This window comes from Chryseobacterium sediminis (assembly GCF_008386505.1).
In the GTDB taxonomy this organism is placed as follows: domain Bacteria; phylum Bacteroidota; class Bacteroidia; order Flavobacteriales; family Weeksellaceae; genus Chryseobacterium; species Chryseobacterium sediminis.
Genome location: NZ_VUNZ01000001.1, coordinates 574,350 through 631,784 on the forward strand (window position 1 = coordinate 574,350; position 57,435 = coordinate 631,784).

The window sequence follows — 57,435 nt, forward strand, 5'->3', positions numbered from 1 at the left end:
AATAGAAGATACATTTGGGTATCGTTTCAATTCAGTATTGCTTAATCTGTATCGGGATCATAATGATTCTGTTGCCTGGCATCGGGATAAAGAAAGCAGATATGGAAACCGTCCGGTGATTGCTTCAATAAGTTTGGGACAGACCAGAAACTTTGATTTCCGTAAAAAGGATCATCATCAGAGCAAATACAGCCTTCCTCTTCCTCATGGTTCTTTATTGATTATGAAAGGAGATCTGCAGGAGAACTGGGAACACCGGATTGCTAAATCTGCAACCTCTATGAAGGAACGCATTAATCTTACATTCCGTTTGGTTCGGGAAGTCTAGAATATTTCATTTAACAGGTATGTTGATGTACTGTATTTCAAAATAAAAGGCCCGCTGTATTTTCTTTTTCCGGAAAAAAACTGCACCTTTGCCCAACAATGGGGTGCTACAGATAACAGTGGCTGAGATGATACCCAGGAATATATTTCCACACCTGATCCGGATAATGCCGGCGTAGGGATTGCTTACTTATCATCTCATCATTTGATTTCTAACAATTAATATGATGCAGGACATTTTAAAACAAATTACCTTACCGGAATGGTTTGGAGTCTTATTTTCAGTAATTCAGGTCTTACTGGCCCGTAAAAACAATGTCAATAACTATATTTTCGGGATTGCAGGTATTCTGCTTACATTGTATGTGATGCTTACCTCAAAACTGTATGCGGAGTTTACCTTAAATCTTTATTATCTGATCATGAGCATCTACGGATGGCTGTATTGGAAATTCGGGAAACAGAAATCTGAAATGCAAATCTCTGTTACCTCTGCTTCTGAAAAGTGGATTGCCACGGGAATTGTTGTAGGAACTTTTAGTTTATTCTGGTTTTTTCTTACTCATTTTACAGACTCAGATGTTCCCGTTTGGGATTCTTTAGTAAGTGCTTTTGCCTGGGCCGGAATGTGGCTCATGGCGCGAAGAAAGATTGAAAACTGGGTGGTACTCAATATCAGTAATATTATTTCAATACCCTTGTTGCTGCATAAAGAATTATACCTCTATGCTGTTTTAACATCATTTTTATTTTTAGTAGCCATCTCCGGGTATATCGAATGGCAAAAAATCATTAAAAACAAGGCGAATGCTTAATAATAAAGATATCAGAAAAGAGCTTCAGGGTACTTCTGTTATTTCTGATAAAGTTATAGAGCATATTCATGAAGAAGGATGGCTTAAAATCTGGGTACCGAAAAAATATGGTGGTTTAGGCTATCGTTTTGAAGAAGGACTGAAAGCATTATTTGGCTGGGCTCAAACAGATGGAAGCTTTGGCTGGATGCTTACACTATGTGCCGGAGCTAATTATTTTTCAAGAAATATCAAACCTGAAGTGGCCAAATTACTGTTTTCCAATTTTAAAGTTTGTTTTGGCGGAAGCGGAATGATTGGCGGAACAGCAGAAAAGCAAAATGATAATACCTACATCATTAATGGATTATGGAGTTTCGCAACAGGAGCGCCCCATCTGACTCATTTTACACTTAATGCTAAAATTACAGAGAACGGCCAGGCCATAACAGATAACAACGGTAATGAGATTATTCACTCATTCATTGTTCCCAAAGAGCAGGCAAAAGTCATCCCGAACTGGAAATCTATGGGGATGAAAGCCAGTGGCACCTATTCCTTTACCATTGAAAACGTTGTTGTAAATGAAGACTACAGTTTTGTGTATAATCATTTTTTTACGAATGATATTCTGGACAATATTCCGTTTCGGGTTTTTGCAGATTTAACGCTTTTAGTGAATTATCTAGGAATTGCTTCCCATTTCATCGAAGAAGCTGAACTTATTCGTCCTCACATCAATTTTAAAAGTTTTGAAGACTCCGTAGAAAAACATTTAGATAAAGTATTAAACATTGCCAGAGAAGTTGAAAATTTGCTCAGTGAAAACAGAGAAATTTCAACAGAAAAGCAAAACGAAATTCATACTTACGGAGTAGGGCTGATACAGCAGTTATCCAATCAGATACTTACCGTTTATACACAATTGGGAATCAAAGCTACGGAAACAGATTCTGCAGTTTATCAGGTATTCTGTGATTATTTTACAGCGGCAATGCATTCCAATTTCAGACCTTCAGCTGATGATTTAGATTTTTCTTTTTGATTTAAGTTCTTATGACGTGCTTTGTCATGATTTAGCATACATGTATGGGAGAAATCAAATTAGGCTTTCAGAGTTTGTTGCAAATAAAAATGACTGTAGAAGTATTATAAATATTTCTGTTAAAAAAGAAGCCCCAATTACGGGGCTTTTTTTATTTCTTATTGGAAAATAAAATGTTCATATTAAGATTGGATAAATTCCAAAAGATCTTTATTAATAGTTTCATGTTCCGTAGTTGGCATTCCGTGAGGAAAACCTGGGTAGGTAATCAATTTTCCGTTCTTTAATAATTTCGCTGATTTTATAGCAGAATTTTCGATAGGAACAATCTGATCATCTTCTCCATGCAATACCAAAACAGGAATATCAACAGCTTTCAAATCTTCTGTGAAATCTGTTTCAGAAAATGCTTTAATACCGTCATAGTGAGCAACAATTCCACCCATCAGTCCTTGTCTCCACCAGTTTCTCTGAATTCCGTCTTTGATATTGGCACCTTCTCTGTTGTACCCGTAGAAAGGAAACGTCAGATCAAAATAAAACTGGTTTCTGTTGTTCAGAGTCTGCTCTCTGATACCATCAAAAACTTCTATTGGAACTCCATCAGGATTGCTCTCACTTTTAACCATAACCGGAGGAACAGCGCTGATTAATACCGCTTTTTTTGCTCTTCCATTAGCATATTTGTGTACATATCTGATCACTTCACCACCACCTGTAGAGTGTCCTATATGAACAACATCTTTCAAATCAAGAAATTCTACAAGTTCTGCAGCATCGGAAGCGTATTGTTCAATAGTGTGGTTATAGATATTCTGGCTTGAACGGCCGTGGCCTCTTCTGTCATGGGAAATTACTCTGTAACCTCTCTGTAAGAAAAAGATAACCTGTGCATCCCAATCATCAGATGATAATGGCCATCCGTGGTGAAACATTAATACTGGTCCTTGTCCTTGGTCTTTGTAAAAAATCTCAGTTCCGTCTTTTAATGTTAATGTACTCATAGTTTTAAATTTTTAATATTAATGATTAATTTGTATAATAATTTTTTGTTGTCTTGATTCTTTAGCAAATGTAAGACAGTTATTGTTCACTGAAATTAATCTAGTTTAATTTCGTTCATATTTAATAAAAAATTTTTATTGGAATATCTGATCTGTTTTTCTCTGCATTCTTTTGGAGAACCAAATTTTTACAGAAAAGGCACTAACCAAAGATAGTTAATGCCTTTTTACTGTTATTCCAATATACCCTTCTTCAGAACGAGTTGTTTGACTATTGATTGAGATTATATTATTCTATCCACAGATATCCCATAGAATACGTTTTGGCTTTACCGGCCACAATAACTCTTTCATTTTTGTTTTCGCAATAAAGCTGTCCGCCTCTTTCAGACAGCTGACGGGCAAAAAGCATATCTTTTCCTAACCTTGAAGACCAGAACGGAATGAGCGAACAGTGTGCAGAACCGGTTACAGGATCTTCGAGAATAGATGATTGCGGAGTAAAATACCTTGAGACAAAATCACTGTCTGTACCGGCTGCCGTCACAACAAGACCGCCGGGATCCAGATTGATGAGGTCAAAAACAGATCTTTCAATTTTTATATCTTTAATGTCATCCTCAGAATCATACACGAGGATATAATCTCTGGATTTGAAAACTTCTTTGGGCTGTATATTGAGTGATCTGGATAGGGTGTCCGGAAGAACAGCTGCTTCGGGCATTCTTGAAGGAAAGTCCATATAGTAAACACCATCTTTAACGTCAACCGTTAATTCTCCGCTTTTCGTTTCAAAAACAATAGTATTGCTCTGATAGTTTAATATTGAAATCAGGCAATGTGCTGTGGCAAGAGTAGCATGTCCACATAAGTCCATCTCTATTTCAGGCGTAAACCATCTTAGATGAATCGTGCTGCCATTATCGATAAAGAAGGCTGTTTCGGCTACGGCATTTTCGCGGGCAATTTTTAGAAGTAGCTCATCGGGCAGCCAGTTTTTTAAAGGAACGACACATGCAGGATTTCCATGGAAAATTTTCTCAGTAAATGCATCTATCTGATATAATTCTAACTTCATGATTGATAAAAATTTCTGTCTGTAACGAAGGTACTCTATTTTTCAGACAATGGTTGATAGATTGATCATTCTTCTGTTTTTTCTTTTTTCAGCTGACTGATAAAATATGAAGGACTCACACCTGTTTCTTTTTTAAATATGACTGCAAAAACTTCTCTTGAAGAGAAACCACAAGCTTCTGCCAGATAACTTATTTTATATTCTCTGAAGATAGGAGTGTCATATAACTTATTTGTAATGAATTGAATCCGAAGCCCATTAATGTAATTGTTGAAGCTTTTATTTTTATATTGTTTGATAATCTCCGAAAGATATCTTGGGTTGGTAGCAAGCGAATTGGATAAAGAGGTGAGTGTCAGATCTTTTTTCAGAAACTTTTCAGATTTTTCAAATTTTGAAAGTTTATTGAGTAATAACGCTGTAGTTTCTTCTGATATGATGAGGTTATTTTCCTGCTTGATTTCAGTGGGTTGATGATCAGGTGTCTCAGGTGTCTGATTTTCTGTTTTGAGCTTCTCAATAATTGTTTCATATCGCTGATGAAGCTTATTTTGATTTCGTTTCCAATACCACCATCCTCCTGCAACAAGAACTAATGCAATGATAAAAACAACAACAGTGAACTGTAAGATATTATTCTGATAAGTTTTATCTTTTTGCTGGCTTATTTTTTTTATAGTTTTGTCAGCAGACATCTTATTGGAATGCGCTAAACTATCGCTAAGGTTTGAATAAAGAGCCATATATTTAATAGTAGAATCTTTATTTTTAAGACTTTCAAAAGAATTGGTCAGAGTAGCGTATGCCGCCACTCTGCTGGCAGGAGAATGTGTTCTCTTTTCTAATTGTAGTACTTCCTGTGCATATTCAATGGCTTCTGTATTTTTACCCTGTTCTGAATAGAAGTGTCCCAAATAATTTAATATAGGAATTTTATCGACTTTCATCTGGGTAAATTTCCTTTGATTCAGGATATTTAATGATTTTTGCAGGTATTCTTCAGCAATATCCAGTCTTTTGGGATTTGAAATCATGGCATAATACATTCCTATATTCATATAAAGATAAGAGATCATGTCATACTTTTCATCTGTTTGCCGGGTATTCTCAATATCCCTTATTTTTTCTGCTTCCTGCAGGCTCTTTTTGAAATACAATAAAATAGTATCCTGATGGGCTTTTTTAGGAATATAATAACCGGATGTTAAACCCTGATAGATATGGGCTCTGTTAAAATGTTTTTTGTTTTCATCGGTGAGTTTATTGACAAAATATTCTGCTTTACGAAGTTCTTTATAATTTTCATCAAAAAGGCCAAGTGCCGAAAGAGCGGTCCCTCTCTCAATATATGCCATCGCAATAGATTCATTATCATCAGCTTCTTTGGCGGCCTTTTCTAATTCATATGAGTATTCAATAGATTTTTCATTTTCACCAATATTATAATAGAGTATCATTAAGTTCTTTCCGCTTGTAAGGATAGATTTTTTGTCACCAATGTCTTTAGCATCTTTGAAAATCTGCAAATAAAGCTGAATCCTTTTCTTGGGATCAAGAGATATGTTTTTAGCTGATGCTAATTTCTTTTCGATACTTTGTTTTGTAATGGTCCGGTTATCTATTTGGGCGTGATAAAAACCGAAAATGATACAGGTGAATAAAAGAATAATGTTGTTTTTCATCCTAAATTAAGTTGTTTTTTCTGTTTGCAATTTTAGCGCTATTTTAAGTATTTATCTGTCATTTAAATGTAATTATTTCGGAAATTATAATGCTGTTTTTTATGATAAATATTTGATTATTAATTTTATATGTGTTGGTTGGCGTTTTCATACTTTGTGCCTTTCTTTTATTCTATTAAATGATTTTAGCGTTGGGTTTTACCTTAAAATCTTTCCTTCAACAGATTTTCAGACATCAAAAGATAGCTGGATTGCTGATGAAAAGTATGTATTTATTGTTCAAAAAAGATTCTCAATCACAAAAGTTTAACGAACGTCAAATAGCAGTATAATATGAATGTCTTAAGGCATCTTTTTTCAGTAATATAAACCGAATTTCTTACTACACACATTTATTTGGCATATACCAATCATCTACATTTGCGATTGAAGAATGCTGTATGCACCGATAAGGATTTTAAAAATTAAATCTAAATATATAAGGATAAAGCAGCCTTTGGTATGAACACAAAACTCTAAACAAAAACCTGAATGATGAAAAAAATAACTTTAAAAGCCTTCCGCTATGATCCTGGACCTTAAAAACATTCATATAGGGTCTCTGATAAAACAACGTATCGAAGAAATAAACATCAATGTACTTCGGATATGTAAATTTCTGAAATGTACAGAAGACGAATTGAACTCTATGTTATCAGAAAAGTCTTTGGATTCTGAAATAATCTTGAAACTAAGTACACTGCTGGAATATGATTTTTTCAGACTTTATTCCCAGTATCTGATCCTTTATGCTCCTCAAACGATTTCAATAGACCCTGAAAAGAAAACCGCTCTTCCTCAATACCGGAAAAATATATACACAAAAGAGATGGTAGACTTTATTTTGGAACAAATTGAAAATGGAAGTAAAACACAAATGCAAATCGTAAAGGAGTATAGAATTCCGAGATCTACTTTGTATAAATGGGTGAACAAATATGCACAATCAAAAAAGAAAGAGTAATTACATGAAGAACACACCTGATTATAAAAAAATTTTTAATGATATAATCAACATAAAATTCCCGGAAAAAAAAGAAATATGCAGCCATTTATTAGCTAAATCAAATTTAACGGTACTTGATATTATAGACCTTAATGAGCTTCTTTTCAGAAACAGTTCTAAAGAAAACAGCATTTTTAACCAGAAGCACCGCTCTTATAATAAATCTGTGATTTATCAGATATTAGAATATCAGAAAAAGAACCGGCTGAACAATTCCCAACTTGCCGGACATTTTAAATTAAGCAGAAATACGGTTACTAAATGGAAAAGTCTCTTTCCGATCTAATTTAAAAAATATAAAACAGATGAATAAAAAAATGATCATAGTAATAGTGGTGGGAATACACGGTTTTTTTTCTCCTGCTGTTGCCCAAACAGGGATAGGAACATCAAATCCACAAGGTATTTTACATGTAGATGGTGCCAGAGATAATGTCGCCACCGGAATTCCAACAGCCAGCCAGGCCGCAAACGATGTTATTATCAACAAGACTACAGGTTTTTTAGGGCTGGGAGTTCTTCAACCTAAAGTAAAGCTTGATACGAGATCTGCGGGCCTGGAAAATGCTCTGGGTTTAAATACAACTACGATGAGTGCAGCTTCGGCAGGAGCGGGAGCAGTGCGGTACGATGTCATCAATGCACCTGTAGGAGCAAAAATTGAAGTATCAGATGGCTCTGTGTGGAGTAAAGCCTATATTGCCCCTCAGAAGTCGGTTGTAGTGGCACGTAAAATTACAAGCCAGTCAATAACACAGGGTTCTGCGACCAATATTGGTAATTGGAATGTGGTACGTGATATGAGCAATAGTTTTGATGCCACTTTAGGAGTTTTTACAGCTCCCCGCGATGGTACGTATACCTTTTTATTAACTTATAATTTTAATGGAGTAGTCATTAATGATGGTTCCAGGGTTGAATCACAGTTTTACAATACCACAACAAACACTGTTCTGGCGAGTGTTTATAAAACCTTCGGACAATCGATGACAGGCACTCCTGATGATGCTAATGCAACCCGGTCTACACAAGCCGGAGGATCAAGTACAGTTACCCTTACGTTAAGTTCCGGTACAAAAGTAGTGACGAGGCTTTGGCATAATCTCATTTCGAGCGGAGCCGTTACACTCAGAGTCACAAGTAATTCTACAGATCCCACTAATCCGGATGATGGGTTTAATAATTTAACAATTATCGAACATTAAAAAAATTCAATATGATGAAAAAGAATAGAAGTTTACCCTATACATTGCTTGCATATATTTTATGTTTTTCCTCCGGTAATCTCTTTGCACAGGTAGGTATTTTTACTCATAACCCTGCACAGACTTTACATATAGATGCTGCAAAAGACAACGGTAATACACCGGATGCTTTGAAATTATCTAATGATATCGTTGTAAGCGCAACAGGCAACATGGGAATCGGACTGCTGAATCCTATTACCAAACTTGATCTTCGTTCTGCAGATAATAAAGGAATTATAGGGGTGGGAACAAGTGTGCAAACACCAGTCGAGGCCGGTGCAGGTGCTATACGTTATAATACAGGTGGGTTTTTAGAATACTCAGATGGAGAACAGTGGATTGCTCTTCCTCTTACGGCACCAACCAAGGCTCTTGTGAATGCCAATAAAACCTCTGCGCAAAGTATTGGGAATAATACAACTACCACAATATCAGGCTGGAATGAGACCGTAGATTTAGGGACAGCAGTTCCCAATGGAGATTTTGATCCTTCCAATGGTACTTTTACAGCTCCCCGAGACGGATTTTATCTGGTATCGTTTAATATTACGCTAGCGAGTGGAAACATCCCTAAAAATACATTTATAGAAACGGCAATTGAAAGTAATCAGAGCGCTGAGAATATTCCCATATTTAAAACATTAAACTCTTATCCTGCATTTCAGGCAGGAGCAGTAAGCAATTTTATTAGTGGAAACTGTAATGCCATTTTCAATCTGAAGACAGGTAACACAATTAAATTCAGTGTTAAACATAATTTAGGTACTGCAAGAAATACCTTAAATGATGGGAAATTAAATAATTTAAGTATTAGTGAGCTATAAAAATAACATGATGATACAACTATATAAAATCAAAGAAACATCCTTAATGTTCACTCTTCTGCTTTTAGGAGTGTTCCATGTTAATGCACAAATAGGATTTGGAGTAGGAAATCCGGCAAATCCCGTTGAAATCAATACTGATGCCGGGAAGGTTGTTATAGATAATACGGGTAGATTGGGAGTATTGGTTTCCAGCCCCAAGGTTGCTGTAGATTTGCGCAGTGGAAATAATGGTTCAGTAGCGATAGGCAATACAGATAAAACGGCCAGCCAGGCTGGGGCAGGGGCTTTAAGGTATGTTGCAAGTCCCGCTATTGGGGTTAAAGGCTATTTAGAATTTTCTGATGGGATAAACTGGGTAAGTTTTTTTCCTAAAGGTAAACCACGTATTGTGGTGATGGCCAATAAGGTAACTCAGGATACCTATGTGTTTGAAAGTGCAACCCCTTCAGAAATAGGAACCAAATCCGGTATTGTGCAGCGTAGATCGTCTTATTTAACCAATTGGGTAGAAAAACTTGACTCAGATTCAGGAGTGCCTACAAACAATTTTGACCCTGCAACAGGAGAGTTTGTTGCTCCCAGAACCGGAGTATATTTTGCAACCTTTACTTTTGCACTGCAGTCCAGTCAGGTTAATACCGGAGGAAATAACCAGACAGAAGCCATTTGGGAGGTCAGAAATCCGGGAGGTACAATTACTCAAAGGGTAAAAACTAATAACGGATATGCTTCTGATACAGGAGCCAGTCCCAATGCTGTGCCTGTGGGTTCTGCATGTACTGTAAGTGTTTATTTGAACAAAGGAGACCGGTTAAGACCCTTTACCTGGATTACAGTAGCTTTTGACGGAACAATAAGCCAATTTGATATCTCGGGCAGCGGAGCATACAATTCCCTGACGATAGTAGAACAATAGTGATATTGATTTATAATTATGTTCTGAAAATATAAATTTTTTATGGGAAATCCTTCTGTCTTGTCATTATTTAACTGACAGCAACTGACTGATAACCCAAACTTGTATGGACAATACACAAATGTCTTAATATATCTTGAGAGGCTTCCTTTTTAGGGAGCCTCTCAAATTATTTTTATCTGTTATTACTGAATTCCTGATTTTTAATAAAATATCTTCTGTTATGAAATTTTATTAAATGTGCATTATGCATTTTTTAAATTTTGTAAAATAATAATGAATTATTATAAAACATAAAGCAAAAAAACAAACCATATTCAGTAAAATTTTATAATAAAAATATCATATTTTTCACTTGTTTTTTTTAACCCTTTACCAATCCTCAGTAATTAAAAATCCCCTATTATAAAGGATTTATGATATTTTAACATACGTTTTATGATCTGAATCATAATGTTTAGACTTGTATTTCACTATATTTGGAATAATAAAACTAAGCCATGAAATAAGGATAACATAAAAACTTGTTAAACTAAAAATTATTAAAGATTATCAAAGATTATGAAGAACTTATTTTCATTAAAAGGAAAGAGGAAGGACCATATTATAAGGTATTTTAAAAAAAAGATGTACCAATTGATCGAAAAGGGCGACTGGATAATTTTTACAATAAAGAAATGGTACAGGACAATGACTATATCCTGTTTCATAAGTAATGATCTGGTTACTTTAATTATCGTAAAGACGAAGGTTACCCCATTTTATGAAAAATATACGGTATTGTAGCATGGGTATATAATGCTATTCTGGCATATTAGATGAAATTTTTTTTGCCATTTTACCTAAGAAAAACTTTTAGTCTTCGCTTTTACATTTTCCAATATCTGCCTTTTTATTCCCGGATGTTTCTATGGAGTAGATATATAACTACCTGAAAAAGACCTGATAAACCAGAACAATCCATGCTATTGAACATATCCAGGTGATAATCCCGATTAGTTTTACAAGCCAGTCTGAACTTTGAAAAAATAGGCAGTCTTTAATAAATTCTTTCATACTTCTAAGATACTTTTATAGAATGTATATTGTTTACGGTAATCCGTAATGATTATTTTTTTATTTTAAATCTCTAGTTAGGGAATAATGATTATATTTGGACCTAAACTAAAATCAAAACCATGAAAAATTTAAAGAAAATCTCTAAGGAGGAATTGAGAAGTATTAATGGGGGTCAAAAGGTATGTTTACCAGGACAAAGAGAAATGCATTGCCCTAATAGCCCAATACCTCAATGCTATTGGCAAGAAAATACAATGGAATGTCCAGATTTTTAAAATACAATCCCTCGTCAAGAGGGATTTTTTATTGAGGGGTATTCAAAATTTATAAATCAAAATTTTCCGGTTTTTTCCTGTGTGGTTGATTTCTATTTTTCACAAGCTTTACATTTATGATTTATGAAATGATTTCTATTCTTTCAGCGTTTCAAATTTTCATAAAATAAAAATCACAAAATAGTTGCATATATTATTTAAATACTTACTTTTGTACCCGCTTCGTAATTAAAGAAGATACGGGGGATTGGCGCAGTTGGCTAGCGCGTTTGACTGGCAGTCAAAAGGTCACGGGTTCGAATCCCGTATTCTCCACTACAGGAAATCCTTTTTCACAAAGGATTTGAGATATTTAGACTTTTTGGAAGCGTATTAATCAGTAACAAAAATAGTAACAATTAATACGCATGAAAAATTTAAACTTCGGATGCAAAAGATCCGACTTTCTAGTTACCAATTCAAAGATGATTGGTCTATTCAATACCGTTTTTACGAGCCAAATAGAAAAAACCCATTTACTTACCGTCGAAGACTAAACCGATTCAAGGGCGAAAATATGTAGCTTAATATAATTGATCTTAAGGAAATCACGAACAAAAAGCACGAAATCAGTAAAGACTGGTAGAAAAGATAAGTAAAAACAAACCATGGAGTATGGCGGTCTCTTATTGGAGACTTTTGCTATATTTGGAAAAACGAACAACTATGACTTTTGGAAATAAATTATATCGAGTAGTAAGAGAATCAAGACTTTTAATGTTTGACATTGGAGAAAGGATCGCGCTATCAAGGACTGCATTTACGTACTATCGTGATAATATCAGTGTTGCAAGCAATGACTCTGTGATAACAGTAAGAACGCCAATTGGTTTACATCCGAATGATGAAGTAATGGAGTCGGAATATAAGTACCAACAGAGTCAATTAAAATATACTCTAAATAAATTATGTATTGATGAGTTGCCTATTGATGGATTGTATAAAATGGTTACGATGGTTGAAGGTATATTAATACAGGTCTTGGATGAAATACTTCAAAAATATCCTTCAAAAGTTGGAAGCAAAATTAAAGTTGATGCTGGAGTCATAATTGAATCACAATCTTTAGAAGAATTAAAAAGATATTTATTCAAAAGAATAATTAATGATATTACGTACAAGTCGCCGGAGGATTTCGCGAAAGAATTTAAGGATTTCACAGGTATTGACCTTGGTAAATTCGCAATGTATAATAATTATATTGAATTAAAAGCCACAAGAGATTTGTATATGCATAATAATGGAATTGTTAATGAAATATATCTTCGTAAAGCAAAGGGGCTTGGAAGGGCTTTGGAAAATGAAAAAGTAGTATGCGATTATGATTACTTTCTAAAATGTTATGAAGTATGCCTGCAACTAGTAGAATTCATCGTAGACGAACTAAACACTATTTGGGAAAGTAGTGAATATCTCGAGTGGAAAGCAAGGGTAGTGGAAAAATTCATAAATAAATAATCTTCGGATTGCTATCCATTCTTACAAAATATCTATAGTGAATTCTAAAAATAATGAAGACACAAATTACACCTCCTAAATTATAGAACAAGAAAGCCCCGGATGTCGGGGCTTTTTTATTATCTTACTATTTTAAGCGTAAATGGCTGATCGAAGTAAAAGATTTTCCTTAAAACATCGATCGGTAAAGAAAATGCTTTTGATAAATCTTCATAGCTATACTCAAGATCGTTTTTAATAAGGTAGAAAGCATCATTAAAATACTTTGGTTTATCAATATACACTGGACCTTCTTCGTTTTTGCTTTGTCCTGTTCTGCTCATTTCAATAGAAAAAAATCTGTATCGATCCTTATCAATATAACCTAGATCTTTTGCTCTTCTAATAATTGAAGCCATACTTGTAAGCCAGTACTGCTTCAATGGTAAAAGATCAGCCATTCTTAAATACTGCAATGACCGACCTATTTCATCTTCTGGCATTAAAAATTCACTAGTGAAAATTTCTGTTTCTCCTTCTCTACATTTTTCATCTCTATAAGTTGAAATGGCATAGTTATTTTCATTATGCATTAGGATATGACCTAATTCATGAATTAAAGTTCGTCTTTTTCGATCGTTTGGAAAATTTTTATTGACTATAATAACTGGATATCCTTTGTCTGTTATAAATGATATTCCGTCAAACTTATCTATAGTGTCAATTTCATAAACTATAACACCAGCATTCTCCAACAAGGAGAACACATCTCGTACAGGTTCGTCCGATTTAAGTCCTAAAATTTTCCTAGTGTAATTTGCAATATATTTTGGAGTAAAGCCTTCTTCAACATTTAGCGGTTGCAACCTAAACTCAGGCCATTCTATCAATGTTGCCATTTGATCGACAACATATCCAATGATCTTACATTGAGATTCAAAAAGAGAAATGGATGATTTCAGAACTGTTGCTTTTTTTCTATAATGAGCATGCTCTAAATTATTATAAATTCTCTTTGTGAAAAATTCTTCAGGAAAATCCAAATACGTAATTATACGTTGTTGAACTTGTTCTGAGAGTACACTTAAACCCTTCTCAAATTTCGATAAATTTGACTGGGATAAACCAGGGATTGCATTAGATAACTCTGTCTGCGTCAGAGATCTAAATTCTCTAGCAAAAGTTAACTGTTTATGATTCATTTTATACTATTTGGATAAGAAGTAGATGAAGTTCCACTCTTAATTACTTTTTTTGATTCGAGGTTTGTTTTCCTCTCGAAGTTGCGGCTTATTAATTTCTTTCGGCTGAGTTAAAGGAATTGTAATTTCAGATTGATGAATAGCAAATCTAATGACACCTTCGTCAAGGTAAATCAATTGGGGGTCTACTATTTGATTAAGACGATCTTTTTTATAGCCAAAAAATAATATAGGTTCATCCTGATAATCGCTATCTTCCATCGCAAATAAGCTTAACGTTTGCTTCTGATTGCTGATGTTCTGAACGTTTTTCGTCTTAATGTTCATTGGCTTTCCCGTATTAGAAAACTTTTTGAACAAAATAATATATCCTTTTGCTCTCAAAGTTATTCTAAAATACTTTCCAAATGATGCTTGTAGTTTAAAGCGGGAAAAAAGCTCTTCTGCAAAACAACTTTGAAGAATGTTTGGTTCTAAATTTCCAGATCTTGCTTCAGGTTTAAATTGCTTTAATGCATCGTTTGTTCTCTCTCTTGCAATCTGAAATACTTCAAAAAGCATAGGTAAAATATCTTTTAAATCATACCTACAGCCATCATAATTTGCAAGCCTCCTTTTGCCTTGCATGTGTCTCGAAGAATTGTTATCTTCGCTCTCTAAAAAATAAGGATTTACATTCATAACGTTTATTCTTTTAACTATCTCTGTTGCCGCAGAGATATTTTTATTTCTACAAATATATAAAATAACATATAATGTTGTATATAATTTTATGTAAAATGTTGTATTTTTTTAAAAGTGACGCAAGGGGCTTTTAAAACTATTTTGCTTTACGAAGGTTAGTTTTTTTTATATAGGAAATTATCAATATTTTAGCAGTGTAAAATCGTGTACTCGATCGTGTACTAAGCTATCAAAAGGTTAAAATATTCGTCTTTTTTGAATTATTTAACTCATTGATAATTAGATTAATTAATAAATAGAGGAAAGTGGATTATTGACTGGCAGTCAAAAGGTCACGGGTTCGAATCCCGTATTCTCCACATTGTGTAACTGATAAAGTCTTCAGAATACACTAAAAGATTGATAAATCCTGCAAAAATTAAATTGCAGGATTTTTTTATTTCCCAACCAGCAAAATTTTCAAATAAACTACTAGTTTATCGTAAGATCGTGGCAATTTTAGCTTTAAAAATGAGTATTATTGTAAGAAAATTAATATTCTGCAATATGTATGAGTTTTAATAAAATATTATTAATCAGCTAAAATTAAAAATGATACTCAAAATATTAGCATTCGGAATAACGAAAGATATTTTCGGAACCTCAGAAAAAGAAATAGAAATAGATGAAGGTGCCGATGTTAAAGCACTGAAAACACTTCTGGAAAAAGATTTCCCGGAACTGAAAAAATTGAAATCCTATTTTATTGCCGTTGATGATGAATATGCAGAAGACAGCCAGATTGTAACGGTTTCTAACGAAATAGCAATAATCCCTCCGGTAAGCGGTGGATAACAGATATGATTGATATAAAAATAACAGAGAACCCACTGGATATCTCGGAATGTTTTACCCTTGCTTCCGATCCGGCATGTGGAGGAATTGCATCATTTATAGGAACAGTACGAAATCATACTAAAGACAAAACTGTCACCAGGTTGGAATATGAGTGCTATGAATCTATGGCCGTTAAGGAGATGCGAAAAATTGCAGATCAAGCTATTTCTTTATTTTCAGTAAAAAATATTGTCATTCACCACCGTACCGGGATTTTGTTTCCAGGAGATATTGCAGTGATTATAGTTGTAAGTGATGGACATAGAAATGCTGTTTTCGATGCGTGCAGTTACATTATTGAGACGATCAAACAAACTGTTCCTATCTGGAAAAAAGAAATATTGGAAAACGGAGAAGAATGGGTTTCTGCACATCCCTGATTTGAGGAATAAAATTTTGTACCTTTACTAGACCAGTTATTAAATCATGAAAGCCGATCTGTTATCCAATAAGTCAGTCAAGCAGATAGAAATTGTCAAAATCAATGGAAACAGCAGTTTTCCCTTTACAGATGATATTTCTATAGAAGAACCTTTGGAAATAAGGGTTTCATATCTTGTTGGAGATCAAAAAGAATCTAAAAATATATCCGTAACCATGCGGACTCCCGGAAACGATGCGGAGCTGGCAGCAGGTTTTTTATTTACGGAAGGAATCATTTCCAGTCGGAATCAAATTAAAAATATATATTACCCGGAATTACAATGTTCCAGAAACAGTGACAATGTTGTGATTGTTGAGCTTATTGATAATTTTGCTCCTGAACTCAAGAAAACAGACCGAAACTTTTATACAACTTCCAGTTGTGGTGTGTGTGGAAAAGGCTCTATAGAATCTATACGTACTGTAAGCCCTTTTCTTCATCATAAAAAAGAAAACACAGTTGTTTCTCTTGAAATGATTTATCAATTATCTGAAAAACTACGCTCTTTTCAGAATAATTTCAGTGTTACAGGAGGTATTCATGCTTCCGGTATTTTTAATTTGGAAGGCAGTCTTCTTGCCTTACGGGAAGATGTTGGAAGACATAATGCATTGGATAAGCTTATAGGCTATGCGTTATCTGCAGATATGCTTCCTCTCACAGATAAAATTCTGGTTTTAAGCGGAAGGGCCAGTTTTGAACTTATTCAGAAAGCGGCTATGGCAGGAATCACCATTGTTGCAGCAATAGGAGCGCCTTCCAGTCTGGCAGTAGATCTTGCAAAAGAATTTGATATCACTTTATTAGGCTTTCTCCGGGATAACCGTTTTAATATTTACCATCACGGAAGCCATTTTAAAATTGAAAATTTATTATGAAAATAAGAATTAAAGACAATTCAGTAAGATTTCGTCTTACACAGTCTGAGGTTGCAGAATTAGGGAAGAACGGAGCTATCTCAAGCTTCACAGAATTTATAGACCGTCCGTTTATTTATACTATTGAAAGAACTGATGATACAGAACTTTCTGCAGCTTTTATCGAAAATAAAATAGTTCTGAAAATGCCAGAAACAATGATCACAGAATGGATTTCTACAGACAGAGTAGGCTTTGAAGGACTATCCGGACTGGTGAAAATTTTAATAGAAAAGGATTTTGTATGCATTGATAATACATTGGAAGATCAAAGCGACAATTATCCTAATCCAAGCCTGAAATGCTAATATTTCATTTTTTTTAAAATTAAAAAATTATGGAAAACAGAAATGAATTCAATACAATAAAAGAGGACAGCAGTCAGTTACCTTCAGCAGAACCTCCTTATAAATTGCTGGATTTGAAACTGAAACCACCAAAAAATTGGGCAGCGGGATTTCCGGCTGTTATCCATTCATTGGACCAGTTGGTGCTAAATGCTTCTGTTCTCCGTGGTGGAAGGGCACTTTTCAGTATGAATCAGTTTGACGGTTTCGATTGTCCGAGCTGTGCCTGGCCGGATCCGGATGATGAACGTTCTAAATTAGGTGAATACTGCGAAAACGGTGCAAAAGCACTGGCAGAAGAAGCGACCTCAAAAACAATAGGAGCAGATTTTTTCAGAGAAAATTCTGTGTACGATTTAGCAAAACTAACAGATTTTGAAATCAGCCAGTTAGGAAGAATTGCAGAGCCAATGTACTTGCCCAAAGGCGGAACACATTATCAGTCAATAAGCTGGGACGATGCCTTTGCCAAAATTTCCGAAAAATTAAATGCATTGGATTCTCCCAATGAAGCCATATTCTATACCTCAGGAAGAACCAGTAACGAAGCCACATGGGTATATCAGCTGTTTGCCCGTGAATTCGGAACCAATAACTTTCCGGATTGCTCCAATATGTGCCACGAAACCTCCGGTTATGCACTTTCCAGAAGTATTGGTATTGGAAAAGGAACCGTAAAGCTGGAAGATTTTTATGATACTGATCTGATTATGATCATAGGGCAAAATCCAGGAACCAATTCACCACGAATGCTTTCAGCTTTGACTAAAGGAAAAAAGAACGGAGCGAAAATTATGGCCATCAATCCGCTTCCTGAAGCTGGATTAAAAGGTTTTAAAAACCCTCAGGAAGTTCGTGCTTTGCTGAATAAACCTTACGAGTTGTCAGATTTATACCTTCCTGTGAGAATCAATGGAGATATGGCACTTTTAAAAGCCCTTCAGATTTTGGTTTTAGAAGAAGAAGCTAAAAATCCGGGGAAAGTTTTAGATCAGGATTTTATAATGAATAAGACGGCAGGTTTCAATGAACTGGCTGAAGAATTGAAACGCTATGACCTTAATTTTTTATCGGAAGAATGTGGGATTTCAATTGAAAATCTAAGGGAGGCCGCACAAATGATTGCTTCAAAAAAACGCATTATTATTTGTTGGGGAATGGGAATTACCCAGCAGCATAATGGTGTGGAAATGATTTATAATATTGTGAATCTTCTATTAATGAAAGGAAGCATAGGAATTCAGGGTGGGGGAGCTTGTCCTGTTCGCGGTCACAGCAATGTGCAGGGAAACAGGACATTATTAATTAACCATCATCCTACCACTGCACAATTAGACAGATTAGAAGAATATTATGGCTTTAAAGTTCCCAGAGAAGGCGGCTACGATGTTGTGAACGCATTAAAAGCGATGCATCAGGAAAAAGTGAAATTTATGTTCTGTATGGGCGGAAATTTCCTTTCGGCAGCACCGGATACAACTTTTACTGCTGAAGCTATGCGAAAACTTGAAATGTCTGTGATTGTCTCTGTAAAACTCAACAGAAACCATCTTATCCATGGAAAAGAAGCTTTGATCTTACCGGTAATTTCCCGAAGTGAAAAAGACATGATCAATGGAGAACTTCAACATGTAAGTACAGAAAATTCAATGGGTGTTGTGGAATGGTCAAGAGGTATTCTTGATCCTATTTCAAAGCACCTCATCAATGAAACGCATGTTGCCGCCAGAATGGCAAAAGCTGTTTTGGGAGAACGTTCTGTGGTAGATTGGGATAAATTTATAAATAGCTATGATGCCGTTCGTAATGATATTGAACAATGTATCCCGGGATTTGAAAATTATAACAAAAGAGTAGTTCAGAAAGGAGGTTTTTATCTTCCAAACGGACCAAGAGATGGGATCTTCAACAGTGAGTTCTACCCGGGAAAAGCCACTTTCAATATAACAGCTGTACCCGACAATTCGCTTGCTGATGATGAATATCTGATGGGAACTACCAGAACACACGATCAGTTCAATACAGTTGTTTATGGTTTGAATGACCGTTACCGTGGGATTTTCAATGAAAGAAGGATTGTCATGATGAACGAAAAAGATATTGAGAAGGCTGGCCTCAAAGAAGGGGATCATGTAGACCTTTTCAATTATGATGATGGAATTGAAAGAATAGCTCCTCTTTTTATTGTCGTAAAATATCCTATCCCACAGAAAAGCACCATGACTTATTTTCCTGAAACCAATGTTTTGGTTTCCATCAATAATGTAGTAAATGGAGCTAATATGCCGGCTTCCAAATATGTCCGTATAAAAATCCGAAAACACAGCCCTGACATTTTTAAAAAGATTGATGACCATGTAATTGCAGCAGCGGGAACAGGTCTGGAATCATCTTAAATACAATAAAATATGATCATAAAGCAGCTGTTTTTGCGGATGTAATTTGTTTATAGTATCAGCTAAATGGATCAGTAAAAAAATTCCGGGTGAAACAATATTTTACAGTTTAATAATGATAATAAGAAAAAAGGAACACTGGTTCAGAATGCTTTTCGTATGGCATGGTTCTGTTTTGCCAGCATTACTTCCCCGTTTGGGGTTGCTTTTAATGCTTTCTTTATTGGTGACCTATTTCCATGGAACAATTTTTTCGTTTAAAGTTCCCCTAAACCCAGCACCACTTACGCTGTTCGGTTTTGTATTGGCTTTATTTCTCGGGTTTAGAAACAATGCCAGCTATGACCGCTTCTGGGAAGGACGTAAGTTATGGGGGGCATTGTTGAACACTGCCCGTGCCTTGACCCGCCAGGCAATCACTTTGAAAAATCTGAATGATAATCAGGTTTCAGTTCATCATTTTGTTCAGTTGCTTAGTGCTTTTGTCTTTGCACTGAAACATCAGCTGAGAGGAACAGATGCCTATGAAGATTTACAAGTAAGGCTTAATGAAGATCAACTGAAAATTGCCGCAGCATCAAAATATAAACCGGCAGTTATTATGCGGCTGCTTGCAGAATGGGTACAGATAGCAAAAGAGGATGGCTATCTGGATTCTATACAACAGGCACGCTTTGATGAAAATTTTGATAAGCTTTCTGATATTTTGGGTGGATGCGAAAGAATTATTTCAACTCCTATTCCTTACAGTTACAGGGTTTTGCTACATCGGACTGTGTATATTTATTGTTTTCTGTTACCTTTTGGGCTGGTAGATTCGCTAGAATGGTTTACACCCCTTATTGTTGTATTTGTGGCTTATACTTTTGTTGCATTTGAAGCGATAGCGGATGAGATTGAGGAGCCTTTCGGAACGGATGCCAACGATTTGGCTCTCAACAGTATGTGCATTATGATTGATGAAACAATTCATGAAATGGCCGGAGAACAGATTGCTATTTCTCAGAAAATGCCTCAGAACATTATTGACTGACAGAATCTAAAAACTTTAGCAGATATCCGGAGAATTCCAGGGTCAAAAAAGTTTATTTGATTAAAAGATAAATGATATGAAAACAAAATTTAAGATAGGAGATAAAGTAAGCTGGAACTCTGAGGCAGGAAGAGTTTCAGGAACAATCATTACCATCCATACAAAAGACTTCAGTTATAAAGGCTACACTCATCATGCCACTGAAGACAGTCCTCAATATGAAATCAAAAGTGATAAATCTGATCATATTGCAGCTCATAAAGAATCTGCACTCACAAAGATTTAATCTGTTATTTTATGGCTGCATCTTATGAATGCCGTCTTTTAATGAAAATATGTCTTTATCAGGAAAAACTTTTTTTATTTTTCTTACAGCTTCTGCACTGCGTTTCCCGGATTGACAATACATCAAAATTGGTTTTGAAAAACCGGAAAAGGAATGTACATAATGTTCTAATTCTTCTACAGGAATATTGGTTCCTCCTATATTAAAATGCTGATGCTCTTCTGCTGAACGTACATCTATAATTTCAAAATGATCTTTCTCCTGTATCAGTTCTTCAAATGTAACAACCTGAACAGTCTGAAGTAATGCTGTAATCTGTACAGCTGTTTTCTTTAATTTAATAACGTGGGTTTTGCCGTTCAGAACATTCATCATCCATAATTTTCCTGCTAATATATCCTGTGGCTGAGTAAAATATTTTATAGCTTCATTGGCCTGCATACACCCAATAATGCCTGCCAGTGTAGGAAGTACACCGCCTTCTCTGCAGTTGGGAACCTGTGATTCTTCCGCATCAGGAAAAACATCACGGTAATTGGGGGAGTATGTGCCGTCTTTTTGCAAAACATTCCATACACTTACCTGACCTTCATACTGGTAAATAGCTCCATAGACTAAAGGTTTTCCAGCCAAAACACAGGCATCATTTAATAGACATTTCGTTTCAAAATTATCTGTTCCTTCAACAATCAGATCGAATTCCGAAATCAACTCCATAACATTTAAGGAAGTTACTTTCAAACGATAAGGAATAATAGAAACAGACGGGTTTTGCTGCTGTAATTTTTTTGCGGCAGCATCTACCTTATATGTTCCAATATCATGAGGGGCATATAGAATCTGACGATGCAGGTTGCTTTCTGAGACAAGATCATCATCCGCAAGGCCTATAGTTCCTATACCTGAAGAAGTAAGATATTGTGCTGTGGGGCAGCCGAGGCCTCCCATTCCCACAATCAGAACTTTAGCATTATTAAGCAATTCCTGGGAAGAAATACCAAATCCCGGTAAAGAAATCTGGCAATGATAACGTTCAAAAGGATCACTCATGGGTATTTTTTTATAACTTCTTTAGAATTTCCTCTGCTTTTGCCATTTCTTCCGGTGTATTCACATTCATCAAAGCATCAGGATTATTTGGTTTTAATATCAATGTATCACTATTCATCAGAACTTTTCTGGGACAGGTATTTCCCAAACCTAAAAAATTCAGAAGTAAGGGATAGCTTTTGGGTTCCCAGATTGTGATCAATGGTTCCGGTAGACCATCAAAAGGACTTTCGTAAGTTGTTGCAGCTTTTTCAACATCTCTGGAACGAATCAGAAATTCTAATGATTTTTTATCCAGCAAAGGAAGGTCACAGGCTACTACAAGCCATGCTTTATCTCTTTGAGAGCGCAAGGCAGAAAGTATTCCGCCGAAAGGACCCATATTTAAAAAAGTATCGGTAAGGGCATTGTAATCCGTATCGAAATGTTCCAACTGATCCTGTCTGCAGGAAATAAAAACATTCTCACAAAACTGAGCTAAAAGATCAGCTGCATAATACCGTTGTTCTTTCCCGTGCCAATTGATTTTATCTTTAGGATTTCCCATTCGCAGACTTTTTCCTCCAGCAAGTACCAGCCCGTTCAATGGAGGGAAATCAATCTCTTTTGAAATCATTTTTTCCACCTGATTTTTCAATTAATTTTATCTCTTTGATCACAATATCATGGCTCATCGCTTTACACATATCATAAATTGTAAGAGCGGCAACAGATGCTCCTGTAAGAGCTTCCATTTCGATGCCTGTTTTTGCTTCAATCTCAGCTGTGCAATAGATTTCAATCTCGTTTTCAGCATTGATATCAATATCAATTTCACAGTTATCCATACCAATAGGATGGCAGAGGGGGATTAGCTCACCTGTTTTCTTAGCGGCCATTATTCCGGCAATAATGGCGGTCTGGAATACAGATCCTTTCTTAGTCTTGAAATCATCTTGTTGGAGTGCTGCCAGAATATTTTCAGGAAGTATTACAACCGCTTTAGCCATTGCTTTTCGGTGCGTAATTTTTTTGCTGCCTACATTCACCATGCCCGGCTGTTCCTTTTTATTAAGATGTGAAAAGTTTGTCATGTGTAAGATTAAAAATTATATTTCCAGACTTTGTATACTTCGCCCTTCCTGAATTCTGTTTTTTCAAGAGGAAGTTCTATAAATGCATTGGTTTCCGCAAGATGGGAAAAATCTCCGGAACCATTGGTGTTGATTGATTCTGCAATCAGCTGTCCGGATTCGTTTACATTGAGTTTTACCTGTGCAAAATACTGCAACGGAAAAGGAAAATCAAGATCATTCTGCAAAATAGCGTATTGTGTTGTTTCCGGAATCTCTAAAGACCTTTCCAACCAGGGAATAAAATACCGGTGAAGACACATAAATACGGAAACAGGATTCCCAGGAAAGGCGAAAATAAGTTTTTCATTTTGGCTTTTTCCAAACCAAAAAGGCTTTCCCGGTCTTTGCTTTATTTTGTGAAAAAGTTTTTCTACTCCCAGCTCTTCGCAGACTTTTGGAAGATAATCAAACTTTCCCATAGAAACTCCGCCACTCATCAGCAAAATATCATACCCTTCAATACATTGCGAAAGCTTATTTTTTATTAACTGAAAATCGTCATTCAAATGCAGCAGATCTGCACTGATCTTATATTTTTCTAAAACAGATTTTATAGTGATTCCATTGGAACGCCTTAGCTGAAATGGAGTAGGTTTGTCTTCAGGAGATATCATTTCGTCTCCGGTGGAAATAATAACAACTTTGGGAAGCTTTTTTACGGTTAATAAAGTTTTTCCAACTGATGCAGCAATCCCTAGAATGGAGGGTGTGATGACCTGATTTGCTGTTACCACTATTTCTCCAGCTTTTTTATCCTTTCCTTTCAGGTGGATATTCTGTCTTTTTTTAATCGGAATAGTAAAGCTCACGAGATTATTATCAATTGCAATATCTTCATAACGAATCACAGTATCTATAGAAGAATGCAATGCTGCTCCGGTCATGATTTCAATGCATTCGTCTTTAGCATCAATGAAAGCAGGAACTTCTCCGGCGGCTTGTACAGCCTTTATTTTATAGGTGTGAATTCCATTTTCATATGAATTGAAACTGATTGCAATTCCATCTACCGTTGACCTGTCAAAAGGCGGTAAATCACAGTCTGCAAGAATATTTTCAGCTAAAATTCTTCCTAATGCATTTTCATAGAAAACCTCTTCCGTTCCAAAATCTTTGATTTGTGAAAGTAAGATTTCTTCTGCCTGTTGTACACTGATCATTTCCATAGTTATCCTCCGATTGTTGCCATAGACTGATGAATTTGTGATGCACTCAGGCTCACTTTTTGAGCTTCCCATCCGTCCTTTGGCTTGTTTTGTATGCTGTTGATGATTATACTTTTCAGCTCTTCATCTGTTTTTCCCATCCGGATCTCATCTTTGAGATTTACGCCGGTACCTTCATAGAGACAGGTTCTGAGAATACCGGAAGGCGTGATTCTTATTCTGTTGCAATCTCCACAAAATGAACGTGTATAAGCTGCAATGATTCCTATATTTCCTGCAAAACCGGGAATCTGATAGTTAGATGCCGTTGAATTTTTAGGATCCTGAACTTTTTGTATTTCAGGGAAATATTCCTTTATATGATTATAAATCTGTGAGAAATTCCATTTCAAAGAAACATCTGTATCACCACCGTTGAAGGGCATTTCTTCGATAAAACGAACATCAACGGGAAGAGTTTTCGTAAGTTCCACCAAGGGATTAATATCCTCAATGTTTTCATTTTCCATCACCACCGTATTAATTTTTACTTGGATATGATGCTGAAGAAGACTGTCTAGTGTTTTCATGACCTTATCAAAGCTATTTCTTCGGGTAATTCTGAAAAACCGTTCTTTATCAAGGGTATCAAGGCTTAGATTAACAGATTTAATTCCCAATTTTTTAAGCTCCGGAATATAAGGTTCTGTAAGAAGACCATTGGTCGTGATACTGAGATCAGTCAGACCATCTAATTGTGATATTTTCCGGATAAGTTCAATACTGTTTTTTCGGACAAATGGTTCTCCTCCGGTAATTCTGATTTTATCTACTCCCATTTTTGTAAATACGGAACAGATTCTGAGCATTTCTTCATCAGTCATTAATTCCTTTTGCTTAATCCATGTAAGACCATTTTCCGGCATACAGTAAGTACAGCGGAGATTACATCGGTCTACGATAGCAAGCCTGAGATAATTAATATTCCTTCCAAATTTATCTGTCAACATTTTAAATACAATGAGTCCTATTACAAATATACTGAATGTTTTTTGTGGTGATGATCAATTTTAGACTTATTACTTAATAATCTCTTTTTTCAAAGTTGGGATATTAAAGCTAATTTTTGTTGTAATTGGTTTTACCGAAAAGGGAACACGGAAAAAGAATCATTAAGAAGATTAAAAAGTCAGTAAAATGAAATATTAAGAAATATTCATTGAAAGAAAAAATAATAAAATCGGTATCTTTGAAAAAGAATAAACCAATTGTGATTCTGATTCATTCAGAATATAGCCTTTCCCACTAAAATTATGGAGCATATTAAATTAATTGTTACCGACATGGACGGAACTTTTCTCAATTCCAGCCATCAAATAAGCCCTGAATTTTCAGATGTTTACAAGGAACTGAAAAAAAGAAACATTTTATTTGTACCCGCAAGCGGCAGACAGATGCCCGGAATTACCCATTATTTCGGAGATATAGAGAGTGAAATCGGTTTTATTGCTGAAAACGGCGGTTATGTGATCTATAAAGATCAGGAACTTTTTGCAGATAGGCTGGAGTATAATCATATTGTTGAGATTATTAAGACTGTTCGTGAAATACCGGGAGCTAAAGCGGTATTGTCAGCTAAGAAATATGCTTATTATGAAACCGATGATCAGCAGTTCGTAGATTTTTTCTCAAAGTATTATACCCAAAACATGAAAAAAGATGATCTGACGGAAAAAATAGATGATACAGCCTTTAAAATTGCAGTATATCATCCGGATGGTTCTGAAAAACATCTTTACCCTGCTCTTAAAAAATTTGAAGATATGGGCCTTGAAGTAGTTATTTCCGGTGCGCATTGGCTGGATGTCATGAATAAAGATATTAATAAAGGGAATGCCCTGAAAATACTTCAGAAGTCTCTGGGGATTTCTCCCGAAAACACGATGGCCTTTGGGGATTATATGAATGATATAGAAATGCTGAAGAATGCAAAATATTCTTATGCTATGGAAAATGCTCATCCTGATGTGAAGCAGATTGCTAATTTTGAAGCTTCTACTAATGACAGCTTTGGTGTATTGAAAACAATTAAAGCTTACCTGCAAAACTGATTTTTCTGAAAAAAATAAAACATGGAATTTTCACCTTTTAATAATGTTATCAAGCTTTGCCTTCAGGGGATGAGCATGGAAGATAAAGACATGCCTGAAGATGCGGAAAGACTGTTTTTACAAGCTTGGGATGAAGCGACAGACGATCATGAAAAATTTCTGGCAGCCCATTATGTGTCACGTCATCAAAAAACATCAGCTGATCGTTTGAAGTGGCTTGAAACCTCTTTAGAATTTGCATTAAAAATAAATGATGATACGGTTAAAAGTGCATTACCTTCTCTTTACTTAAATATTTCTAAGTGCTATGAGAGTTTAGGAAATATGGAAATGTCAAAAAAGAATGCTGAACTGTCACTGTTATTAAAAAATCACCCTTCTGATAAAGGACCTTTTTACCATGGAACAAAAGCGGATTTGCAGATTGGAGATGTACTGACGGCAGGCGGAAACTCAAATTATAAGTCTGAATTAAAAATGAATCATATCTATTTTACAGCTTTAATTAACGGAGCAGGGCTTGCTGCTGCTTTGGCAAAAGGTGATGGAGTAGAGCGCGTGTATATTGTGGAACCAACGGGTATTTATGAAAATGATCCCAATGTGACAGATAAGAAATTCCCGGGAAATCCCACCCGTTCTTATCGTTCCGAAATGCCTTTAAAAATTATTGGCGAGGCTAAAGAATGGACAAAACCCAACCCTGAAGATCTTAAAAGATTTCGTGAAAAATTAGATGACAGCAAAGGAGAGATCATCAATTAGTCTTATAAACCTTTATATTAATAGTATGAATATAAAATAACAGCAGCAATGAAAATCTCTGATTATGATTGTACGCATAAAAGGAAGAATGAATATTTCATAGATTTGGGATAAGTTTTTCATTCATCCAATAGTTTTAGCCTCCCGATGGGGGCTTTTCTGTTGGGTAATTTAGCAACTTAAATGAGGTGACGGCAGATCGTTTTATATTGTCTGGAGAAAAGTTCCGGTGCGACCTTCATTTCCAGCAATGATAAGATTCTATTGAATTGTCTTTTTAAATAAAAACTTCTATCGAGTTCCAGTGATTTTTCACCATAGTATAAAATACAGACCGGAGTCTGATATTTTCCAACCATTTTCATCTCTATTCTTGTAATATCAGTCCAGAGAAAATGATGCTGCTTCAAACCTCCAGTAAAGCGAATATCCGTATTTGAAATGACTAGTTTTAGCCGGGTATACATGAACATACTAACAACAATCAGCAAAAGGAATGGTGTCAAAAAAACAACCTCTTGTGCAAAGTCATTCTGCATCACAAGATTAAATCCGGTTATCGCTAAGAGAATTCCGAAAAAATAACAGATTATTTTTAACCATTGTGGTGAGGAAAAAGTTTCTTCAGTCAGTATCTGTTTCATATTGTAATAGTACGGTTTTTAAACGATGTATTTCTATTCCTTATAAAAAATGGAACCAATCATTAACGAAATTTCAAAAAAAAACAGCCACAATTTAATTATGGCTGCTCTTTTGAAATCAAATATCGACTATTATAAAGATCTGGAACGTGCAATGTTGATAAGATACACAAGATGTGCAAACATGCTTCGTTTTACAGACTCTACTTTTATATCTCCGGTGGTCTGGTTGATCGTTGTTATGAGATCAGTATTGCATTGACCATTGAAGTTGCCAACCCCTAAATAGTTTACAGTATTGGCTGTTGGGTAGGAGATTCTTGGATAATCCGGTGCTGTCTGATTAGCAACAGGGGTCGTTCCGCTGAATCCTTTATTGTCAACATACCGGGCTGTCCAGGTTCCTAAAAACTGTCCGTTACCTGTATTGATGCCCTGTCCCACAATAATTTGGGTGTCTACAGGATTGGTAAATCCGGAACAGGAGGTGTAATGATTTAAAGAAACGGTACAGGAAGATGCATTATCAGTGGGTTGAAAGCATTTTCCTTCATAGACGGTGAACCTTTGTTCAGTGGAAGAAGTGGAAGTGTTCAATAAAGCTTTCGGAGCGAAAATTTCTTCAGGAGATATAAGCGTTAAAACTCCCTGTGCATCCGCTGCAACAATTTTTTTTTCAGCATTTGAAAGTCCTCTTACTCTTACCAGACCATTGACATCCAGTGTATGAGAAGGAGCAGATGTATTAATCCCAACCTGTGCTGTTAAGCTCCCACCAATAGCAAGTGCTGTCAAAAAGAATGTTCTTGTTTTCATGTTGTTTTTTGAAAAGGTTAAATTTTTCACTAATATAGGAAATAACTTTAAAACTGATGTAGAAATAGCCTGAAATCTGATATAAAGTATTTGTAAACAGATATTGAACAGCATAATATTAAATTTCAGATGTCATTTTTTAAATAACTCAAAATTTATACACCTTGTATTTGTTTGAAAAATATTTGTATTTTAGCCAAAATATGTTGTTTTTTAATAAACATATTGGGTGCTAATTAAAATTCAGATAATTTGAATGAAAAAATTAGTAGATTTGCACGGAACAAAAAAATAATAAATATTAAGCACTATTCTCTGTGACGGAATTTTTAGAAGGGAAGTACATGGAGAATAACAGGATTTTAGGTTATAAAACTACTGAAACTATGAAGAAACTTTTTTTACTTTTATTAACGGCGTTTTTATTTATCGGCTGCAGTTCTAATGATGATACCATCTATGATTATGTAGGAACATGGTCAGGTTCTTATGAAGGAAATGATAAAGGAGTTTGGAACTTCGTGGTAGATGAGAGTGGTAAAGTGGTAGGAACAATGCATTCCGATGTTAATAATGAAAACTACAGCATTTCCGGAAATTTAAGTGAGACAGGAGACCTTAACGCAAGAGTAGGACTTCCTTCACAAGGAGATTTCAAGGGAACGTTAACAACGGAGAAAAAAGGAAACGGAAACTGGTCCAACGCACTTCCTACACCGGCACAATCAGGAAGCTGGAAAGGAGAGAAGAAATAAAACAAGAAAGTCTGCAGAATCTACTGCAGACTTTTTTATTTAAACAAATCCCATGTGGGTAATCTCATCGTGATCATTCTTCAAAACTATAAAGTAAAGGAGAAGATCATTTTCTGAAAAATATTTTTTAAAAGGCTTTTGCTGTTCTTGACTCCAGTTGATTATTTCTTCAGCATATTCTGTGCTGTAATTTTCAGAATCTAATTTTATAGTTAGAATTACGGCTTTATCAGCAATACAATCAATATTTTTATAGAGAATCTGATCCTCAATTCTGATACAATCCGAAATAGTAGGAATTATACCCAGCTGAAATTCTCTCAGGAGTTTTCTTCCTTCCTCGGTCTCTAATCCATTTTCAACCGTTCGTTTTCCCCTTCCGGAAATCATATCCAGGTCTTTGATCATGGTCATAACCTTTGCAAACTTCTGGTAGAGGAGGGGATCACCTGCTTCTTTGATATAAAGTTCCAGAGTACTCCTGATAATCTTTCCAATTTTGGAGCAATGCCCGAATTCCGAACTGTTCTGCCGTACTTTCTCATACGTCGGGCTTTTTTTAAAAGCAGTTTTATTGAACCCGCTTTTCTTCCGAACCACATTCTTACCGTTCAGATTATAAAATACAAGGTCGCCTACAGCCCCTGTGATCTTGATGAGACTTTCATATGTTGCCATATTTTCAAAATAGAGATCAAATATACCAATAAATAGTTGAAAACAAAATTTTAACATATATTTATAATATAGTTGTAGTATAGTTGTATCATAATTAAAATATAAAATGTATATTTGCGATGTGTTTTGTTAATTAATTATAAATCAGAAGAATATGGGAACGGAATTATTTCAACAAAAAATGAAAATAAAGCAGATCGTTGTTGTATTGGCAGCCTCTGTTTTTGTGGTTTCCTGCGGATCATCGAAAAGCGTTTCCGGTAGTAAAAAATCAAATACGAAAACGGTGGCTAAATCTGAAAACCTCAGAAAACTGGATTCAAAATTCGACGGAAGTGTATCCAGATCAATTAATGATATTCTGAAAGACGCCGAAAAGTATATAGGAACACCCTATAAATTCGGAGGAAATACATCATCAGGATTTGACTGTTCCGGATTTACTGTAAAAGTATTTGAAGAAAATGATTTCAGCCTTCCAAGGAGATCTTCTGATCAGGCAGAAGCCGGAAAAAACATTGATATCAAAGACGTAAAACCCGGTGATCTTTTGTTTTTTGCAACAGCTGGAGGAAGCAGAGTATCTCATGTTGGGATCGTCCATGATATTGGTCCGGATGGAGAAGTGAAATTCATCCATGCTTCTACCTCAAAAGGAGTAATGATTTCATCCCTGAACGAAAAATACTGGAATAAGGCCTATCTTCATGCCCAAAGGGTTTTGTAAGACATTGATTTAATAAAGCCCGGATGGTAATAGTCAGAAAAATAATTCAATAGTGACGGGCTTTAGCACATTTAATAAAATAACAATCAACCAGCTTTAGCCAAAATTTATATAATTATACTCTTTAACCACCCCGTCAAAAATTCTTTGAATTTTCGCCACCCTCCGGAGGAGGGGAATTCTTACACTTTCAGTTGTAATTTTCTGTAATGAATCATTGCAATAGTATTGCATTCTGAAACGCCGGAAATTTGTCCAAAACTATTCTCACATGACAGATTTCATCAAATTCTTTATTCCTTTATATTTTATACTATTTTTTACCATTTCCTTTGTTGGGATTAGTTATAAAGTAGCCAAACAGATAGGCAAAAACCCGAATGTTCTTCCTAAGGATGGCTCTGCTTATGGACTTGTAGGATTGTATTTTAAAATCATTCTGTTTGCATTGTTTATTTATGCAATGTTTCTTTCATTTTTTCCTGAAGATGTTTTTTCTGCTTGTAAGATCAGCTTTCTGGAGGATATTACCGTTCAGTATATAGGATTTATTGTAATGATTCTGGCTTTGATTTGGGTGATCACAGCTCAGATTCAAATGAAAAATTCATGGCGGATAGGGATTGATAATACAACAAAAACAGAACTTGTGACTCATGGATTATTCAGATATTCAAGAAATCCTATATTCCTGGGAATGACGATAAGCCTTGTCGGTTTTTTTCTTGTTATCCCAACGGTAATTGCTTTAATGTTCCTTTTAATTGGAAGTATTTTGATGCAGATTCAGATCCGGCTTGAAGAAGAGTATTTGATGAAAGAACACGGACAAATTTACACAGCTTATAAAAAGAGAGTTAAACGCATGTTTGGCCTTTATTAAAAGCATAATGTTAAAAACTGTTTTGCTGAACTTTTTTGTATCTTTGGCCGGTATAATTTTTCAAACTAATTTAAATAAGAAACATGTCGTTACAACAAACTATTGAAAATATTTGGGATAATAGAGAACTATTACAAAATGAAGACAGCCAGAAGGCGATCAGAGAAGTTATTTCTTTAGTTGATAAAGGTGAACTTCGTACTGCTGAACCTACAGAAAACGGATGGCAGGTAAATGAATGGGTGAAAAAAGCTGTAGTAATGTATTTTCCGATCCAAAAAATGGAAACTATTGAAGTAGGTCCGTTTGAATTTCATGATAAAATGCCTTTAAAAAGAAACTATGCTGAAAAAGGTGTGAGAGTTGTACCACATGCAGTGGCGAGAGAAGGAGCTTACATTGCTCCGGGAGTAATTTTGATGCCATCTTACGTAAATATTGGAGCTTATGTAGACTCAGGGACGATGGTAGACACATGGGCTACAGTAGGAAGCTGTGCGCAAATCGGGAAAAATGTTCACCTGAGTGGTGGTGTAGGTATCGGTGGAGTATTGGAGCCATTACAGGCGGCACCGGTAATCATTGAAGATGATTGCTTCATTGGTTCAAGATGTATCGTTGTAGAAGGAGTTCACGTAGAAAAAGAAGCGGTGTTGGGTGCTAACGTAGTACTTACGGCTTCTACAAAAATCATCGATGTTACAGGAGATACACCTATTGAAATCAAAGGAAGAGTTCCTGCACGTTCTGTAGTAATCCCTGGAAGTTATACAAAACAATATCCGGCTGGAGAATATCAGGTTCCATGTGCTTTGATCATTGGTCAGAGAAAAGAATCTACAGATAAGAAAACATCTCTGAATGACGCATTGAGAGATAATAATGTAGCGGTTTAAAATTAATTTTGTAAGCTAATACCACAATCTTGAAAGAAAAATTTCTTAAAATACTATTAAACCCTAAATATATATTTGGGGTTTATCTTATTATATCCGTTGTTACAGCAATTTCCAAATATCTGAGAGGAGATTATGCGATCAATAACTATCTGATTTTTAAAAATGTATTCTTTAATACCATTCATCAGAAAAACTTATTTATCCATTATCCTGATCTTTATTTTGACCTAAACCATTATGGTGTATTTTTCAGTGCATTGATTGCTCCGTTTGCCATGATGCCGGATTGGCTGGGAATCTCACTTTGGAATATTGCCAATACTTTTATCTTCATCTATGGTATTTATAAGCTGCCGTTTTCAGACAGCAAAAAAGCAATTTTCGGATTGCTTTGTCTTCAGGAATACATTACAGCAGCTTTAAGTTTGCAATTCAATGTTGCACTTACGGGACTTTTGCTCTTATCTGCAGTATACATTTACGAAAGAAAAGAAGTAAAATCTGTAACCGCAATTTTAATCGGAATATTTGTGAAAATCTACGGAATTGTAGGATTAACACAGTTTTTCTTTATTAAAAACAAAACCAGATTTATTCTTTCAGGAATTGCTATTGCCGTATTGTTTTTTGTACTTCCAATGGCGTATTCAAGTCCGCAGTTTGTTATTCAGTGTTACTCAGACTGGTTTCAGTCTATTGTAGAAAAGAACAGTGAAAATCAGGTGTTGGGAAATATGCAGGACATCTCGCTGATGGGCTTTGTAAGAAGGGTTTTAGGAGATGCTTCCATTTCTAACCTTGTGTTTTTAGCAGGTGGATTGCCACTTTTTGCTTTACCTTATATCAGAATTAAGCAATATAAGCACTATGCGTTCCAGCTGATGATTCTGGCTTCAACCTTACTGTTTTTGGTATTGTTCAGCTCAAGCTCAGAATCTCCAACGTATATTATTGCAGTGGTAGGAGTGCTGATATGGTTTTTCCTTCAGAAAGAAAGAACACCGCTTATTATAGGACTACTTGTTTTTGTCATTATTTTCACATGTTTTTCAACTTCGGATCTATTCCCGAAATTTGTAAAAGAAAACTATATCATCAAATATTCATTAAAAGCCGTACCTTGTATTGTGATCTGGTTGAGAGTGACTTATGAACTTCTGACTAAAGATTTTGAGAAAAATTACAGCCTGAATTAATAGATATGAAGAAAATTTCAATTGTAATTCCCGCCTATAACGAAGAAGGAAACGTTGCCATGATCCATCAGAAAATTAAAGAAGTTTTTGATGGTTTAAGCAGCTACGACTTTGAAATCATATTTGTGAATGATGGCAGCAGAGACAATACCCAACAAAAATTAGAAGAACTTTCCAACCAGTATGAAGAAGTGAAATTCATTGAATTTTCGAGGAATTTTGGCCATCAGCCCGCAGTAAAAGCAGGAATGGACAATGCTCAGGGAAATGCAGTTATCTCGATGGATGGAGACCTGCAGCATCCGCCGGAGATTATTCCGGAAATGATTAAGAAATGGGAAGAAGGTTATGATGTAGTTTTTACTTTCAGAACTTATCCTAAAGAGATATCTTTTTTTAAAAGAAAAACATCAGACTTATTTTACAAACTTTTATCAAGTCTGTCAGACGTTAATTTGACGAAAGGAGGAGGCTCAGATTTCAGATTACTGGATGCGAGAGCGGTTGATGTAATGAGAAACTTTAATGAAGACGATTTATTCCTCAGAGGACTGACGAGCTGGATGGGATTTAAGCAGATAGGAATTGACTTCACTGCAGCAGAAAGACTCTCAGGAAAAAGCAGTTATAACCTTAAGAAAATGTTCACTTTTGCCTTTACGGGAATCACAGCTTTCAGTGTGAAACCACTGTATCTTGCAGCGTATCTTGGCTTTTTATTTTCCGCGCTTTCAGTAGTAGGATATGGAACATATGTGATTCATTCCTTTATTGCCAAAACAGAGATCTCAGGTTGGGCATCATTAATTATGACCATTGTTTTCTTTGGAGGACTTCAGTTAATTATCCTTGGAATTATGGGGATTTATTTAGGCAAAATATTTAAACAGGTGAAAGAAAGACCTAATTATATTATTAAAAACAAAAATTTTTAGAATGGTTTTATTGAGTTTTGACATTGAAGAATTTGATATGCCATTAGAATATAAGGGTGAAATTCCCTTTGAAAAGCAGATTTCAATTTCACAGACAGGATTGGAGAGAATTCTCGATATCCTTAAAAAACATAGTGCAAAAGCTACTTTCTTTTCTACCGTAGTTTTTGCGGAAAATAGCAAACATCTTATTGAAAGACTGTTGAATGAAGGTCATGAACTGGCCTCTCACACATGGTTTCATTCAGAATTTGAAGACAAACATCTCAAAGAATCAAGAGAAAAACTGGAAGAATTATTTTCTACCAGGGTAACCGGATTAAGAATGCCGAGAATGATGCCAGTAAACGAAAAAGAAGTTGAAAGAGCAGGATATTCTTACAATTCATCAATCAATCCCACATTTTTACCGGGAAGATATAATAACTTAAAAGTTTCCAGAACCTATTTCAAAGAAGGAAATGTAACACAGGTTCCGGCCTCCGTGTCGCCAAACTTCAGAATTCCTCTGTTTTGGTTGAGTTTTCACAATTTCCCTTTGTTTTTTTACAAAAAACTGGCTTCAGATACCTTGAAAAAGGACAGTTATCTTAATATTTATTTCCACCCATGGGAATTTGCAGAAATTAAAGATGAAGCGTTTAAACTTCCTGGATTTACTGTAAGAAACTCAGGAAAAGATATGGTAGAAAGATTTGATTCCTTTGTAGGCTGGCTGAAACAGAAAGGCCATACATTCGGTACATTTCAGGAATTTCAAAAACAGATACAACGATGAAAATTGCCTTTGATGCAAAACGGTTTTTCCACAACACATCTGGTCTTGGAAATTATTCAAGAGATTTGGTAAGGATACTTTCTGAGTATGAACCGGATAACGAATATCTGTTGCTTAACAAAAACAAGTCGGAGAGAGGAAAAGAGATCCTTGAGCGCCGAAATGTTCAGTTTATTGAAACCTCAAAAGGAAACTTTTCTCGTCAGTTGAAAATGGGTAAAGATGCCCAAAAACAAGGAGCCGATATTTTTCATGGTTTATCGGGTGAACTTCCTTTAAAATGGGATCCAAAACCAATTAAAAAGGTGGTTACCATTCATGATCTGATCTTTGTTAGATATCCACAGTATTATTCCTTTTTTGACAGGAGAATACATTTCTGGAAATTTAAAAAAGCAGCTGATATGGCAGATAAAATTATCGCTATTTCAGAACAGACCAAAAGAGATATCGTTCAGTATTTAAAAGTTCCTGAGACTAAGATTGAAGTCATTTATCAGGGTTGTCACCAGGCTTTTAAAGAACAACAGGCTCCGGAAATGATGCAGTCTGCAAAGGAGAAATATAAACTTCCTGAAAGGTTTGTACTGAATGTTGGAACCATCGAAGACCGCAAAAATCTTTTGAACATTGTAAAAGCAATCAAGGATACAGCAATTCCTCTTGTAGTGGTGGGAAGGAAAACTAAATATTACCAGAAAATAGAAAGCTTTCTTAAAAAAAACAAGATGGAAAAGCAGGTACTGTTTCTGGAAGGAGTTTCTATGAACGAACTGGCTTGTCTCTATAAACTGGCAGATATTTTTGTTTATCCAAGTTTCTTTGAAGGCTTCGGAATCCCTGTTATTGAGGCGCTTTTCTCAAAAACGGTTGTTGTGACTAGCAATACAAGCTGTCTGCCTGAAGCAGGAGGAAAAGACTCTGTGTACATCAATCCGGATAATGATCTTGATATCCGGGCTAAAATCAAATTTCTCTGGGAAAATGAATCTGAGAGAAAACGCCGTGAGGAAAAGGGTTTTGAGTTTGTTCAGAAATTTAATGACGAACCCATTGCAAGAGAACTGATGAATTTTTATCAAAAAATTATCTGAAAAAACTTTGCATTTTAAAAATAAATCCTACATTTGCATCATAATTCAATACAATGAAACCAACTTTTTTAGCATTACATCATTATCATCATCATCTCTGTTAGGCGGAATTGATTGATATAAGTATGTGCTAAAATCAAAAATAATTAAAACCGTCTGAGTAAATAGACGGTTTTTTTGTTTCCTGAATTCTCCTCAGAAATTTCAATAGATCAGTTTTTATTTGCTCAGACCTCAAAAAAGGGAAAATGAGTAAATTAAAAATTGCAATCCAAAAAAGCGGCCGGCTTTATGAAGAATCACTTCAGCTTCTCAAAGACTGCGGAATCTTCGTCAATAACGGGAAAGACCAGCTCAAAGTTTCAGTAGATAACTTTCCGATGGAAATCATGTACCTTCGGAACTCAGATATCCCACAGTATCTGGAAGATGGAGTGGTGGATGTTGCTATTCTGGGCGAAAATCTTCTGATTGAAAAAGGGAAAAATATAAAAACAATCCAAAAACTTGGGTTTTCAAAATGCCGCGTTTCACTGGCTGTTCCCAAAGAGATTGAAACGGATGAAATCTCTTATTTCCAAGGAAAAAAAATTGCCACTTCCTATCCAAATACGCTCAAAAACTTTTTAGAAAAAGAAGGAATTGTGTCTGATATTCACGTGATTTCAGGTTCTGTAGAAATCGCTCCTAATATTGGTCTGGCAGATGGGATATGTGATATTGTAAGCTCCGGAAGTACCTTATTCAAAAACGGATTGCGTGAAACAGTTACTTTGCTGAAATCGGAGGCTGTTTTGGCTCAAACACCTCAATTATCGACTGAAAAAGAAGCTATTCTGGAAAAATTCGTATTCAGAATTGAGGCGGTTTTAAAAGCAAAAAACTCAAAATATATTCTGATGAATGTTCCCAATGAAAAAATTCAAAAGGTATCTGAAGTTCTTCCTGTATTGAAAAGCCCCACAGTAATTCCTCTTGCAGAAGAAGGCTGGAGCAGTATTCATTCCGTAATTGATGAAGAACGCTTCTGGGAAGTCATTGATGAACTGAAAGACAATGGAGCCCAGGATATCTTAATTATTCCAATTGATAAGATGGTTATTTAGAAAAATGATGATGAATGTTGGCTAATGCAAAGGCGCAAAGATTTTATCTGCAATAAAATTGAAAGCTGTTGTAAGTCACAAAACCATACTCACATACTTGTTGAAAATCTTAGATTTTCTTGCGCCTTAAACAAGTATAAGAATTAACAACTTTGCGTTTTTGAAAAGCATTTAAAACCTTATAAATTAATAACCTAACAGTTAAAAAAGGCATTTAAATTTAAAATAATACAATGAAAATATACAGATATCCTACAAAAGACAGCTGGAAAGATTTAGTAAAACGCCCTGCTCTTGAACAGAAAGAAATTTCAGGTTTGATCACAGAAATATTCACGGAAGTTGCAAAAAACGGCGATAAAGCTTTAATAGAATTCAATAGAAAATTTGATAAGGCAGAAACCGTAAGCATTAAAGTATCTGATGCTGAAATTCAAGAGGCTGAAAAACAGATTAATGATGAATTAAAACAGGCAATTCAACAGGCAAAAGAAAATATTTCCAAATTTCACGCTTCCCAAAAACAGGAAGTTCAAAAAATCGAAACCACAAAAGGAGTAGTTTGCTGGCGCGAGAATCGCGCAGTTGAAAGAGTGGGAATCTATATTCCGGGAGGAACTGCTCCATTATTTTCTACAGTGTTGATGCTTGCTGTTCCTGCGGATCTGGCAGGATGTAAAGAAATTATTTTGTGTACACCTCCGGATAAAAACGGAAATATTAATCCTGCCATTCTATATGCAGCAAAGCTTTGCGGAGTTTCAAAAATCTTTAAAACAGGCGGGGCTCAGGCAGTTGCAGCAATGACTTTAGGGACAGAAAGCATTCCTGCTGTTTATAAAATTTTCGGACCGGGAAATCAGTTTGTTGTTGCTGCCAAAGAATATGCTCAGCGTTTTGGAGTCGCCATTGATATGCCTGCAGGACCGAGTGAAGTTCTTGTTATAGCAGATGAACAGGCTGTTCCTGAATTTTGTGCCGCAGATCTTCTTTCTCAGGCTGAACACGGAAGTGACAGTCAGGTTATTTTTATTACGACAGACCTTAAAGTTTTTGATGAAACAATCAGTGCTGTTGGACAGCAGATTAAATACTTACCCAGAAATGAATTTGCAGGTCAGGCATTGGAAAACAGTTCTTTTATTGTAATGAATTCTCTGGAAGAGGCTCTTGAGTTCAGTAATCTGTATGCTCCTGAACACCTTATTCTTGCCATCAATGATTTTGAAAAATATATTCCTGATATTCAAAATGCAGGCTCAGTTTTCCTTGGAAACTATTCCTGTGAAAGTGCCGGAGACTATGCCAGTGGAACCAATCACACACTTCCTACCAACGCTTATGCGAAAAATTACAGTGGAGTCTCACTGGATAGCTTTGTGAAAAAAATAACATTCCAGCAACTTTCAAAAGCAGGCCTACAGAATCTGGGAAAAACAATAGAACTAATGGCAGAAGCAGAAGGTCTGTTTGCCCACAAAAATGCAGTATCCATAAGATTAAAATAATAAAATGTTGGAAAACGCAAAATAATATTCATGTCTTTTCTGAAAATCTTAAATTTTCTTGCGCCTTAAATAAAGCATATGTGAATATAAATACTTGCGCCTTTACGTTTACCAAAAAAGAATTAAGAAATAATGAAAAATAACAGTATCAATACTTTAGTACGAGAAAATATATTACAATTACAACCCTACATCAGTTTCAGGGATCACAATGAATTTAATGCACCCGTTATGCTGGATGCCAATGAAAGCCCTTTTGGGGAATGCAACCGTTACCCGGATTCTACCCAGAAAAAGCTTAAAAACAGGCTTGCAGGGCTTAAAAACCTTTCGCCTTCACAGATTGCCGTAGGAAACGGGAGCGACGAGCTGATAGACCTTATTATTAAAATTTTCTGTGAGCCTAAAAAAGATTCTATTCTGATGATGAATCCTTCCTTTGCCATGTATGGTTTTTATGCAGCAATCAATGAAAACAAAGTCTTGAAAGTGGATCTGGATGAAAACTTTGAGATCATTAAAAATGATTTTTTAAAAATTTCAGATGATCCGTCTCTTAAAATTTTCTTTTTATGCTCGCCTAACAATCCTACTGGAAATAGTATCGCTGATATTGAATTTTATTTAAAGAATTTCAAAGGAATTGTAGTGGTGGACGAAGCTTATATCGAATTCTCAGGGAAAAAATCAAGTCTGGAGCTTTTAGATCAATATTCCAATTTAATTGTACTGCAAACCTTTTCTAAAGCATGGGGAATTGCAGGAGCTAGAGTAGGAATGGCTTATGCATCCGAAGAAATCATCAGTCTGATCAATACGGTAAAAGCACCTTATAATGTAAATGTATTGAGCCAGGAACTGATTTTGAAAACTTTGGATGATGAAGACAGGCTTCAGGACAATGTAAATAATATTCTGGAAGAAAGAACATGGCTGCAGGAGCAGTTTAACGAAATTGAGTGTATTTCAAAAGTATTCTCCACAGATGCCAATTTCTTTCTGATCAGAATGGATAATGTTGATAATGTGTATACAAGAATGTTGGAAGAAGAAATTTTAACCAGCAGAAGAGATCCGGCGATTCCGGGATGTATCAGGATTAATGTGGGAAACCGTGAAGAAAATGAAAAATTAATTAATCTTTTAAAAAGTATCTAAACATGAAAAAAGTACTCTTTATAGACCGTGACGGAACATTAATTATTGAGCCGCCTACTGACTTTCAGGTAGATTCTCTTGAGAAGCTTGAGTTTTATCCGGGTGTTTTTCAGAACCTTTCAAAAATAGCCAATGAACTGGATTACGAACTGGTGATGGTAACCAATCAGGATGGTTTGGGAACAGAGAGTTTTCCTGAAGAAGACTTTATAAAACCACAGGAAAAGATTGTAAAAGCATTTGAAAATGAAGGCATCATCTTTAATGATATTTTAATTGATAAAAGCTTTGAACACGAAAATCTTCCTACAAGAAAACCGGGTGTCGGAATGTTGGGGAAATACATTTATGGCAATTATGATCTTGAAAATTCATATATAATTGGTGATCGAAGTACTGATATTCAACTCGCTAAAAATCTTGGTTCTAAAGCTATTTATCTTAATCAGAACTTTAACAATGAAGCTGAGTTGTCTACAACAAAGTGGTCAGAGATTTATCAGTTCTTAAAATCAGGAATGAGAAAGGCCAAAGTGTCCCGAAAAACCAATGAGACAGAAATTGAAATTGAAGTTAACATTGATGGAAACGGAAAGTCAGATATTTCAACTGGTCTGCACTTTTTTGATCATATGCTTGACCAAATTGCAAGACACGGAAATATGGATCTTACAATCAAAGTAAACGGAGACCTTTCTGTAGATGAACACCACACGATAGAAGATACCGGAATTGTTCTGGGAGAAGCTATTGTAAAAGCTTTAGGAAAGAAAAAAGGGATTGAAAGGTATGGCTTTCTGCTTCCGATGGATGACTGCCTTTCTCAGGTGGCTATTGATTTTGGAGGAAGACCGTGGCTGGTGTGGGATGCTTCGTTTAAAAGAGAAAAAATAGGAGATGTACCCACAGAGATGTTCTTTCACTTCTTTAAATCATTTACAGATTCCTCGAAATCTAACCTGAATATCAAAGCAGAAGGAGATAATGAACACCACAAGATTGAATCTATTTTTAAAGCATTCGCAAAAGCCGTTAAAATGGCAGTAAACCAATCAGACTCCAATTACAGTTTACCTTCTACAAAAGGAAGTTTATAAATATGATCGCAATAATAAAATATAACGGTGGAAACGTCAATTCTGTTCAAAATGCACTCAACAGACTGAATGTTGATTCTGTGATTACCGATGACCCGGAAAAGATTTTAAAAGCCGATAAAGTGATTTTTCCAGGTGTTGGAGAGGCTTCATCAACAATGAAACTATTGAAGGAAAAGGAACTTGATATATTGATTCCCAGTCTTACACAGCCAGTTTTAGGAATATGTTTAGGAATGCAGCTGATGTGTAAAGGAAATGAAGAAGGAAATACTGAAGGAATGGGAATTTTTGATATTAATGTCAGAAAATTTCCATCAAGGGATATTGTTCCGCATATAGGCTGGAATACACTTTCAGGGCAGGCTTCACCATTATTTTCAGGAATGAATGAAAACAGTGATGTTTATTTTGTTCACAGCTATTATTGTGAACTGTCAGACTTTACCACTTCGGTTTGTGATTACATTCTGCCATTCAGTGCTTCTTTGCAGAAAGATAATTTCTATGCGGTGCAGTTTCACCCTGAAAAATCAGGAATGGTGGGAAACCAGATCGTTAGCAACTTTATAAACTTATAATGATGAAAATAATTCCGGCTATTGATATTATCGACGGGAAATGTGTCCGTTTATCAAAAGGAGATTACAGCACAAAGAAAATATACAATGAAGATCCTGTAGAAGTGGCAAAAGAGTTTGAAAGCTTTGGAATTCAATATCTTCATTTGGTAGATCTTGATGGGGCAAAATCAAAGCATATTGTGAATCAGAAGGTTTTGGAAAATATTGCCGGAGCAACTTCATTACATATCGACTTTGGAGGAGGATTAAAAACAGAGCAGGACATTGAAACAGCCTTTAATTCCGGTGCAAAACAGATCACATTAGGCAGTATTGCCGTTCAGAATCCTGAATTTTGTTTCAGAATGCTGGAAAAATATTGCCCTGAGAAAATTATTTTGGGAGCAGACTGTGAAAACCGGAAGATTAAAACTTCGGGTTGGCTGGAAGAAAGTGATCATGACATTGTTGATTTTATTCTTCAATATCAGGGAAAAGGAATGCGGACCGCAATATGTACTGATATTTCAAAGGATGGAATGCTGGAAGGCCCATCCACAGGACTGTATATTGAGGTTTTATATAAAACTTCTGTTCAACTGGTGGCAAGCGGTGGCATTTCGGGGATCGCTGATGTCTATAAAATGAAAGATATAGGCTGTGCCGGAACAATTATCGGGAAAGCAATTTATGAGGGAAAAATAAGCCTGCAACAACTTCAAAACTTTATTGAAAATGCTTAAGAAAAGAATTATTCCATGTCTGGATATTAAAGATGGATCTACAGTGAAGGGAATCAACTTTGAAGATCTTAAAAACGCAGGCGATCCGATTGAACTTGCTAAAAAATATGAACGGGAAGGAGCTGATGAGCTTGTTTTCCTGGATATTACGGCCACTATTGAGGACAGAAAAACATTTGTAGAACTTGTAAAAGATATTGCAAAAGAGCTTAGTATTCCCTTTACGGTAGGAGGCGGAATTTCGTCTGTTGAAGATGTTAGGAAGCTTTTGGATGCGGGTGCAGACAAGATCAGCATCAATTCTTCAGCGGTAAAAAATCCGGCACTTATTTCTGATCTTGCCAAAGAATTCGGAAGCCAGTGCGTTGTGGTAGCTATTGATACAAAGCAGGTTGGGGATCTTGACCTCGTTCATATCAAAGGAGGAAGGGAAGCAACAGAACTTCTTACTGTGGAATGGGCAAAGGAAGCGGAACGTTTGGGAGCAGGAGAAATTCTCCTTACTTCTATGGATGGTGATGGAACCAAAAATGGTTTTGATCTCAGGATTACTAAGCTGGTTTCGGAAACAATCAGCATTCCGGTGATTGCTTCAGGAGGTGCCGGGGCAGCGGATGACTTTGTTAAAGTATTTAATGAAACAAAAGCTACAGGAGCATTGGCAGCCAGTATATTCCATTTTAATGAAGTAGGAATTCAGGATTTAAAACAACAATTAAAAACTCAAAAAATTGAAATACGATGAAAATAGATTTTAATAAAGATAATGGTCTTGTGCCTGTGGTTATTCAGGACAGCAGAACATTGCAGGTACTGATGCTGGGCTACATGAATGAAGAGGCTTTTGAAAAGACAAAAAAAGATAAAATTGTTACTTTTTTCAGTCGTTCCAAAAACAGACTCTGGACAAAAGGCGAGGAATCGGGTAATTTTTTAACGGTAAAAAGTATAGATATAGACTGTGATCAGGATACTATTTTAATTAAAGTTGTTCCTAAAAATGTGGTTTGTCACACAGGAAGCTTCAGTTGTTTCGGTGAAAAGAATGCTAAAGGATTTTTATATGAACTGGAAGAGAAAATATCTGAGAGAATTGATACCAAAGCCGAAAACTCTTATACCTATTCACTTTACCAGAGAGGAATCAATAAGATGGCACAAAAAGTAGGTGAGGAAGCTGTGGAACTGGTGATAGAAGCAAAAGACAATAACGAAGAACTATTTAAAAATGAAGCTGCAGATCTTCTGTATCACTTCTTGATTTTATTGAAAGCGAAAGGTTTTTCACTGGAGGAAATTGAAGAGATTCTTAAAAACAGAAATAAATGAAACCTTTGAAAATAAATGTTTTTTAATTAAAAAAGATAAGCCAATCTCTTAACTCATGACTCCACTACAGAAAGCTAAGGATTTAATGGAAAAAGGACAATATATGCCAGCCATTACTATTTTGAATGATTTAAATGGATTATCTCCAAGGTCTGAAAATTATAGATTGTTATTCATGGCAGATTGTTGGTTTCGCTTAGAAGAGTATAATTGGGCAATTGATATCGCTGATAAATTGTTACAGAAAGATGAACGCAATGAACTTGCTTCTATGATGAAATATTTATCCTATTGCTCACTTAAAGATTTTGATAATGCTTTGGCAGAGATAATAGATTTCTTATCAAATAATGAGGCAGATCTTTATAAAGTAACTCTGGAAGAGTTATTAACAGATATCAGAGATGGATTTGTTACTGATAAAGAGATAATTTCTAAAATTAAAGAATTAGCATTACAAAACAACTGTTTAAAGTAAAAAGAGATACCTTTATAAAAACAGAGCAGAAAATAGTTTCTGCTCCGTTTTTTATATCTAAAAATGATTTTTATCTTTCAATCATAATATTCTTCACAAGAGTTTCTTCACCTATTTTCAAAACCCCGACATATACTCCGTTTTGAAGACCTGAAACATCAACTTTTCTTTCATTATTTACTTTCAGCATTGACCTTCCCATAGAATTGCTGAGTTCAAAACTGAAATTACTTTCTTTAGCATCCGGTAATTCAATATTGAGGATATTACTGGCTGGGTTAGGATAGATTTTTACGCTTTCCAATGAGCTTTTAGAAGCGGGTTTACTCATAGTAGTAGAAGCCGTTGCAAAATGTTGTAATGCCCCCACAGTTGCTTTTCCAATTTTATATACATAGACAGGATCCATATTGGTGAAAGTATCCTTAGAGCTGTGAGGATAGGTACTTCTTATCCTTTCAAAAAAGCCGGTAATCACTTCACCTTTCTGTTCAAAAGGAATATAATCGGTATCTTCTGCGGGATCTACAGCAGTCAGAAGAGGAGAGTAGAGTGCTGTGCAATTTCTCAACTGCTGAGTTACCGCTGCAGAAGCTGCATTATTACTGGAAATTCCTCCCTGATCTTCATCACAATATACGGTTGTGTTATTATTTCCTTTCACACCGCCTACCTGATCAAGATTAAAGACAAGTTTTATATCCAATTTGCGTACACCTCCCTGATACACTACATTGTTCACATAATGGCTACTTCCTTTTAATCCCTGTTCTTCACCGGAAAAATGGATGAATTTTATAGAATATTCAGTCGGAACATTTTTCAGGATTCTTGCGGCTTCAAGAATAATAGAGGTTCCACTGCCATTATCATTCACTCCAGGGCCATAAATAGTATCATAATGCCCACAAATAATTACATATTTGTTAGGATAGAGTGTTCCTGTTTTGGTAATGATTAAATTTTTTGAGCTGGTGCTTCCAAAAGTAAAAGGACTTTCTTCTATCTGACTGACAGTATAACCATAAGAAATATACTTGTTTTTGATCCAATTCATTGTATTGGTGTTTGCTACTGAGCCCGTAGTTTTAACACCTAAATTACTAAACTCCTGAAGATTTGTAGTGATATTGGCTTGAGTGACCATATCCGCTCTGTCTTTATAAGCCTGGATAAAACTTTGAGCCCCGATACTCTGCATCATCAATGCAGTGCATACAACTGTTGTAAATTTTTTCATATATAATATTATTTTGGTAATACTAATGTAGTGAATAAATCACAATGAAGTGTTTAATGTTTTAAAATAAAATGAAATTTTTACTATGTTATCAATATATTTCACATCGAAAAGTGTAGATCATTTGCAAATGCTTTAATATTGGTGTTGCCGGAAAAATAAAAACCTCTGAATTTCTTCAAAGGTTTCTATAATTTAATGATATATAATCTGAACTATCTTTCAATCATCACTTTTCTTACTACAGTCTGATCTCCGGCCTTTAAAATCCCAAGATAGGCACCATTTTCCAATCCCGAAGCGTTGATTTTTGTTTCGTTGGTTCTCTTGAAAATAGATCTTCCCTGGAAATCAGTAATTTCAAAAGTGAAATTCTTAATTCCGGGATCAGGAAGTTCAATATTGATGATATCCTTTACAGGATTTGGGTAAATTTTTACCGTTTCCAATGTGTTTTTTGCTACAGCTTCATGAGTCCCCAGTGTACCTGTAGCAACCGCGAAATGCTGAAGTGCCCCTACAGATGCTTTTCCTATATTGTAAATGTACACGGGATCTGTATTAGCAAAAGTATCATTTACTGTATGGGGATATGTACTTCTGATTCTTTCAAAGAATCCTGTGATCACTTCACCTTTCTGCTCAAAAGGGATGTAATCTGTATCTTCAGCCGGATCTACAGCAGTTAGAAGAGGAGAGTAGAGTGCTGTACAGTTTCTCAGTTCCTGAGTCACCGTTGCAGAAGCGGCGTTGTTTGAGGTAAGTCCTCCAAGATCCTGGTCACAGTAAACCGTATTATTGTTATTGCCCATTACACCGCCCACCTGATCCAGGTTAAAGACCAGCTTTATATCCAAAACACGGTTACTTCCCTGATATGCTACCGTATTGGCATAGTGGCTGCTTCCCAAAAGGCCCTGTTCTTCTCCGGAAAAATGAATGAATTTTATAGAATATTCAGTTGGAACATCCTTTAAAATCCTTGCAGCTTCAAGAATAATAGAAGTTCCGCTTCCGTTATCATTAACTCCCAAACCGGTAATACTGTCAAAATGACCGCAGATGATCACATATTTATTAGGATAAACGGTTCCGGTTTTTGTAATCACCAGATTTTTAGAATTATAACTTCCTGAAGTAAAAGGATCTTCCGTGATCTGGCTGGCTGTATATCCATAGGAAACATACTTGGTTTTAAGCCACTCAAGAGCATTGTTGTTTGCTGTTGTACCCGTTTTTTTGACTCCTAAATTGGCAAACTCCTGAAGGTAAGTCGTAATATTGGTCTGGGTTACCATATTCGCCCTGTCCTGATAAGCCTGAATGAAACTTTGAGCCCCAAGACTTTGTATGGCGATGGAAGCCAGTAAAAAAGTAGCGATTTTCTTCATTTTTATGATTGTAATACATGAAATACTGATAAGGTCTTGTATTCATCAATATTTCAAGCCTTACATTATTTATTAATGATTATTTTTTTTGTTGTATTTCCCTTATCGGTCTTGATGGTAAAAGTATATACTCCGTTTTTTAAGCCTGTAGTATTTATTTTCTCCTGATTTTCAAGAGTTAAAACAGTATTTCCTGCCATGTCGTTGACCTCAATTTTGAATTGCTTTACTTTTTGCTGAAACTCTATGGTTACAAAATCTTTTGCAGGATTAGGATAAATTCTGATTTCTTCTGACGACTTTTGTGTTGCAGCTTCATGGGTGCTTAAAAGATTATTCGATGTAGTGGCAACAGCAAAATGCTGTAATGCTCCCACAGCTGCTTTTCCTACATTGAAGACGTATACAGGATCAATATTGGCATAGGTATCACTTACCGTATGTTCATTTTCACTTCTCAGATATTCATAAAATCCGGTAATTGTATATCCTTTAGCTTCAAAAGGCATATAATCTGAGCTGTAAGCATAAGAAAGATTTGTCTGAAGAGGAGAGTAAAGAGTGGTACATGTCATCAACTCCTGTGTCATAGTGTTAGAGGCTGTGTTATTGGAGGACATTCCTCCAGTATCTCTTTCACAGGTGATCGTGTTGTTATTATTTCCTATAAGACCTCCTACCTGGTCAATATTTAAAACAAGTTTTATATCCAGAACCTTTGTGCTTCCCTGATAAGCTACATTGTTTACATAATGGTTACTTCCCACCAAACCTTGTTCTTCTCCTGAAAAATGAATAAACTTGATAGAATACTCAGTAGGAATGTCTTTGAGAATTCTTGCCGCTTCAAGGATAATAGAAGTTCCACTGCCATTATCACTTACACCAGGTCCTACGATGGTGTCGTAATGCCCGCAGATAATAACATATTTATTGGGGTACAAAGTGCCGGTTTTTGTGATAATCAGGTTTTTTGACGAATTACCTCCATAGGTGAAAGCATCTTCAGAAAAATCATTGGCTGTATATCCATAAGAAAGATATTTATTTTTAAGCCAGTCCAGCGCATTATTATTAGCTGTTGTACCTGTTTTTTTTATTCCAAAGCCGGCAAATTCCTGAAGGTTGGTATTGATATTGGCCTGGGTGACCATATCAGCACGGTTTTTATAAGCCTGAATAAAACTCTGCGCACCCATATTTTGCAGTGCAATGGAAGTAAGCAAAAAAACTGCAGCTTTTTTCATTTTCAATATTTTATTTAGAGATTGTAAATATAGCAATAAATCATTATTTATTATTAATAATTAAATCCATTTTGACGAAATTGCTTGATTTTTTAATAATAATATAACTTTTTATTCAGTTTATTATTATGTTAGGCTATCGTTCACTCAATGAGTTATTTTAGTTTATATTTTTCTATTGTTTAAGATGTTTTATGTTTAAAATTTAATATTTCGTTATCCAATCCGGCAAATATTACTAATGATATCTCAAATGGTCCTGAAATCCGGAGAAGCTGAAACGGGATTTCAACCTGAAAACACACGAAAATTAAAAGTATAAAACAAAAAAATCCCGGGAAATCCCGGGACTTATATTGATAACAAAATCTATTCTACATTATTTTACTTGATCTACAACAGCTTTGAAAGCTTCAGGGTGATTCATTGCTAAATCTGCTAAAACTTTTCTGTTAAGTTCGATGTTGTTCTTTTTAAGAGCTCCCATAAATTGAGAGTAAGACATTCCATGCTCTCTAGTTCCCGCGTTAATACGAGTGATCCAAAGGGCTCTGAAGTTTCTCTTTTTCTCTTTTCTACCACGGTAAGCATATTGCATTGCTTTTTCTACCGCGTTTTTAGCTACAGTCCAAACGTTCTTTCTTCTACCGAAAAAACCTTTAGCTTGCTTAAAAATTTTCTTTCTGCGAGCTCTTGAAGCTACGGCATTTACTGATCTTGGCATAATTTAAATTGTTTTTTTGAAAAGGGCGGTAACTGATGTTACTCTTATTTGCACCGTTCCAGGGTTAAAATGTTGAATTTGTTTTGAATTCTTATAAACCGAATATAGATTTATAAAAACTACTTAATTGCTAATTGACGTTGTACGCTTTTCTCATCCACTTTAGCTACGTAAGAAGTAGTAGTAAGATTTCTCTTCTGCTTAGTTTCTTTCTTAGTTAAGATGTGGCTTTTGTAAGCGTTTTTTCTTTTGATCTTACCAGATCCGGTAAGAGCAAAACGTTTCTTAGCACCTGATTTCGTTTTTAATTTTGGCATTGTTCTGCTTTTTTATTGTTTTTGTTATCAATATCTGTTTTGGTTACTCCTAAAGACATTAGGAATAATAGTGTGCAAAGATACAAAAAAAATCAATCCGAACTTTTATAATCTATGATTTTATCGTATTTGAAATAAAAAACCGCCTCTGAAAAGAGACGGTTACTATGATAATTCCAGTTTCTTAGTAAAAATCTACCTGAAAGACATCATTTAGATTCTGATTATTTCCTGACAGAACAAACTTCATTCTAAACCCTGAAGGAATAGCCGCTCCCGTTCTTGAAAAGAGTTGAAGCTTCATATGTGGATCATTTACATGAAAATTAACAGATTTATTTGTATTCCAAAGAGGAATGCCATTGTTGTAAATGACCATATTCCCATCGTTTTGTGCAACAAGCACAGAAGGAGTGCTTAGATCTGTTCTGTAACTGTCTGATTTCCATAATGCAGTGGTGTGACCGGCTACCGTCCTATATAAAACAAGGTTATGATCATGCTGCATGATGAGCTGATACTTACTGCCATTATTCTCTAAGGTGATTGCTTCTCCCGCATTTAATACTGAAGGATGATATACTTCCTTTATAAGATTAACTTGTGTAAGGCCCAGACGTGAATCTTTATTTACGTTTACAGCAACTTGTTTTTCCGTTGGCATTGTTTCGTCGCGATTCTCATCCTGAGTACAAGATGCCAATAGCACCGAAAGACTTAAAAAAGTCATTAATTTTAATTTCATAGGTTATTTTTTAACGGGACAAATATAATAATTTTATTATTTAAATCACTAATTAATGATTTTATTATTTTGATTTATCCTATTATTAATGGGTTTTGTAGGTTTTATTTAAAACACTTTTTAGTGTATTTTTGTGAAGTAAACACATTAAGACAGATTGCGTTTTTATAAAGAAATAATGTAATTTAATTATGGTTGAAAAATTGGTAATATATAATGACAGATAAATGATTTTTTAAAAGTAGAAATATAGCTGATAATCGGGATTGTAGTGTTTTTCAAATCTCTCTAATTTTATTTCTTAATTTAAAAATATGTTATCATCTGCAGACTTACATCTGGAAAGAGCGTTGTTTCTTGTTGTTTTGATCTTGTTTTTCGGAACAGGATTTTTATGTACGCTCATTACTTTTATAATGAATTCGATAAGAAAGAAAAATAAGAGGGGACGTTATTATATTCTCTTATTTCTCATCTCCGGAACTATCGGAGTCGCTTTAGCTGCATTTTATTTTTGTGTGATATTATTTGAATAGGCTGAAAACTATGTGTTTTAAGGAGTTTTCTGAGGAGATGCAAAAAATTAAAAAACCACTGGTATCAGGGATATTTTTGTAACATCCCTAGTTTTATCTTTGATTCAAAAATTTACTAAAGATAAAACGGTTAAAAATTCATGATTTTGATTTATACTGTTAATAGTCTTTCCCTTAGATAAACATTAATTTATAACTTTTATAGCTTTCTTTTTCACGCCCAATTAGAAGATAAATTCTTATTTCGAACAACCACTAAAAAAGTATGGGTAAAAACACTAGCCAAATAAAATTGAGTGAAGGAGAAGCTGTAAAAGTAATAGCCGATCTTGGCCGGATTATTGTTTAACCTGGCAAAATTAAAAGTCATTTTGCAGAAGAAACAGAAAAATACGACTTCAAAATCTTTAATTTCAATAAAATCATTGTAACCAGGAATGTTTTAATGCTTTCCGGCGGGATAAAATACAACGAATGGCACATAGGATTTATTTATACAATTACGATCAAAAATCGAATCAGACATTTGATACTTATCTAGGAGAATGGAACTACGAAATTCCATTATTGCTGTATCCTCTGCTGGCGGAAGATATCAAAGTAGAAGGAGTAGAGTTTTTCTCGGATAAAAATCAGGGGATTGTTCAGTTGCGTTATTTTTTCAATTTGCTGGCAGATACCTATCAATTGCATTACAAAAAAGCTTACTACGAACCTGTCAATAAAATGTTTGAATTCCTGGAAGCTCTGCCTTACGATTCTTTTGTATTGAATGCAACAGATGTTTTCAATATGAATGAAGAGAAGCATAAGGTACAGGCAAAGGAATGGCTGGTGGAAATTCAGCAGAAAAGTAAGCTGTATAAAAAGGCTGTAGAGACTCAAAATCTTTCGTTGTTAGATTCCTTGTTCTCGCAAACAGGATATTCCTCATTTCTTGAAATTTTACAAACCGACTGGATTAATTACGGGTTGGGTTATTTTGAGGAACTTGCTTATAAAAAAGCCGCCTCTTTTATATTTGAGGAAGACGGAAAATTCGGTCTGAAGGATGCAAAAGGGATTATTTTGGCTCCCGCCATTTATGATGATATTTTTGAAGCAGACTATAATTACGGCATATCAGTGATTCAAAAAGGTAATTTGTTTGGTTATCTGCAAAGTGATGGGAAAGAATGGATTCCTCCGGTGTATGAAGATGCTTTTGATGTGTTCGATTTTTCGCAGGAACCTTTAGGCGAAGTAAAAGTGAATGGAAAGTCGGGTATTTTAAAAATCTATTCAAATTCCTGGTTGGTTCCTGCTGATTATGATGCAATTGAAAGAATAGCCTATGGATTTCTGGGCGTAGAAACAGACGGAAGATTTGGAGTTTACAACGATGAAAACAGACTGATTATTCCTGTTGAAAGCGAAAATCCTTATGAGTACGATTATTTTCCTGAACTGTTTTTTACCAAACAAAAAGGAACCGGCAAATGTAGATATTATACGAAAGAGGGAAACTATCTAGGGGATTTTCTGGAAGGAAGTATCTTAAAAACAAGTACCTGTTTCTGGATTAAGCCAAATAAATTTGACAAAAAAGGCAGGTTAATAGATGAAAAAGGCAATCTTATCATAGACGATACGGATCAACTGATTTTAATAGATAATTTTGAAGCCCTTGCTGTTCGTAAAGATAAAAACTGGAAGATTTATCACACCTTAAAGCATCAGTTTCTGTTAGAAAATGAATCTATTACAAAAGTAAAAGCAGAATCAAATGTCGGGTTTAAAACTAATGTCTTTATTCTGGAAACCAAAGCAGGATCAGGTCTTTTTGATGCTGACAATGAGCGTTGGTTAATCGTTCCTCAATCAGATATTAAACAGATTCAGTATGTAGAAAATGGATTTTTATCGGTCCAAAGAAATGAAGGGTATCAATTGTTCGATTTTGAGGATGGTCTGTCAGTCCAATTGTACGATTATATTTCCAATCCTTTGAATTACAGAACAGAAGAAGGTCTGTTGTTTCTGTATCAGGGTGAAAATATGTTGAGAATGCATGAAGATAAAAGCATTCATAGGGTAGAAACTTCCGAATATGGCACTATTTATTTGGATAGGTATTCATTCCAGGGGAAAGATTTGGAATACTTTACTTCCTTTTATAACCGTTGGAAGAGTAAGGCAGGTAAAAACTCCGAACAGTTTATGGAGGTTGGAGTCATTAAAAAAATGGCTTTTGATGCCAAAGAAAATCAAAATTATCACGAAGCGCTTCGTTTGTTTGAGTTATCTGCTCAGAAAAACGACTTAGATAGCCTGGTAGAAATAGGAATATTACTTACAGATCCTGAGATTGAACCATTGTTTGATCCACAAAAAGGAATTGCCTATTACGAAAAAGCAGCACAACAAAACCATCCTGTGGCCTGGAACAATATTGGGGCTTTGTATCACAACGGAACAGGGTATCCTTTTAATATCAAAAAAGCGATTCAGGCTTACGGAAAAAGCGCTGAGCTGGGTGACGGAATGGCGCTTGCCAATCTGGGAGATCTGTATTATTTTGGAGAACATGTGCTGCAGGATTATGATAAAGCTTTGGATTTTTATCAGAAAGCCGAGAAAAAATACTACTATAATTACGATAAAATCTCAGAAATTTATTACCAGTTAAGAGATTATAAAAATCTTTTGGTGTACTTAAAGAAGGACTATGATCAGTCTTATTCAGGTATTTATTATGGAATTATCTACGAACTCGGGATGGGAGTACAAGCAGATTTAAAGAAAGCGATTAAGTATTTTGAACAAGCCAATGCTTACAGTGCTTACGAATATGCAGCTAAACGTTTGATGTATTACTATGGTGAAGATCCTATATTCAAAAATGATAAGAAATTTCAGAAATGGAAATCTTTCGCCGAAAAGAATGGCTTTGAAATAGATTAGCAGGGATTTACCTATATTTACGTTCCTTAATGAAAAGAAATTTAATAGAGATAAGGATTTGATGTACAGGTTATTATTTATATTTGTTGTAAGTGTTTGTCCGTTTTTTGCCCAGGCACAGGATGTTTTAAGCAAATTAGAAAAGGAATACAGCAATCTATCACACAATACGACAGAACAGCTCAATCTGGCTCCCAAATACGCGACTGCCTTATTTTTTCACAACCTTAAACCTAAGTCTTACCAGATTTTAAATACCAATATTTCCATTGCAGCAAAGCAGACAGATGGAAAGTATGCCACGATTTTATATTCCGTACAGGCCATGAACTATCGGCTGGATAATAAAACAGTCGAATCCTCAAAAAGTCTTGACATGGCAAAGGCTTATAGTTTAAAAACGAATAGTAATGAAGCCAAGGGCTATTTTAATTATGCAAAAGGCTGGATTCTGATCCGTAATAATAAAACAACTGATGCCGTTGCCGCTTATCTTAAAGCGATCGACTATTACGAAAATTCGCCAACAACTTCCACACTGTACGGAAGATTTGGGAACGTTGCCAAAGAATTGTCTACGATTTATTCCAACCTCAATGAGTACCAGCTGGAAGAGAAGTATAGTAAACAGTTTCTCTTACTGGCATCCAAACAAAATGATCCTAACCTGATATTTGATGCCTACATGCGAATGGGCTATGTATATGAACAAAAATACATTCAGAATCCATCAAATATTGAGCTGAGAAATAAAACAGAACAGTACTATCTGCAGGCTATTACGACTTTCAACAAAAATAAAGACAGGATGCTCAACAGAAGCAGTCTTTCTTATGCCGCCATCAATTTAGCCAATCTGTATACCGAGTTTGACAGTGATAAGGCAATGCAATACGTCCAGCTCGCCAATAAAGTGAGTCTGGAAACCGGTGACGCTATTCATATTGCTTCTTCGTTTGGGATTCTTGCAGAACTGGCGCTGCAGAATAAAAGTTATGATTTAGCCAAATCTTATTTTCTAAAAGCCTCTATGGAAATTGGAAAAAGTCCCGTCAGAGACCATAATATTGAATTATCTATTCTTGAATCTCTATCCAGAATTAGTGAAGAGCAGGGGAATTACAAAGAAGCTTTGACGTATTATAAAAGCTATGTTGATAAGTACAAAAGCGTTTACGATCAGGAAAAACTGGATATTACCAAAAGATTAGAATCACAGTTTGATAAAGAACGACAGGAACAGAAATATATTAAGCTACAGCTGGAAAGTGACAAAAAAGCACAGGAAATTAAACTGATTAACATTTTACGGGCACAGCGTGAACAGGTCTACAACAACTTAAAGCTGGTGGAAGAAAACCAGCGGGAACGACTGAAATTTTCAGAGCTTGAATCAGAGAAAAAAGAACAACAGCTTCGTTTGGCAAAACTGGAAACCCGGCAGAAGAATAATGACATTAATAACTTTAAAAAGGTGTTGGCCTTCAAGGAAAAGATCAATACTTACTACACTTTTTTTATTATCTTTTTCATTGTTCTGATTCTCTTATTACTGTATGCTTATAAACAACGTGCTAAGTCTATGAAACAAAGAGACGAATTGCATGCTCTAGCCATGGAAAAAGAGAAACAAAATTCAAAAATTTCCACACTTACTGCATTGCTTGAAGGACAGGAACAGGAGCGTGGGCGTCTTGCTCGTGATCTTCATGACGGATTAGGAGGATTGCTTTCTGGAACTAAGCATCAATTGTCTTATTTAGATCCTCATCAATCCGAAAATATAGAAGAAGGAATTTCAAAATCGATTGACCAGATTGATGGCGCTGTAGAAGAATTAAGAAGGGTAGCGCATAATTTAATGCCGGATTTATTAACGAAATACGGCCTGGAAGTCGCGATTCAGGAGTTTGCTTCACGTATATCCAACAGTGCATTAGAGATCCATACCGAATTTATCAATTACAGCAATTCGATATCGCAGGAAAAGCAGCTGGTTATTTATAGAATCATTCAGGAACTGGTGAATAACGCAATAAAACATGCTGATACTTCTGAGATTATTGTTCAGGTAAGCGAAGAAGAAAATGTATTAAATCTTACGGTAGAAGACAACGGTAAAGGCTTTGACCATACCAACCTAAACGTTAGAAAAACAGCAGGTTTTCATAATATAGAATTAAGAGTCCAATTTTTAAAAGGAACAATGAATATCACCTCCGAATTAAATATTGGTACCAGTATAGAACTTCAAATTCCTATTTATTAAAAATGATAAAAGTAGCCATAACAGATGATCATCCACTTCTTTTAGAAGGATTGAAGAATATTTTAGGAAACAGTGATACGATAGATGTTGTAGATTGTTTCAGAAACGTTTCAGAAATGAATGTAGGTTTGGCAAAACAAGCAGTTGATATTTTATTGCTTGATATCAACCTTGTAGATATCAATAGTATAGAATTGATAAAACCTTTAAAGAAAAAGTACAGCAGCCTTCAGATTATCATCCTCAGTGTTCACAATGAGCTGCCTGTCATTAACAGTACTTTGGCTGAAGGTGCGTTGGGATATATTCAGAAAAATGCTTCAGTTTCAGAAATTCTTGAAGGAATTACTGCCGTATATGCCGGCAACCGGTTTTTATGCTCGCAAACCAGATCTGTTCTGGAGAAAAAATCAACAGACGGATTAAATCATGTCCCAAAACTGACACGAAGGGAAAAAGAAATTTTAGCCGAAGCAGCAAAGGGACTTACCACCAATCAAATGGCGGAAAAGCTCTTTATCAGCCCGCACACGGTAGAAAGCCACAGAAAAAACCTTATTGAGAAATTTCAAACCTCTAATCTTAGTTCCGCCATTAAACTGGCTATAGAATACGGTTTAGTGATCGAATAAAACATCCATACAACAAAAAGGCCTGCTTACATCGTAAAAGCAGACCTTTTTTATATAATCAAATAATTGGGTGTGTCTCATTAATCTTTGAACCTCAAAGCAGCCTGGAACAGATTTTTCTTTCCTACTAAATCATATTCATCATTATATTCAGGTGCGTACATTAATATAAAAACTCTGCCGTCAAAATCTTTTAGATCAATAGGTTGATCTACCATGATATCATAAAAGCGTGTAATGGTACGTGTACCTGTCCATTGTTTTGCATTACCTTTAGGATTTTTATCAAATCTGTGATCTTTTGCATCAGTATAATACCAATACGATGGCGCCGAATCCATCAGAAACATTTCTTTGTCTTTATTATACAACTCCTCCGCCATACCTGTATTCTGAAACCAGGGAACCTCAGTGTTCAAAACGCCTAAAGCTCCTGCATAAATATCTTTATTCGTAGTAGCTCCCACTAAAAACCCTTCCAGATTGGAAGATGTAATTTCAAATTGGAAAGTTGATTTTTTCAGATCGTAAACGTCGTTTACAGGTTGAATTATTTTTCCGTCTTGTTTAATAACTACTTTCAATGACTGTGCGAAGGTTATAAAACTTAGTAAGCAAAAAAGGATGCTCAAACTTAACTTTTTCATTGTATCTTTAAATATTACCGCAAAGATATTGGACTTTACAGCTATAAACACTGGCTGATTTCAGGGGTTTTTATTCTAAACTTTAATTAAATCCCTGTTAAAACAGATCAGCTTTCAACTGGATTTTTATATAAGCTGTTTTTGGCTTTTTACCATGGCCCGAAGTAGAATTAAGCGGGTAGACTTCTGCATAAAAAGTATCATTATCTGTCCAAAATGCTTTCTTATCAT

At 35.3% G+C, this 57,435-nt stretch carries 60 protein-coding genes, 2 tRNA genes and 1 riboswitch (2 of these 63 running past the window's edge); of the genes, 41 read left to right on the forward strand and 21 right to left on the reverse strand.

Features of this window, described 5'->3' with window-relative positions; translation table 11 throughout:
* The 3 genes from FW780_RS02640 to FW780_RS02650 all read left to right on the forward strand — a co-directional run.
* Positions 1-328: the 3' portion of an alpha-ketoglutarate-dependent dioxygenase AlkB family protein gene (locus tag FW780_RS02640; protein ID WP_149832074.1), read on the forward strand. 284 nt of this gene lie to the left of the window's left edge; the window shows 328 of its 612 coding nt (coding positions 285-612); its start codon lies beyond the left edge, outside the window; it ends in the stop codon at positions 326-328.
* 89 nt (positions 329-417) lie between these two features.
* A riboswitch (TPP riboswitch) is annotated at positions 418-526 on the forward strand.
* A 25-nt stretch (positions 527-551) separates the two neighbouring features.
* The gene (gene pnuC / locus FW780_RS02645) at positions 552-1,142 is read left to right on the forward strand and encodes a nicotinamide riboside transporter PnuC (protein WP_149832075.1); all 591 of its coding nucleotides are present in this window, start codon (positions 552-554) and stop codon (positions 1,140-1,142) included.
* A complete protein-coding gene (locus FW780_RS02650; RefSeq protein WP_149832076.1) occupies positions 1,135-2,166 on the forward strand; it encodes an acyl-CoA dehydrogenase family protein in 1,032 nt (343 codons plus the stop codon). Before pnuC ends, FW780_RS02650 begins: the two co-directional genes overlap by 8 nt.
* Positions 2,167-2,348: 182 nt before the next feature.
* On the opposite strand, the gene FW780_RS02655 is transcribed toward FW780_RS02650, so the two are convergent.
* From FW780_RS02655 to FW780_RS02665, 3 genes are all read right to left on the reverse strand, one after another.
* Positions 2,349-3,170 carry an alpha/beta fold hydrolase gene (locus FW780_RS02655; RefSeq protein ID WP_149832077.1) on the reverse strand — a complete coding sequence of 274 codons (822 nt, stop codon included), beginning with the start codon at positions 3,168-3,170 and terminating at the stop codon, positions 2,349-2,351.
* 289 nt (positions 3,171-3,459) lie between these two features.
* On the reverse strand, positions 3,460-4,248 hold the full coding sequence (locus FW780_RS02660) for a PhzF family phenazine biosynthesis protein (RefSeq protein ID WP_149832078.1): 789 nt from the start codon (positions 4,246-4,248) through the stop codon (positions 3,460-3,462).
* 65 nt (positions 4,249-4,313) lie between these two features.
* Complete coding sequence (locus FW780_RS02665; RefSeq protein WP_149832079.1) at positions 4,314-5,930, reverse strand: AraC family transcriptional regulator; 1,617 nt, start codon at positions 5,928-5,930, stop codon at positions 4,314-4,316.
* A gap of 565 nt (positions 5,931-6,495) precedes the next feature.
* Between FW780_RS02665 and FW780_RS02670 the strand changes: the two genes are divergently transcribed.
* The 8 genes from FW780_RS02670 (at position 6,496) to FW780_RS02705 (ending at position 12,796) form a co-directional block, all read left to right on the forward strand.
* Positions 6,496-6,933, forward strand: coding sequence for a helix-turn-helix domain-containing protein (locus FW780_RS02670; RefSeq protein WP_317131555.1), 438 nt, complete (start codon positions 6,496-6,498; stop codon positions 6,931-6,933).
* Positions 6,934-6,937: 4 nt separating this feature from the next.
* On the forward strand, positions 6,938-7,261 hold the full coding sequence (locus tag FW780_RS02675; protein WP_149832080.1) for a helix-turn-helix domain-containing protein: 324 nt from the start codon (positions 6,938-6,940) through the stop codon (positions 7,259-7,261).
* A 31-nt stretch (positions 7,262-7,292) separates the two neighbouring features.
* Positions 7,293-8,180, forward strand: a complete 888-nt coding sequence (locus FW780_RS02680) for a hypothetical protein (protein WP_241676826.1) — start codon at positions 7,293-7,295, stop codon at positions 8,178-8,180.
* Positions 8,181-8,191: 11 nt separating this feature from the next.
* Positions 8,192-9,046 carry a complement C1q domain-containing protein gene (locus FW780_RS02685; protein ID WP_241676827.1) on the forward strand — a complete coding sequence of 285 codons (855 nt, stop codon included), beginning with the start codon at positions 8,192-8,194 and terminating at the stop codon, positions 9,044-9,046.
* Positions 9,047-9,053: 7 nt separating this feature from the next.
* Positions 9,054-9,965: a complement C1q domain-containing protein gene (locus FW780_RS02690; RefSeq protein WP_174774440.1), complete on the forward strand. Its 912-nt coding sequence runs from the start codon at positions 9,054-9,056 to the stop codon at positions 9,963-9,965.
* A gap of 1,178 nt (positions 9,966-11,143) precedes the next feature.
* Entirely contained in the window at positions 11,144-11,299 is a 156-nt protein-coding gene (locus FW780_RS22750; protein WP_407643672.1) for a bacteriocin-like protein, read from the forward strand.
* Between the two features lie 241 nt (positions 11,300-11,540).
* Positions 11,541-11,614, forward strand: a tRNA-Ala gene (locus tag FW780_RS02700).
* Positions 11,615-12,004: 390 nt separating this feature from the next.
* Complete coding sequence (locus FW780_RS02705; RefSeq protein WP_149832082.1) at positions 12,005-12,796, forward strand: hypothetical protein; 792 nt, start codon at positions 12,005-12,007, stop codon at positions 12,794-12,796.
* A 119-nt stretch (positions 12,797-12,915) separates the two neighbouring features.
* Here the strand turns inward: FW780_RS02705 and FW780_RS02710 are convergent, their stop codons facing one another.
* Together FW780_RS02710 and FW780_RS02715 are read right to left on the reverse strand one after the other, a co-directional pair.
* Entirely contained in the window at positions 12,916-13,977 is a 1,062-nt protein-coding gene (locus FW780_RS02710; protein WP_149832083.1) for a helix-turn-helix domain-containing protein, read from the reverse strand.
* Positions 13,978-14,016: 39 nt separating this feature from the next.
* Positions 14,017-14,658 carry a hypothetical protein gene (locus FW780_RS02715; protein ID WP_149832084.1) on the reverse strand — a complete coding sequence of 214 codons (642 nt, stop codon included), beginning with the start codon at positions 14,656-14,658 and terminating at the stop codon, positions 14,017-14,019.
* 277 nt (positions 14,659-14,935) lie between these two features.
* On the opposite strand from FW780_RS02715, the gene FW780_RS02720 reads away from it, so the two are divergent.
* The 8 genes from FW780_RS02720 (at position 14,936) to FW780_RS02755 (ending at position 20,940) form a co-directional block, all read left to right on the forward strand.
* Positions 14,936-15,020, forward strand: a tRNA-Ala gene (locus FW780_RS02720).
* A gap of 232 nt (positions 15,021-15,252) precedes the next feature.
* The gene (locus tag FW780_RS02725; RefSeq protein ID WP_149832085.1) at positions 15,253-15,495 is read left to right on the forward strand and encodes a MoaD/ThiS family protein; all 243 of its coding nucleotides are present in this window, start codon (positions 15,253-15,255) and stop codon (positions 15,493-15,495) included.
* A 5-nt stretch (positions 15,496-15,500) separates the two neighbouring features.
* Positions 15,501-15,917: a molybdenum cofactor biosynthesis protein MoaE gene (locus FW780_RS02730; protein WP_149832086.1), complete on the forward strand. Its 417-nt coding sequence runs from the start codon at positions 15,501-15,503 to the stop codon at positions 15,915-15,917.
* 46 nt (positions 15,918-15,963) lie between these two features.
* The gene (fdhD, locus tag FW780_RS02735; RefSeq protein ID WP_149832087.1) at positions 15,964-16,839 is read left to right on the forward strand and encodes a formate dehydrogenase accessory sulfurtransferase FdhD; all 876 of its coding nucleotides are present in this window, start codon (positions 15,964-15,966) and stop codon (positions 16,837-16,839) included.
* Positions 16,836-17,186, forward strand: a complete 351-nt coding sequence (locus tag FW780_RS02740) for a DUF7009 family protein (RefSeq protein ID WP_149832088.1) — start codon at positions 16,836-16,838, stop codon at positions 17,184-17,186. The genes fdhD and FW780_RS02740 overlap by 4 nt, the downstream gene beginning before the upstream one ends.
* A gap of 29 nt (positions 17,187-17,215) precedes the next feature.
* On the forward strand, positions 17,216-19,621 hold the full coding sequence (locus FW780_RS02745) for an FdhF/YdeP family oxidoreductase (RefSeq protein ID WP_149832089.1): 2,406 nt from the start codon (positions 17,216-17,218) through the stop codon (positions 19,619-19,621).
* A gap of 115 nt (positions 19,622-19,736) precedes the next feature.
* Positions 19,737-20,654, forward strand: coding sequence for a bestrophin family protein (locus tag FW780_RS02750; RefSeq protein WP_149832090.1), 918 nt, complete (start codon positions 19,737-19,739; stop codon positions 20,652-20,654).
* Positions 20,655-20,730: 76 nt separating this feature from the next.
* Positions 20,731-20,940 (forward strand): hypervirulence associated TUDOR domain-containing protein, encoded by a 210-nt coding sequence (locus FW780_RS02755; protein WP_149832091.1) that lies wholly within the window; start codon positions 20,731-20,733, stop codon positions 20,938-20,940.
* Between the two features lie 9 nt (positions 20,941-20,949).
* On the opposite strand, the gene FW780_RS02760 is transcribed toward FW780_RS02755, so the two are convergent.
* From FW780_RS02760 to moaA, 5 genes are read right to left on the reverse strand one after another with little or no spacing between them, the layout of a single operon-like run.
* The gene (locus tag FW780_RS02760) at positions 20,950-21,990 is read right to left on the reverse strand and encodes a HesA/MoeB/ThiF family protein (protein ID WP_149832092.1); all 1,041 of its coding nucleotides are present in this window, start codon (positions 21,988-21,990) and stop codon (positions 20,950-20,952) included.
* 10 nt (positions 21,991-22,000) lie between these two features.
* The gene (locus FW780_RS02765; RefSeq protein ID WP_149832093.1) at positions 22,001-22,606 is read right to left on the reverse strand and encodes an NTP transferase domain-containing protein; all 606 of its coding nucleotides are present in this window, start codon (positions 22,604-22,606) and stop codon (positions 22,001-22,003) included.
* A complete protein-coding gene (gene moaC, locus FW780_RS02770) occupies positions 22,587-23,063 on the reverse strand; it encodes a cyclic pyranopterin monophosphate synthase MoaC (RefSeq protein ID WP_149832094.1) in 477 nt (158 codons plus the stop codon). The genes FW780_RS02765 and moaC overlap by 20 nt, the downstream gene beginning before the upstream one ends.
* A gap of 8 nt (positions 23,064-23,071) precedes the next feature.
* Positions 23,072-24,271: a molybdopterin molybdotransferase MoeA gene (locus FW780_RS02775; protein ID WP_149832095.1), complete on the reverse strand. Its 1,200-nt coding sequence runs from the start codon at positions 24,269-24,271 to the stop codon at positions 23,072-23,074.
* Positions 24,272-24,273: 2 nt separating this feature from the next.
* A complete protein-coding gene (gene moaA / locus FW780_RS02780) occupies positions 24,274-25,260 on the reverse strand; it encodes a GTP 3',8-cyclase MoaA (protein WP_149832096.1) in 987 nt (328 codons plus the stop codon).
* 303 nt (positions 25,261-25,563) lie between these two features.
* Here moaA and FW780_RS02785 point away from each other — a divergent pair, with 303 nt between their 5' ends.
* Together FW780_RS02785 and arr are read left to right on the forward strand one after the other, a co-directional pair.
* Positions 25,564-26,361: a Cof-type HAD-IIB family hydrolase gene (locus tag FW780_RS02785; protein ID WP_149832097.1), complete on the forward strand. Its 798-nt coding sequence runs from the start codon at positions 25,564-25,566 to the stop codon at positions 26,359-26,361.
* A 330-nt stretch (positions 26,362-26,691) separates the two neighbouring features.
* The gene (gene arr, locus FW780_RS22755; RefSeq protein WP_407643676.1) at positions 26,692-27,126 is read left to right on the forward strand and encodes an NAD(+)--rifampin ADP-ribosyltransferase; all 435 of its coding nucleotides are present in this window, start codon (positions 26,692-26,694) and stop codon (positions 27,124-27,126) included.
* A 179-nt stretch (positions 27,127-27,305) separates the two neighbouring features.
* Here arr and FW780_RS02795 read toward each other — a convergent pair whose 3' ends face one another.
* The gene (locus FW780_RS02795; RefSeq protein WP_149832099.1) at positions 27,306-27,770 is read right to left on the reverse strand and encodes a hypothetical protein; all 465 of its coding nucleotides are present in this window, start codon (positions 27,768-27,770) and stop codon (positions 27,306-27,308) included.
* Between the two features lie 132 nt (positions 27,771-27,902).
* Positions 27,903-28,586, reverse strand: coding sequence for a hypothetical protein (locus tag FW780_RS02800; RefSeq protein WP_149832100.1), 684 nt, complete (start codon positions 28,584-28,586; stop codon positions 27,903-27,905).
* A 386-nt stretch (positions 28,587-28,972) separates the two neighbouring features.
* Between FW780_RS02800 and FW780_RS02805 the strand changes: the two genes are divergently transcribed.
* Entirely contained in the window at positions 28,973-29,341 is a 369-nt protein-coding gene (locus tag FW780_RS02805) for a hypothetical protein (protein ID WP_149832101.1), read from the forward strand.
* A gap of 39 nt (positions 29,342-29,380) precedes the next feature.
* On the opposite strand, the gene FW780_RS02810 is transcribed toward FW780_RS02805, so the two are convergent.
* Entirely contained in the window at positions 29,381-30,019 is a 639-nt protein-coding gene (locus FW780_RS02810; protein WP_149832102.1) for a hypothetical protein, read from the reverse strand.
* Between the two features lie 181 nt (positions 30,020-30,200).
* Between FW780_RS02810 and FW780_RS02815 the strand changes: the two genes are divergently transcribed.
* From FW780_RS02815 to FW780_RS02890, 16 genes are all read left to right on the forward strand, one after another.
* Positions 30,201-30,746 carry a C40 family peptidase gene (locus FW780_RS02815; protein ID WP_407643673.1) on the forward strand — a complete coding sequence of 182 codons (546 nt, stop codon included), beginning with the start codon at positions 30,201-30,203 and terminating at the stop codon, positions 30,744-30,746.
* Positions 30,747-31,017: 271 nt separating this feature from the next.
* On the forward strand, positions 31,018-31,629 hold the full coding sequence (locus FW780_RS02820) for a methyltransferase family protein (RefSeq protein ID WP_149832104.1): 612 nt from the start codon (positions 31,018-31,020) through the stop codon (positions 31,627-31,629).
* An 83-nt stretch (positions 31,630-31,712) separates the two neighbouring features.
* Positions 31,713-32,525: a 2,3,4,5-tetrahydropyridine-2,6-dicarboxylate N-succinyltransferase gene (locus tag FW780_RS02825; RefSeq protein ID WP_047375006.1), complete on the forward strand. Its 813-nt coding sequence runs from the start codon at positions 31,713-31,715 to the stop codon at positions 32,523-32,525.
* 29 nt (positions 32,526-32,554) lie between these two features.
* Positions 32,555-33,724 carry a glycosyltransferase family 87 protein gene (locus FW780_RS02830; RefSeq protein ID WP_149832105.1) on the forward strand — a complete coding sequence of 390 codons (1,170 nt, stop codon included), beginning with the start codon at positions 32,555-32,557 and terminating at the stop codon, positions 33,722-33,724.
* Between the two features lie 5 nt (positions 33,725-33,729).
* On the forward strand, positions 33,730-34,659 hold the full coding sequence (locus FW780_RS02835; RefSeq protein WP_149832106.1) for a glycosyltransferase family 2 protein: 930 nt from the start codon (positions 33,730-33,732) through the stop codon (positions 34,657-34,659).
* A gap of 1 nt (position 34,660) precedes the next feature.
* Positions 34,661-35,437, forward strand: a complete 777-nt coding sequence (locus tag FW780_RS02840; RefSeq protein ID WP_149832107.1) for a polysaccharide deacetylase family protein — start codon at positions 34,661-34,663, stop codon at positions 35,435-35,437.
* Positions 35,434-36,531, forward strand: a complete 1,098-nt coding sequence (locus FW780_RS02845) for a glycosyltransferase family 4 protein (protein WP_149832108.1) — start codon at positions 35,434-35,436, stop codon at positions 36,529-36,531. Before FW780_RS02840 ends, FW780_RS02845 begins: the two co-directional genes overlap by 4 nt.
* 248 nt (positions 36,532-36,779) lie before the next feature.
* Entirely contained in the window at positions 36,780-37,637 is an 858-nt protein-coding gene (gene hisG, locus FW780_RS02850; protein ID WP_149832109.1) for an ATP phosphoribosyltransferase, read from the forward strand.
* A 233-nt stretch (positions 37,638-37,870) separates the two neighbouring features.
* The gene (hisD, locus tag FW780_RS02855) at positions 37,871-39,145 is read left to right on the forward strand and encodes a histidinol dehydrogenase (protein ID WP_149832110.1); all 1,275 of its coding nucleotides are present in this window, start codon (positions 37,871-37,873) and stop codon (positions 39,143-39,145) included.
* Positions 39,146-39,277: 132 nt separating this feature from the next.
* Complete coding sequence (hisC, locus tag FW780_RS02860; protein WP_149832111.1) at positions 39,278-40,303, forward strand: histidinol-phosphate transaminase; 1,026 nt, start codon at positions 39,278-39,280, stop codon at positions 40,301-40,303.
* A 2-nt stretch (positions 40,304-40,305) separates the two neighbouring features.
* Complete coding sequence (hisB, locus tag FW780_RS02865) at positions 40,306-41,400, forward strand: bifunctional histidinol-phosphatase/imidazoleglycerol-phosphate dehydratase HisB (protein WP_149832112.1); 1,095 nt, start codon at positions 40,306-40,308, stop codon at positions 41,398-41,400.
* Positions 41,401-41,402: 2 nt separating this feature from the next.
* Positions 41,403-41,981, forward strand: coding sequence for an imidazole glycerol phosphate synthase subunit HisH (gene hisH, locus FW780_RS02870; protein ID WP_149832113.1), 579 nt, complete (start codon positions 41,403-41,405; stop codon positions 41,979-41,981).
* Between the two features lie 2 nt (positions 41,982-41,983).
* Positions 41,984-42,706 (forward strand): 1-(5-phosphoribosyl)-5-[(5-phosphoribosylamino)methylideneamino]imidazole-4-carboxamide isomerase, encoded by a 723-nt coding sequence (gene hisA / locus FW780_RS02875; protein ID WP_149833791.1) that lies wholly within the window; start codon positions 41,984-41,986, stop codon positions 42,704-42,706.
* On the forward strand, positions 42,699-43,451 hold the full coding sequence (hisF, locus tag FW780_RS02880; protein WP_149832114.1) for an imidazole glycerol phosphate synthase subunit HisF: 753 nt from the start codon (positions 42,699-42,701) through the stop codon (positions 43,449-43,451). Before hisA ends, hisF begins: the two co-directional genes overlap by 8 nt.
* The gene (hisIE, locus tag FW780_RS02885; protein WP_149832115.1) at positions 43,448-44,035 is read left to right on the forward strand and encodes a bifunctional phosphoribosyl-AMP cyclohydrolase/phosphoribosyl-ATP diphosphatase HisIE; all 588 of its coding nucleotides are present in this window, start codon (positions 43,448-43,450) and stop codon (positions 44,033-44,035) included. Before hisF ends, hisIE begins: the two co-directional genes overlap by 4 nt.
* A gap of 55 nt (positions 44,036-44,090) precedes the next feature.
* Positions 44,091-44,513, forward strand: a complete 423-nt coding sequence (locus FW780_RS02890; RefSeq protein ID WP_149832116.1) for an outer membrane protein assembly factor BamD — start codon at positions 44,091-44,093, stop codon at positions 44,511-44,513.
* Between the two features lie 70 nt (positions 44,514-44,583).
* Here FW780_RS02890 and FW780_RS02895 read toward each other — a convergent pair whose 3' ends face one another.
* The 6 genes from FW780_RS02895 to FW780_RS02920 form a co-directional block, all read right to left on the reverse strand.
* The gene (locus FW780_RS02895) at positions 44,584-45,753 is read right to left on the reverse strand and encodes a M20/M25/M40 family metallo-hydrolase (protein ID WP_149832117.1); all 1,170 of its coding nucleotides are present in this window, start codon (positions 45,751-45,753) and stop codon (positions 44,584-44,586) included.
* 215 nt (positions 45,754-45,968) lie between these two features.
* Positions 45,969-47,144, reverse strand: a complete 1,176-nt coding sequence (locus FW780_RS02900; protein ID WP_149832118.1) for a M28 family peptidase — start codon at positions 47,142-47,144, stop codon at positions 45,969-45,971.
* A gap of 65 nt (positions 47,145-47,209) precedes the next feature.
* Complete coding sequence (locus FW780_RS02905; RefSeq protein WP_149832119.1) at positions 47,210-48,391, reverse strand: M28 family peptidase; 1,182 nt, start codon at positions 48,389-48,391, stop codon at positions 47,210-47,212.
* 379 nt (positions 48,392-48,770) lie between these two features.
* Positions 48,771-49,115: a 50S ribosomal protein L20 gene (gene rplT / locus FW780_RS02910; protein WP_034694451.1), complete on the reverse strand. Its 345-nt coding sequence runs from the start codon at positions 49,113-49,115 to the stop codon at positions 48,771-48,773.
* Between the two features lie 119 nt (positions 49,116-49,234).
* Positions 49,235-49,432, reverse strand: coding sequence for a 50S ribosomal protein L35 (rpmI, locus tag FW780_RS02915; protein WP_002979658.1), 198 nt, complete (start codon positions 49,430-49,432; stop codon positions 49,235-49,237).
* 184 nt (positions 49,433-49,616) lie between these two features.
* The gene (locus FW780_RS02920; RefSeq protein WP_149832120.1) at positions 49,617-50,177 is read right to left on the reverse strand and encodes a hypothetical protein; all 561 of its coding nucleotides are present in this window, start codon (positions 50,175-50,177) and stop codon (positions 49,617-49,619) included.
* Positions 50,178-51,187: 1,010 nt separating this feature from the next.
* Between FW780_RS02920 and FW780_RS02930 the strand changes: the two genes are divergently transcribed.
* The 3 genes from FW780_RS02930 to FW780_RS02940 all read left to right on the forward strand — a co-directional run bounded on the left by FW780_RS02930 (position 51,188) and on the right by FW780_RS02940 (position 56,557).
* On the forward strand, positions 51,188-53,656 hold the full coding sequence (locus tag FW780_RS02930; RefSeq protein WP_149832122.1) for a tetratricopeptide repeat protein: 2,469 nt from the start codon (positions 51,188-51,190) through the stop codon (positions 53,654-53,656).
* 61 nt (positions 53,657-53,717) lie between these two features.
* Positions 53,718-55,925: a tetratricopeptide repeat-containing sensor histidine kinase gene (locus tag FW780_RS02935; RefSeq protein ID WP_149832123.1), complete on the forward strand. Its 2,208-nt coding sequence runs from the start codon at positions 53,718-53,720 to the stop codon at positions 55,923-55,925.
* A gap of 2 nt (positions 55,926-55,927) precedes the next feature.
* Positions 55,928-56,557 (forward strand): response regulator transcription factor, encoded by a 630-nt coding sequence (locus FW780_RS02940; protein WP_149832124.1) that lies wholly within the window; start codon positions 55,928-55,930, stop codon positions 56,555-56,557.
* A gap of 80 nt (positions 56,558-56,637) precedes the next feature.
* Here FW780_RS02940 and FW780_RS02945 read toward each other — a convergent pair whose 3' ends face one another.
* Both FW780_RS02945 and FW780_RS02950 read right to left on the reverse strand, forming a co-directional pair.
* On the reverse strand, positions 56,638-57,204 hold the full coding sequence (locus FW780_RS02945) for a hypothetical protein (protein WP_149832125.1): 567 nt from the start codon (positions 57,202-57,204) through the stop codon (positions 56,638-56,640).
* Between the two features lie 97 nt (positions 57,205-57,301).
* Positions 57,302-57,435 carry the 3' end of a resolvase gene (locus FW780_RS02950; RefSeq protein WP_149832126.1) on the reverse strand. Its footprint extends 940 nt past the window's final position, so 134 of the gene's 1,074 nt are visible here — the last part of the coding sequence; its start codon lies beyond the right edge, outside the window — the gene reads right to left on this strand; its stop codon occupies positions 57,302-57,304.

What these genes read in the sequence shown, in the direction of transcription:
- moaA (WP_149832096.1), bottom strand. Translation starts at nt 25,260, where the DNA reads ATGTTGACAGATAAATTTGGAAGGAATATTAATTATCTCAGGCTTGCT.
- hisC (WP_149832111.1), top strand. Translation starts at nt 39,278, where the DNA reads ATGAAAAATAACAGTATCAATACTTTAGTACGAGAAAATATATTACAA.
- fdhD (WP_149832087.1), top strand. Translation starts at nt 15,964, where the DNA reads ATGAAAGCCGATCTGTTATCCAATAAGTCAGTCAAGCAGATAGAAATT.
- FW780_RS02760 (WP_149832092.1), bottom strand. Translation starts at nt 21,990, where the DNA reads ATGAGTGATCCTTTTGAACGTTATCATTGCCAGATTTCTTTACCGGGA.
- moaC (WP_149832094.1), bottom strand. Translation starts at nt 23,063, where the DNA reads ATGACAAACTTTTCACATCTTAATAAAAAGGAACAGCCGGGCATGGTG.
- FW780_RS02795 (WP_149832099.1), bottom strand. Translation starts at nt 27,770, where the DNA reads ATGAAACAGATACTGACTGAAGAAACTTTTTCCTCACCACAATGGTTA.
- FW780_RS02940 (WP_149832124.1), top strand. Translation starts at nt 55,928, where the DNA reads ATGATAAAAGTAGCCATAACAGATGATCATCCACTTCTTTTAGAAGGA.
- FW780_RS02800 (WP_149832100.1), bottom strand. Translation starts at nt 28,586, where the DNA reads ATGAAAACAAGAACATTCTTTTTGACAGCACTTGCTATTGGTGGGAGC.
- hisA (WP_149833791.1), top strand. Translation starts at nt 41,984, where the DNA reads ATGAAAATAATTCCGGCTATTGATATTATCGACGGGAAATGTGTCCGT.
- FW780_RS02920 (WP_149832120.1), bottom strand. Translation starts at nt 50,177, where the DNA reads ATGAAATTAAAATTAATGACTTTTTTAAGTCTTTCGGTGCTATTGGCA.
- FW780_RS02665 (WP_149832079.1), bottom strand. Translation starts at nt 5,930, where the DNA reads ATGAAAAACAACATTATTCTTTTATTCACCTGTATCATTTTCGGTTTT.
- FW780_RS02765 (WP_149832093.1), bottom strand. Translation starts at nt 22,606, where the DNA reads ATGATTTCAAAAGAGATTGATTTCCCTCCATTGAACGGGCTGGTACTT.
- FW780_RS02815 (WP_407643673.1), top strand. Translation starts at nt 30,201, where the DNA reads ATGAAAATAAAGCAGATCGTTGTTGTATTGGCAGCCTCTGTTTTTGTG.
- FW780_RS02820 (WP_149832104.1), top strand. Translation starts at nt 31,018, where the DNA reads ATGACAGATTTCATCAAATTCTTTATTCCTTTATATTTTATACTATTT.
- FW780_RS02710 (WP_149832083.1), bottom strand. Translation starts at nt 13,977, where the DNA reads ATGAATCATAAACAGTTAACTTTTGCTAGAGAATTTAGATCTCTGACG.
- FW780_RS02890 (WP_149832116.1), top strand. Translation starts at nt 44,091, where the DNA reads ATGACTCCACTACAGAAAGCTAAGGATTTAATGGAAAAAGGACAATAT.
- hisD (WP_149832110.1), top strand. Translation starts at nt 37,871, where the DNA reads ATGAAAATATACAGATATCCTACAAAAGACAGCTGGAAAGATTTAGTA.
- FW780_RS02685 (WP_241676827.1), top strand. Translation starts at nt 8,192, where the DNA reads ATGATGAAAAAGAATAGAAGTTTACCCTATACATTGCTTGCATATATT.
- FW780_RS02705 (WP_149832082.1), top strand. Translation starts at nt 12,005, where the DNA reads ATGACTTTTGGAAATAAATTATATCGAGTAGTAAGAGAATCAAGACTT.
- FW780_RS02745 (WP_149832089.1), top strand. Translation starts at nt 17,216, where the DNA reads ATGGAAAACAGAAATGAATTCAATACAATAAAAGAGGACAGCAGTCAG.
- FW780_RS02775 (WP_149832095.1), bottom strand. Translation starts at nt 24,271, where the DNA reads ATGGAAATGATCAGTGTACAACAGGCAGAAGAAATCTTACTTTCACAA.
- FW780_RS02715 (WP_149832084.1), bottom strand. Translation starts at nt 14,658, where the DNA reads ATGAATGTAAATCCTTATTTTTTAGAGAGCGAAGATAACAATTCTTCG.
- hisIE (WP_149832115.1), top strand. Translation starts at nt 43,448, where the DNA reads ATGAAAATAGATTTTAATAAAGATAATGGTCTTGTGCCTGTGGTTATT.
- FW780_RS02680 (WP_241676826.1), top strand. Translation starts at nt 7,293, where the DNA reads ATGATCATAGTAATAGTGGTGGGAATACACGGTTTTTTTTCTCCTGCT.
- FW780_RS02660 (WP_149832078.1), bottom strand. Translation starts at nt 4,248, where the DNA reads ATGAAGTTAGAATTATATCAGATAGATGCATTTACTGAGAAAATTTTC.
- FW780_RS02675 (WP_149832080.1), top strand. Translation starts at nt 6,938, where the DNA reads ATGAAGAACACACCTGATTATAAAAAAATTTTTAATGATATAATCAAC.
- FW780_RS02670 (WP_317131555.1), top strand. Translation starts at nt 6,496, where the DNA reads ATGATCCTGGACCTTAAAAACATTCATATAGGGTCTCTGATAAAACAA.
- FW780_RS02725 (WP_149832085.1), top strand. Translation starts at nt 15,253, where the DNA reads ATGATACTCAAAATATTAGCATTCGGAATAACGAAAGATATTTTCGGA.
- FW780_RS02740 (WP_149832088.1), top strand. Translation starts at nt 16,836, where the DNA reads ATGAAAATAAGAATTAAAGACAATTCAGTAAGATTTCGTCTTACACAG.
- arr (WP_407643676.1), top strand. Translation starts at nt 26,692, where the DNA reads ATGTCAAAAAAGAATGCTGAACTGTCACTGTTATTAAAAAATCACCCT.
- FW780_RS02785 (WP_149832097.1), top strand. Translation starts at nt 25,564, where the DNA reads ATGGAGCATATTAAATTAATTGTTACCGACATGGACGGAACTTTTCTC.
- FW780_RS02655 (WP_149832077.1), bottom strand. Translation starts at nt 3,170, where the DNA reads ATGAGTACATTAACATTAAAAGACGGAACTGAGATTTTTTACAAAGAC.
- rpmI (WP_002979658.1), bottom strand. Translation starts at nt 49,432, where the DNA reads ATGCCAAAATTAAAAACGAAATCAGGTGCTAAGAAACGTTTTGCTCTT.
- FW780_RS02650 (WP_149832076.1), top strand. Translation starts at nt 1,135, where the DNA reads ATGCTTAATAATAAAGATATCAGAAAAGAGCTTCAGGGTACTTCTGTT.
- FW780_RS02840 (WP_149832107.1), top strand. Translation starts at nt 34,661, where the DNA reads ATGGTTTTATTGAGTTTTGACATTGAAGAATTTGATATGCCATTAGAA.
- FW780_RS02755 (WP_149832091.1), top strand. Translation starts at nt 20,731, where the DNA reads ATGAAAACAAAATTTAAGATAGGAGATAAAGTAAGCTGGAACTCTGAG.
- FW780_RS02825 (WP_047375006.1), top strand. Translation starts at nt 31,713, where the DNA reads ATGTCGTTACAACAAACTATTGAAAATATTTGGGATAATAGAGAACTA.
- FW780_RS02945 (WP_149832125.1), bottom strand. Translation starts at nt 57,204, where the DNA reads ATGAAAAAGTTAAGTTTGAGCATCCTTTTTTGCTTACTAAGTTTTATA.
- hisG (WP_149832109.1), top strand. Translation starts at nt 36,780, where the DNA reads ATGAGTAAATTAAAAATTGCAATCCAAAAAAGCGGCCGGCTTTATGAA.
- FW780_RS02905 (WP_149832119.1), bottom strand. Translation starts at nt 48,391, where the DNA reads ATGAAAAAAGCTGCAGTTTTTTTGCTTACTTCCATTGCACTGCAAAAT.
- FW780_RS02835 (WP_149832106.1), top strand. Translation starts at nt 33,730, where the DNA reads ATGAAGAAAATTTCAATTGTAATTCCCGCCTATAACGAAGAAGGAAAC.
- rplT (WP_034694451.1), bottom strand. Translation starts at nt 49,115, where the DNA reads ATGCCAAGATCAGTAAATGCCGTAGCTTCAAGAGCTCGCAGAAAGAAA.
- FW780_RS02900 (WP_149832118.1), bottom strand. Translation starts at nt 47,144, where the DNA reads ATGAAGAAAATCGCTACTTTTTTACTGGCTTCCATCGCCATACAAAGT.
- hisB (WP_149832112.1), top strand. Translation starts at nt 40,306, where the DNA reads ATGAAAAAAGTACTCTTTATAGACCGTGACGGAACATTAATTATTGAG.
- FW780_RS02845 (WP_149832108.1), top strand. Translation starts at nt 35,434, where the DNA reads ATGAAAATTGCCTTTGATGCAAAACGGTTTTTCCACAACACATCTGGT.
- FW780_RS02895 (WP_149832117.1), bottom strand. Translation starts at nt 45,753, where the DNA reads ATGAAAAAATTTACAACAGTTGTATGCACTGCATTGATGATGCAGAGT.
- FW780_RS02690 (WP_174774440.1), top strand. Translation starts at nt 9,054, where the DNA reads ATGATGATACAACTATATAAAATCAAAGAAACATCCTTAATGTTCACT.
- FW780_RS02750 (WP_149832090.1), top strand. Translation starts at nt 19,737, where the DNA reads ATGATAATAAGAAAAAAGGAACACTGGTTCAGAATGCTTTTCGTATGG.
- pnuC (WP_149832075.1), top strand. Translation starts at nt 552, where the DNA reads ATGATGCAGGACATTTTAAAACAAATTACCTTACCGGAATGGTTTGGA.
- FW780_RS02935 (WP_149832123.1), top strand. Translation starts at nt 53,718, where the DNA reads ATGTACAGGTTATTATTTATATTTGTTGTAAGTGTTTGTCCGTTTTTT.
- FW780_RS02730 (WP_149832086.1), top strand. Translation starts at nt 15,501, where the DNA reads ATGATTGATATAAAAATAACAGAGAACCCACTGGATATCTCGGAATGT.
- hisH (WP_149832113.1), top strand. Translation starts at nt 41,403, where the DNA reads ATGATCGCAATAATAAAATATAACGGTGGAAACGTCAATTCTGTTCAA.
- hisF (WP_149832114.1), top strand. Translation starts at nt 42,699, where the DNA reads ATGCTTAAGAAAAGAATTATTCCATGTCTGGATATTAAAGATGGATCT.
- FW780_RS02930 (WP_149832122.1), top strand. Translation starts at nt 51,188, where the DNA reads ATGGCACATAGGATTTATTTATACAATTACGATCAAAAATCGAATCAG.
- FW780_RS02810 (WP_149832102.1), bottom strand. Translation starts at nt 30,019, where the DNA reads ATGGCAACATATGAAAGTCTCATCAAGATCACAGGGGCTGTAGGCGAC.
- FW780_RS02805 (WP_149832101.1), top strand. Translation starts at nt 28,973, where the DNA reads ATGAAGAAACTTTTTTTACTTTTATTAACGGCGTTTTTATTTATCGGC.
- FW780_RS22750 (WP_407643672.1), top strand. Translation starts at nt 11,144, where the DNA reads ATGAAAAATTTAAAGAAAATCTCTAAGGAGGAATTGAGAAGTATTAAT.